Below are 57671 nucleotides of genomic sequence, written 5' to 3'. Positions count from 1 at the left end.
AGGAGCCCCATTCTAGCGATCAACCCGCTCGCAAAACAAAAAGGGACAGCCGAAGCCGCCCCTTCCTGGTGCAACTGTTGCCCGGTGACAACCTGGCAACCGGACGCGATTACAGCGAGTAGTACATCTCGAACTCGATCGGGTGCGTCGTCATGCGGAAACGCGTGACTTCTTCCATCTTCAGTTCGATGTAGGCATCGAGCATGGAGTTGGAGAACACACCGCCGCGGGTCAGGAACTCACGGTCGTTGTCGAGATATTCCAGGGCCTGGTCGAGGCTCGAGCAGACGGTCGGGATCTTTGCATCCTCTTCCGGCGGCAGGTCGTACAGGTTCTTGTCGGCAGCTTCGCCCGGGTGGATCTTGTTCATCACGCCGTCCAGGCCGGCCATCAGCAGCGCCGAGAAGCCCAGGTACGGGTTCATCAGCGGATCCGGGAAGCGCGTTTCGATGCGGCGGCCCTTCGGGTTCGCCACGTACGGAATGCGGATCGAGGCCGAACGGTTGCGGGCCGAGTAGGCCAGCTTCACCGGGGCTTCGAAGCCCGGCACCAGACGCTTGTACGAGTTCGTGCCCGGGTTGGTCAGCGCGTTCAGGGCACGGGCGTGCTTGATGATGCCGCCAATGTAGTACAGCGCGAATTCCGACAGGCCGGCGTAGCCGTTGCCTGCGAACAGGTTCTGACCGTCCTTCCACACGGACTGGTGCACGTGCATGCCCGAGCCGTTGTCGCCAACCACCGGCTTCGGCATGAACGTYGCCGTCTTGCCGTAGGTGTGCGCCACGTTCTGGATCACGTACTTCTGGAGCTGGGTCCAGTCGGCGCGTTGCACCAGCGTGCTGAAACGCGTGCCGATTTCGTTCTGGCCCTGGCCAGCCACTTCGTGGTGGTGGACTTCAACGGGAATGCCGAGCGATTCGAGGATCAGGCACATTTCCGAACGGATGTCCTGGAACGTGTCGATCGGGGCAACCGGGAAGTAGCCGCCCTTCTTGCCCGGACGRTGACCGCTGTTGCCGTGCTCGAATTCCTTGCCCGACGACCACGGGGCTTCCTCGGAGTGAATCTTCACCGAGCAACCCTGCATGTCGACGTTCCAGGTCACGCCGTCGAAAATGAAGAATTCGGGTTCCGGACCGAAGAAGGCGGTGTCGCCCAGGCCGGTGCTCTTCAGGTAGGCTTCGGCACGCTTGGCGATGGAACGCGGGTCGCGGTCGTAACCTTTGCCGTCCGACGGCTCGATCACGTCGCAGGTCAGCACCAGCGTCGGCTCTTCGTAGAATGGGTCGATGTGGGCCGTGTTCGAATCCGGCATCAGCAGCATGTCCGAAGCTTCGATACCCTTCCAGCCGGCGATCGAGGAACCGTCGAAGGCGTGGCCGCTCTCGAACTTGTCGTCGTCGAAGTGCGACACGGGCACAGACACGTGTTGCTCCTTGCCTTTGGTATCCGTGAAACGGAAATCGACGAATTTGACGTCGTTTTCCTTCACGAGCTTCATCACATCTGCAACGCTGTGGGCCATGCCTATCTCCTGGAAATTCGGGCTGAGTCTGGGAAAGCCATTGTTGGGTCCGGCCCCGGAAAACCCTCGCGGGAACCGCCCCAAAAGGGACGAGGAATGTTAGCAGAAAGCATGCCAACCGACGCCCTCATTTGCCCTCGCCATCCCGAAAAATGTGCAGTGATCGGTCACGCCGCACCGTGGCGGGGGCCGCGGATTGCATACAACCCAAGCTGAACATGCCGACGCGGCGAACGATCCACTTGCGCACCGCTCCGCGGCGACTTCATCAAACACCATYTCGGTGCGCGATTCAAGGAAAAGCACTATTTTAGTGCCTATGCACCAGAATACGCACCGAAGATGGGCATGCGCCGCGCAGGCGGATTTTCGGGGGATGGCCGTGGCTGCACGCTAGAATAGCGCCGAACGCGGCGACATCCCAGCGCCGTGCCCGATCCCGGGTCACGCTGTTGCCCCGGCACAGCGAACCCCGCTTTACTCCCGCTTCTCTTATTGACTCCGTCACAGAAGATGACCACCCGAGACGACCTCCTCCAGGCGGCGCACGCGCGCCAGCAACAGAACCAGCTTGCGTACTTCGGCGCGCTGGACCCACAGCAAGCCTATGACCTGCTGCAGGCCGACCCGAAGGCCGTGCTCGTGGACGTGCGCACGCAGGCAGAACTGGATTGGGTAGGTGGCGTGAACCTGCCGGACGAGCAATTCGCCCATGTGGAATGGAACAGCTATCCCGGCGGCAAGCAGAACCCGAATTTCGTCGAGGAACTCAAGGCCCGCGTGCCGACCGATGCGCCGGTGCTGTTCCTGTGCCGTAGCGCTGCGCGCTCGAAGCACGCGGCCCGTCTGGCCACTGAGGCCGGCTACACCTGTGCCATGGATGTGCTGGAAGGCTTCGAAGGCCCCCGCGACGAGGAATACCACCGCAAGACCGTGGAAGGCTGGTGCAAGCGCAACCTGCCGTGGCACGGGGCGTAAGGGGAGCCATCAGCTAACGCCCGTCCATGGCGTGTGGGAGCGGGGTTGCCCGCTCCGCGCGCAGGTCGGCCAGCGCCTGTAGGCAAAAGTGGCCGTACCAGGGCACCGCAAAGATCAAAATCATCATATAGACCCACATGACGCACAACAGCGCCAGGGGTAGCAGTAYAACCATTACGATTGCCCAGACCCAGACGAGGTTGGCCAGCCAGCCGAGAAAGCCGCTGAGCACGCCGATTCCCATCAACGATGTGCGATGGCGCTTCATCAGCGTTTTGCGCTCTTCCACCGTGGCGTGATCTTCCAGCGCGTCGTAGGTCATCACACGGTACATCAGCCAGCCGGACAGCAGTGACGGTGTGACAAAACCAATCACCGGCAGGTACGCCAACGGCAGCGTCAGCATGGTGAGCACCAGGAACACCCCAGTGCTCACGATCAACTCCCGCAGGCCGCCCATTAGCGAACCGCCCTGGGCACGGCGAAGTCCCGGATAGCCGCGCGCCACGTGTCCAGCCACTGTCGACTCGAAGAATACGCTGATATAGATCAGCATCGACACAACAATCAACGGGCACAGCGCCATCACGACAAGCACCGGCGCCACGTACGGCCCCAACCCGGCCAGCCAACTCCAAGGGGAAGTCCCACTCAGCCAGGCAAACATCTGGGTAGCGTCGAGAAAYCTATTGAATGCCTGGGTGACAGGATCCCATGCCCACCAAAGGATGCCGGCCCAGAACATCGGGATCAGGATGAGCGGCAAGATGGCATGTATCAGCATGCGCGGATGCAGAACGCACAGCAACGCGCGGCCGAACGCCCGGAGAACTGGTTTCATGTGTGAGCGCTGACGAGGCAGCGCAGGCTGAACAAAGCCCATCAAGCTATCACGCGTCGGCGCGCGCTTTTTCGACCTGTGTCAAGGTTGGCACAGGATTGGCACAGCCCCCCACCCTCACCTACTGCTCGACGATCTCGTACCCCATGGCGCGGACGCCTTCGAGCAGCATCGCATAGGCTGGCAGGACCTGTTCCGCCGGTCCCTTCACCCCAAGATCGATATGGCGCCGCGCGAAGCGGTCGCCCCGGCTCACGTCGCCCACGGATGGCAGGCTGAATACGCGGATGCCGGCGAATGCGGCCTCCACCTGCTCCATCAGCGGTGTCAGGGTCGACTCGGGCGCCTCGAACACATAGAAGGCGCGCGACTGCGCTACCTCCAGGTGGAACAGGTGGGTGTAATAGTGGTCGAGCACCCATTCCATCATCGGCCATGCCATGACCGGAAAGCCCGGCATGAAATGGTGGTCGGCCACCGAGAAGCCCGGAATGCGGTTGTAACTGTTGGGGATGATGCGCGCTCCGACTGGAAACTCGCCCATCTTGAAGCGATGCTGGTTATCAGGCAGGTTCAGGTCAGCCTTGACCGGGTCGCCATTGGCGGTCTCGGCGATGCGTAGCGCAATCTGCTCGCGCGCCTCGGGGTGCAGCGCCAGCTCCACGCCCAGCGCGGCGGCCGCGCACTGACGCGTGTGGTCGTCCGGCGTGGCGCCGATGCCGCCCGTGCAAAAGACCACGTCCGGCCCGGCCAGCGTGCGGCGCAGCGTGGCGGTGATGCGCTCGCGCTCGTCGCCCACGTACTCGGCCCAGTCCAGCGCCAGGCCGCGTGCGCCCAGCAGTTCGATGGTCCGGCGCATGTGCTTGTCCTCGCGCCGCCCGGACAGGATCTCATCGCCGATGACAATCAAACCGAAACCCATGGTGTTCCTCGCTCAAGATTGTTCAATGCGGCGCACGTCGCCCGGCGCCAGGTCGATCACGTCGGTGGCGGGCGGCGGCGGGGGTGCCGCGGCGTCGCGCTCGGCGCGCAATTCAGCCAATGCCCGGAGGCAGAAATGGCCGAACCAGAGCGCCGAGAAGATAAAGATCAGCACGTACAGCCACAGCGTGCCGGCCAGCACCACCGGAAACAGGAAGATGATGACAGCCGACCAGACCCACAGCAAGGTCGGCGCGGAGCCAAGCAGGCCCACGGCCACGCCGATCATCAGCAGCGAGGTGCGATGGCGCTTCATCAGCGTCTTGCGCTCCTCGGCCGTGGCGTGTTCGGCCAGGGCGTCGTAGGTCATCACGCGGTAGGTGAGCCAGCCCCACAGCACGGGCGGAATCAGCGCGAAGAACGGCGGAATCAACCATAGCGGCATCGTCACGAGCACCAGCAACAGGAACACCACGGTGTTGCTGAGCGCCTGGAACACGCTGCCGGCGACGCTGCCGCCGCGCGCCTTGACCAGCCCCGGATAGCTGCGGTCCAGGTGCTTCACCACGGCCGGCACCGAGAACAGGCTGATGAAGATCAGCATCGACGCGATCACCAGCGGCACAGCCAGCGTCAGCACGAACAGCGGCGCCACCACGGTGCGCAGCGACTGCAGACCGAGCCAGTCCAGCGCGGAGTAGATCCAGCTCGTGAAAACGGAGCCCTCGAGGATGGCGCGAGCGCCGCCCATGATCGGGTCCCAGCCCCACCAGATCAGGCCGCCCCATAGCACGGTGGCGAGGACGAATGGCACCAGCGTCAGCATCAGCATGCGCGGATGCAACTGGCTGATCAGGGCACGGCCAAACGAGCGAAAGATATCGTTCATGCAGGAAAGCGGTCGGGAAAACCTTCAGAGCCTAGCACAGGCCGAAAAGATCCCACGCCGACGACATTCCCGGTCAGCGGAGCCGTAGCAGCCGCTTCAGGCCCAGCCACTGCTGGGACAGGAATCCCGCGCCGTAGTCGCGGCCGTGGCCGGTGGGCGGCGGAAGCTGGTCCCGGATGCCCGTCGGATGGTAGGCCTCGACGAACCGGGCGGTGCGGAACAACATGTCCCACCACGGAAAGATCACGCCGTAGTTGCAGCCGCCAAGCCGCACCGGCTTGCCCGCCGCCTGCTGCTCGTGGCCGAGCCCCACCGCGTGGTGCGTGCGATGGAAGCGCGGCGAAACCAGCAGCCGCTCCCCGAGCCAGCCGAAATGCAGTCGCAGGTTGGCGTGCTGGAGGCTTTGCAGCAGTTGCGAAAGCGCGACCAGCAGGACGTACTGCGACGGCTCCACGCCAACCGCCAGCGCCACGGTCGCAAAAACTGCGTCACGTAGCATATCGTCCAGAAGATGGTTGCGATTGTCGCTCCAGAGCGTCATCTGGCGCTGGCTGTGGTGCGTGGCGTGCAGGCTCCACCACCAGCGATAGGTATGCGAAAACCGGTGATACCAATAGTCGAGCAGATCGAACAGCAGCAGGTAGACGAAGAAGCTGACCAGCGGGATCGACGTCACGCCGGGCCACCAGTCCTCCACGTTGATCCGCTGCCAGCCCAGCAGGCGCAGATGGCCTTCGAGGCCATCCATCAGCGGCGCCAGCACGAAGAACATCGCGAGCCGGAACAGGCCCAGGCGATGGATCATCGTATAGAGCATGTCCGTGCGCACGGCGGCGCGGTCCGTCACCGGCTCCACGGGTCGCAATTTCTCCAACGGGCCGAGGATCAGCACCATCACTGCGATCTGCACCACACCCACTAGCAACCATTCGGTGCCTGTGAAGGCGTCCTCGGCATAGCCGCCGAAGCCGAGGTGGTAGACCACCGGCAGCACCACGCCCTGGAATACCGTGGCTTCCACCTGGCCTACCCAGAGGCTGATCCAGTTCGTGAACGCGTCCCACATTACCGCCGGCCCTCCGCCCCGTGCTGCTGGAACCAATCCTTGTAGCGGGGATGCTCGCGCAGCGTGGCGAAGCAGAAGCCCTTCTGTTCGAGGCCGGTCAGCAGCGGTTCGAGCACGCCCGGTGCCCAGGGGTCCTTGCGCGACCAGATGCCGAGGTGCGCCATCGTAATATCGCCATCCCGGAGGTCGCGCAGCGCGCGGTCCAGCAAAGCCYGGTTCGGAAATTTCTCGGAAGACAGTTCGTCGCCGAGGAAGCCGGCCGGCGCCCAGCCCACGTGCTTGAAGCCGCATTGCTCGGCCCAGGCCAGCGTCTGCGGGGCGGTGCGGCCGCCCGGCGCGCGCCAGATCGGCGCCATCGGCTGGCCAGTCATCGACCGGAATGCCTGGGCGCTGCGGCGCAGTTCCGTGCAGAAGGCGTCGGCAGTCATCGCGACGTCCTTGCCGCCCTGCGCGCCAAACTGCGGACGCATCGTCACCTTGTCCCCGTGCACCCCGCGCAGGTAGACGTGATCGAACGTATGGGAACCGAACACGTGCCCATCGGCGGCCAACGCTTTCCAGTAAGGGGCCCAGGTCGGGTCCAGCGAGTTGTCATGATTGACGGTCGGCTCGCTGGCCAGGAAGAACGTGGCGCGGATATGATGCCGGCGCAGCGTGCGGGCGATCAGTTCCGCCTGGCTCATGCTGCCGGTGTCGAAGGTCAGGTACAGCGTACCGGCACGGCAACTGGCGGCGGCGTCCGCCGCCGAGGCAGCACCGGCCAGCGCCAGCATCGCGGCCAGCATGGCAAGAATACGAATCAGCAGCCGAGCCATGTCGAACCCTGCCTCAGTAGAGCGGCGCCCGCGTGCGGAAGTAGATACCGTGTGGCGACTTGCCCACGCGGATGGTCTTGACCAGCTTGCGGCTCGCCACGTCGATCAGCCCCACCGAACGCGCCCAGCGGAACGTCACCCAGAGTGTCTTGCCATCGGCGGTCAACTCCATGTCGTCAGGCCCCGGCAGCAGGCCGGTGATATCGCCAACTTTGGACAGCGTCTGCTGGTCAATGATGCTGATGGACCCCGAGACGCGGTTGGTCAGGAACAGATGACGCTTGTCGCCCACCGCGCGGAAATTGTGCGCGCCCTTGCCGGTCTGGATCTGCTTGACCACGGTGCGCGTGCGCCAGTCGATCACGGCCACATAGTCGGCGCCGGTCATGCCCACCAGCAGGTATTTCTGGTCCGGCGTCACCCAGATCCCGGCCGGCGCCGAGCCGGCGTCCATGGTCCAGAGCACGGTCAGCGAATTGAGGTCGATCGCGGCGATCTGATCGCTGTCCTGCAGGGTGATGAAGGCGATCTTGCTGTCCGCCGTGAACGCGATATGGCTGGGCGTCTTGGGCAGCGGGAATTGCTTGGCGATCTTGAGCTGGTGGCCGTCCCAGCGGTAGACGTCCACGCGGTCGAGCCGGTTGCCCGTCGTCACGAACCATTTCTGGTCCGGCGAGAAGCCGATCTGGTACGGATCGTCGATGTTCGGTACGCGCTGCTGCACCTTGCCGGTCACCGGATCCAGGAACACCAGGTCGTTGCCGACCGCGTTGGCCACGATCAGCGACTTGTCGTCAGGCGTGGCAATCAGGTGGTGCGGTTCCTTGCCGACGGGGAAGGTTTCCAGCACCTTCTGCGTGTCCTTGTCGATCAGGGTGACGGTTGCATCACCCGAATTAAGGATCGTCACAACCTCCGCTTGCGCGGGGGCGGACACCACTGCCAATGCCAGCGCGCCGACCGACACCACGCTAGACACAACACGACGCAACGAGAGCATAAGACCGTCAACCATGAGGAATCGGGCATTCTAACGTTTGAGCCGGGGGTTACGCTGACCGTTTGCGCGAATTTATCTTWCGCCGGGCATTCCGACACAAATCGTGGTTTTCCACACGAACTCCGCGTCAGCGCTGCATGGACTCCCACACCTTCTGCAACCGCTTGACCGACATCGGCACCGGCGTGCGCAGCTCCTGCGCGAACAGCGCGATGCGCAGCTCCTCAAGCATCCATCGGAATTCGTCCAATCGGGCATCTTCGGCCCCCCTGCCCTGCGTGCGGAGCTGTTTCTCGGCGCGCTGCCACTGTTGCACCAGCGGTGTCATCTCCTGGGTGCGCTGGCTGTCGCGGCCGGGGTCGCCCTTGAGCTTGTCCACGCGCATCGCCATCCCCTTGAGATAGCGCGGGAAGTGCACGAGCTGCGTGTATGGCGTATCGATCACGAACGACTTTGTCATCAGCCGCGCCAGTTGCGCCTCCATGTCCTGGTGGGCGGAGCCGAACGGCTTGGCCTGGAGCAGCTTGCGCGGAAGTCCCGCGTACTCGGCCAGGATCGCGCCCACCAGCCGCGCCATCTCCTGCGCCAGCAGCGACAGCCGCGCGCGCCCCTCGTCCTTGCGGGCGTTGAACTCGGCCTCGTTGCGCGGCAGCGGCGGCTGCATGCAGGCGCGCTCCAGCGTGACCATCACGATCTGGTTGCGCAGTTCCTCCTGCGTGCCCAGGGTCATGTACTGCATCGCCATTTGCTGAAGATTCGGGATGTTCTTCTCGATGAACTTCACCGGCTCGCGGAGCTGGATCGCGAACAGTCGGCGCAGCCCCGTATGGTGGATGCGTGCCGCCTCCTGCGGGTCGTCAAAGACCTCCACCTCGCAATGGTCGCCATGATCCACAAGGGCCGGATAGCCGAACAGGGTCTGGTTGCCCTTGCGGATTTCCAGCAGTTCGGGCAGTTCGCCGAACGACCAGGACGTCAGGTTTTCGTACTGGCCGGCCTCGGCCGCGGGCACGTCGCGGGCGGCAATGTTCTGGAACGACTGCTGCGCCTGTCCGCCGAACTCGGCTCGCAATTGCGCCAGATTCCGCCCCATTTCGAGCTGTCGGCCATGTTCGTCGATGACCTTGAAGTTCATCGCATGGTGGGCCGGCAGGGTCTCCTGCTTGAARTCTGCGCGGCGCACCATCGTGCCGGTCTGCTCGCGGATGTCGGCAATCAGYACGTCGATCAACTCGCCCTCGCCGAACGGCTGGCGGTCGACAAACCCGCCCGCGTACTCGGGCAGCGGCACGCAGTGGCGGCGCAGCTTCTGCGGCAAGGACTTCAGCAGCAGGTGCACCTTCTCCTTGATCATGCCGGGCACCAGCCATTCGGTGCGCTCGGGCCGCACCTGGTTCAGCGCGTACAGCGGCACGGTCAGCGTCACGCCGTCGCGGTGGCTGCCGGGCTCGAAGTGGTACGACAACCCCATGTCCACGCCGGCAATCGGCAGCAGCTTCGGGAACAGGTCGGTCGTGATGCCGGCCGCTTCGTGCCGCATCAGTTCGTCGCGGTTCAGGTACAGCAGCTTGCGATCCTTCGCGCTCTCCGCCTGGTACCACGTCTCGAAGCTGGTCTGGTTATGGGTGTCCGCCGGGATCGCCCGGTCATAGAAGGCGTAGATCAGCTCGTCGTCCACCAGCACGTCCTGCCGGCGCGACTTGTGCTCCAGATTCTCAATTTCGCGCCGCAGCCGCTGGTTGTGGGCGTAAAACGGCAATTTCGTGTCGAATTCGCCCTCCACCAGCGCGCGGCGGATGAACAGCTCGCGCGCCTCGGCCGGGTTCATCGGCCCGTAGTGCACGCGCCGATGCTGGTAGATGGGCAGGCCGTACAGCGTGCCGCGCTCCATCGCCAGCACCTGGCCGGCCTTCTTTTCCCAGTGCGGGTCGCTCCAGCTCACCTTCAGCAGATGGCTGCCCACCTGCTCGATCCATTCCGGCTCGATCCGCGCCAGCGTGCGTGCGAACAGCCGGCTCGTCTCGACCAGTTCAGCGGCGATGATCCAGCGGCCCACCTTGCGCGCGATCAGCGAGCCCGGCCACAGGTGGAACTTGATGCCGCGCGCGCCCAGGTACTCGCGCCCGCGCCCGTCGGCCTCGTCCAGCTTCAGGCCGACGTTCCCGAGCAGCCCGGTCAGCAGCGCCTTGTGGACTTGCTCGAACGTCGGTTCCGTCTCATTCAGGCGCCAGCCCTGCTCGGTCACCGTCGTCAGAAGTTGCGAGTGAACATCTCGCCACTCGCGCAGCCGCACGTGCGAGAGGAAGTTGGCGCGGCACTGGTCCTGCAGYTGCCGGTTGGTCTTCTTGTGGGCCACTGCCTCCTCGAACCACTTCCACAGCTTGACCCACCCCAGGAACTCGGACTTTTCGTCCATGAACTTGCGATGGGCCTGGTCGGCGGCTTCCTGCGCCTCCTGCGGACGGTCGCGCGGATCCTGCACGGACAGCGCGCTGGCGATGATCAGCACCTCGCGCAGGCACTGCTGCTCGCGCGCGGCCAGGATCATGCGCGCCACGCGCGGGTCCAGCGGCAGCTTGGCCAGTTGACGGCCAGTGCCAGTAAGCTGGTTGGCCTCGTCCACGGCGCCCAGTTCCTGCAGGAGCTGGTAGCCATCGGCAACCGCCCGGCCCAGCGGCGGCTCGATGAACGGGAACGACTCGATGTCGGTCAGCCGCAGCGCCTTCATGCGCAGAATCACCGCCGCCAGCGACGAACGCAGGATTTCCGGGTCGGTGAAGCGCGTACGGGCGATGAAATCGGATTCCTCGTATAGACGGATGCAAACGCCATCGGCTACCCGGCCGCACCGGCCCGCGCGCTGGTTGGCGGCGGCCTGCGAAATCGCCTCGATCTGCAACTGCTCCACCTTGTTGCGGTACGAGTAGCGCTTGACGCGCGCAAGCCCCGTATCCACCACATAGCGGATGCCCGGCACGGTCAGCGAGGTCTCGGCCACGTTGGTCGCCAGCACGATCCGCCGCGCGTTCGATGGCTTGAACACGCGCTCCTGCTCCTGCACCGAGAGCCGCGCGAACAGCGGCAGGATCTCGGTATGCGGAGGATGGTGCTTGCGCAGCGCCTCGGCGGCCTCGCGGATCTCGCGCTCGCCTGGCAGAAAGACGAGAACGTCGCCGGGGCCGAGCCGGCACAGTTCGTCCACGGCCTCGACAATGCCGTCGTACAGGTCGCGCTCGCGGGCCTGGGCGGATTTCGGCGCGGCGTCGGGCGGCGCATCGGACTGGATCGGCCGATATCGCACTTCCACGGGATACAGCCGCCCGCTGACCTCGATCACCGGCGCCGGCTTGCCGTTACGGGCGAAGTGCTCGGCGAACCGCTGGGCGTCGATCGTCGCGGACGTGATGATGACCTTCAGGTCCGGCCGCTTGGGCAGGATCTGGCGCAGGTAGCCGATCAGGAAGTCGATGTTGAGGCTACGCTCGTGCGCCTCATCGATGATGATCGTGTCGTAGGCACGCAGCAACGGGTCGTTCTGCGTCTCGGCCAGCAGGATGCCGTCCGTCATCAGCTTGACAGAGGCGCCGGCGGACATCGTGTCGTTGAACCGCACCTGATAGCCGACGTTCTGGCCCAGCGGCGTGCCCAGTTCCTGGGCGATGCGCTTGGCCGTGGACGTGGCGGCGATCCGCCTGGGCTGGGTGTGGCCGATCAGGCCGCCGCCTTCCTTGCCTTCCCGCGCCGGGCCACGGCCGATCGACAGCGCGATCTTGGGCAGTTGGGTGGTCTTGCCGGAGCCGGTCTCGCCGGACACGATCACCACCTGGTTGGCCTGCAGCGCGGCGGCGATCTCGTCCCGGCGCGCGGAAACCGGCAGCGCTTCGGGAAAGGTGATCTCGGGCAGCGGATTAGCCATGCGGACCGGGCGCACGGGGCGCGGCTGGCGCGGCTCGCGCGGCTCTCGAGGGGTCTGGGCGTCGCGCGGCGGGCGCGGCGCGCGCTCCGGCCGCGGCTCGCGCCGCTGTTCGGAAGACTCCTGGGGCCGCTGCTCGGGAGGCTGGCCCGCCGGGCGCGCCTCACGTGATGGACGGGGCGGGCGTGGCGGCCGGGAAACAGGTTTGACGGGGCGTTGTGCTGACATTGGCCGGGATTATAATCCGCGGCATGAACGCCAGAACCTCCAATGCGCAGGCGCCTGCTCCGGCCCCTGTCGCCCCCGACGAAGACGCCCCCGCTGCCCTGAGCGCAGCCCCCCTCCCCGTCGCCGAACCCGCCACGCCGATCCCGTCCGCCACGGCCGCCGCCGAGTTGGCCGAGGCCAGCGGGCCGGACCACCAGCAGTTCGTGGATTGGCTGCGCGCCGTCGCGCCTTATATCCACGCCTTCCGCGGCAAGACCTTCGTGATCGCCTTCAGCGGCGAGCTGGTCAAGGCCGGCGTGCTCAACGCGCTCGTCAACGACGTGGCCCTGCTGCACGCCATGGGCATGCAGATCGTGCTGGTCTTCGGCTCCCGCCCGCAGGTGGAGGAGCAGTTGGCATTGCGCCATGTGGAATCCCAGTACGCGGACGGCGTGCGCATTACCGACAACGCCGCGCTCGAATGCGCCAAGGAGGCGGCCGGCGAGCTGCGCCTGGACATCGAGGCCGCCTTCAGCCAGGGCTTGCCGAACACGCCGATGGCTGGCGCGCAGCTGTCGGTGGTCTCCGGCAACTTCATCACCGCGCGGCCGGTGGGCATCGTCAACGGGGTCGATTACCAGCACACCGGGCTGGTGCGCAAGATCGACAACGACTCGATGCACATGTCGCTCTCGCACGGCAAGGTGGTGCTGCTGTCGCCGCTGGGCTTTTCGCCCACCGGGCAGGCGTTCAACCTGTCGATGGAAGACGTGGCCAGCGCCACCGCCAGCGCGCTGAAGGCCGACAAGCTGATCTACATCACCGAAGTGCCCGGCGTGCCGGACCCGGTGGGCAAGCTGATGAAGGAAATGTCGCTGCGCACGGCCGTGGAGCGGTTGCAGAACAACCACCTGCCGCCGGACGTGGCCTATTACCTGGAACATCTGGTCAAGGCGCTCAAGGGCGGCGTGCCCCGCGCGCACTTGATCCCCTATTCGCTCGACGGCTCGGTGCTGCTSGAGCTCTTCCTGCACGATGGCGTAGGCACCATGGTGTCCGACACCGACCTGGAAAGCCTGCGGGAAGCCACGCTCGATGACGTGGGCGGCATCCTGCAACTGATTGCACCGCTCGAGGCCGATGGCACGCTCGTGCCACGTGGACGTCACCTGATCGAGCGGGATATCGGCAATTTCTCGGTGATCGAGCACGATGGCGTGCTGTTCGGCTGCGCCGCGCTCTACGAATTCCCCCGCGAGAACATGGGCGAGATGGCCTGCCTGACGGTCTCGTCCGAGGCCCAGGGCACTGGCGACGGCGAGCGGCTGCTCAAGCGCATCGAGCGCCGCGCCCGCGCGCTGGGGCTGGACCGGCTGTTCGTGCTCACCACGCGCACCGAGCACTGGTTCCTGAAGCGCGGCTTCGTCCACGCCACCGTGGACGACCTGCCGGAAGACAAGCGCAAGCTCTATAACTGGCAGCGCAAATCGATGGTGCTCATGAAGAAACTGTAACGCCGGCAGGGCCAAGCCCAGCCTTGGCCGGGCTTGGCTACAATAGCGGCCACGCAGCCGCCCAGAACCGGCATCACGAATCGGCGTCCCCTCGCACCACAAAAGCGCCACGAACAAGGAGTTTCACATGGCCCGCACGGTCCATTGCATCAAGCTGAACAAGGAAGCCGAAGGCCTCGACTTCCCGCCGCTGCCGGGCGAACTCGGCAAGAAGATCTGGCAAAGCGTGTCGAAGGAAGCCTGGGCCGGCTGGCTCAAGCATCAGACCATGCTGATCAATGAGAATCGTCTGAACATGGCCGACACCCGCGCGCGCCAGTACCTGCTCAAGCAAACCGAGAAGTACTTCTTCGGCGAAGGCGCCGATGCCGCCGCCGGCTACGTGCCGCCGGCGAACTGATTCGCCAGTCTGGAAAAACGAAAAGGGGTGCTTTATCAAGCACCCCTTTTTCATGGGCGGCCGGTTAGGCCGCCCGGGCCACGCTTCCGGTCAATAATCGGTGCGCTGCACACCCTGCTCCGTGCCCAGCAGCAGCACGTCCGCGCCACGCAGCGCGAACAGCCCCACCGTCACCACACCCGGGATCTGRTTGATCTGCTGTTCGATGTCCTTCGGCTGGGTGATGCGCAGCGCCGAGACGTCGAGGATCACGTTGCCGTTGTCGGTCTTGTAGATGCCGCCTTCCTTGGTCATGCGCAGGCGCGGCTGGCCACCGAGCGCGGCCAGCTTGCGCGCCACGGCTGCACGTGCCATTGGGATCACCTCCACCGGCAGCGGGAACGCGCCGAGCGTGTCCACGAGCTTGCTGCCATCGGCGATGCAGACGAAGCGGCCGGCCACGGCGGCCACGATCTTCTCGCGCGTCAGCGCGCCGCCGCCGCCCTTGATCATCGCGCCCGAGGCGTCGATCTCGTCGGCGCCGTCCACGTAGACGGGAATCTCGTCCACTTCGTTCAGGTCCAGCACCTGGATGCCATGCTGCTGCAGGCGTCGCGTGGAAGCCTCCGAGCTGGACACCGCGCCCGAGAAGCGCTCCTTGAACGCCGCGATGGCGTCGATGAAGAGGTTGGCGGTGGAGCCGGTGCCGACGCCGAGTACGGCGCCCTGGGGCACTTCCTGCTTCACGTAGTCGGCGGCGGCTTGCGCCACCAGCGCCTTGAGTTCATCCTGCGTCATGTGAAAACAGCCTGATTGCTTGGGGGGAAACGCGTAGTGTAGCGGATCGGCGTGTGACGGCGTTGTTTCCAACCGTGCCAGCGCCGTTACAATGAATGCTGACTTCCCAAGCGGGCGGCAACTGACGGAACCGGATGGAACAGATCATGACCGAGCTAGAGCAACTGAGACAATTCACCACGGTAGTGGCCGATACCGGCGACTTCCAGTTGATGAAGCAGTACACGCCGCAGGACGCGACCACCAATCCGTCCCTGATTCTCAAGGCGGTGCAGAAGGCCGAATATCGGCCCCTGCTCGAGCAGGCCGTGCGCGACCATCATGGCAACGCGGGCCTGGACGCCGTGATGGACCAGCTCCTGATCGCCTTTGGCTGCGAGATCCTGGCCATCGTGCCGGGCCGCGTGTCCACCGAGGTCGATGCACGGCTCTCGTTCGACACCCAGGCCACCGTGGACAAGGCGCGCCACCTGATCGGGCTGTACGAGCAGCGCGGCGTGGCGCGGGAGCGCGTGCTGATCAAGATCGCCTCCACCTGGGAAGGCATCAAGGCGGCCGAGATCCTCCAGCGCGAAAACATCCGCTGCAATATGACGCTGCTGTTCTCACTGGTGCAGGCCGTGGCCTGTGCCGAGGCCGGCGCGCAGCTGATCTCCCCGTTCGTCGGCCGTATCCTCGACTGGTACAAGAAGCAGGCAGGTGACAAGTGGGACGCCGACGCCAATGCCGGCGACAACGACCCGGGCGTGCGCTCGGTGCGGCAGATCTACGACTACTACAAGAGTTTCGGCCATGCGACCGAGGTGATGGGCGCGAGCTTCCGCGGCACCGGCCAGATCCTGGCCCTGGCTGGCTGCGACCTGCTGACGATCAGCCCGGAGCTGCTCGAGCAGTTGGCGGCTGGGCGCGGCACGGTCGAGCGCAAGCTGTCGGTAGAGCATGCGCAGGCAGCGAATGTGGCGCGCGTCGTGGCCGACGAGCCGGCGTTCCGCTGGCAACTGAACGAGGACGCGATGGCCACCGAGAAGCTGGCCGAAGGCATCCGCCTGTTCGCGGCCGACGCGGTGAAGCTGGAAAAGCTGGTGGGAGAGCTGGCCGCCTAGGCCCTTACCACAGCGCCGGCAGGCACTGCCCTGCTGGCGCCGCCAGCACGAGGTCCGCGGTGGCGTCCAGCGCCGACGGCTGCGGATTGACCACGATCACGAACGCCCCGTTCTCCCTGGCCATGCCCGGCAGCGCCGCCGCCGGATACACCAGCCCCGACGTGCCGACCACCAGGCACAGATCGCAGGTCTCCGCCGCGTGCTCGGCGCGATAGCGCGCCACGCGCGGCAGATCCTCCCCAAACCAGACCACCCCGGGCCGCATCATCGCGCCGCACAGCGCGCAATGCGGCGGCTCGCCCGGTACCGGCGGCACCGGGTCGCAGTGTCCGCAGCCATCCAGCCATTTGTTGGCGAACAGGTTGCCGTGCAACTCGATCACATGCTGGCTGCCGGCCTGCTGGTGCAATCCGTCGATATTCTGCGTGACCAGCGTGACCGGTTTCTGGTCCGCCAGCTGCGCCAGCGCGAAGTGCGCGGGGTTGGGCTGGGTGGCCGAAACCATCGCGCGGCGGTGCTCGTACCACTGCCAGACCAGCGCCGGCTGGCGCCGGAACGCGGCCTCTGTAGCGAGATCTTCGGGGTCGAAGCGGGCCCAGAGGCCCGTCAGCGCGTCACGGAACGTCGGCACGCCCGATTCCGCCGAGACCCCCGCGCCAGTCAGCACGAAGATCTGGCGCGCCGCCGCGATTCGGTCGCGCGCCTGGGCGAGCAATGCCGCGTCCAGAATCATCGCCAATATGCCGATGTCAGCGCGGCAGTCGGCGCTGGCGCACCGCCTCGTACAGGCAGACGCCGCTCGCCACCGACACGTTCAGGCTTTCCACGCCGCCCGCCATCGGAATGCCGACCAGCTCGTCGCAGGTCTCGCGCGTCAACCGGCGCATGCCCTCGCCTTCGGCGCCCATGACGATCGCCATCGGGCCCTTGAGGTCCAAGTCGTACAGCGTCTTCTCGGCGCCGTCGACCGTGCCGACCACCCAGATGCCGCGCTCCTGCAGCTCGCGCAGCGTGCGCGCGAGGTTGGTCACGGTGATGTAAGGCACGGTTTCGGCCGCGCCGCTGGCCACCTTGGCCACCGTGGTGTTCAGCCCGACGCTGCGATCCTTCGGGGCGATCACGGCATGCGCGCCGGCGCCATCGGCCACGCGCAGGCAGGCGCCGAGGTTGTGCGGATCGGTCACGCCATCGAGCACCAGCAGCAGCGGCGTGCCTTCGATGCTATCGAGTAGTTCGTCCAGATTGAGCGCCAGCGAGATGTCGTCGGCACGCGCCACCACGCCCTGGTGGCGATCGGTGCCGGCCATGCCGCGCAGGCGGTCGGCATCCACCGGATGCAGGCGCACGTTCAGGCTTTCCGCGAGGCGGATGAAGTCCTGCATGCGGCGGTCGCGCCGGTTGGATTCGATATAGATGTCGGACACGCTCTTCGCGTCTTGGCGAAGGCGTGCGTTCACGGCGTGAAAGCCGATCAGGAGTTTGTGTTTGGCCATGGCGGGATTGTACCCGCCATGGCCACCCCGGCGCCGCGTGTTTTAACGCTTGCGTGCCGGGCGCGCGGTCTTGGCCGCCGCCTTGGCGGTGCGCTTGGCCGTGGGCTTGCGCGGCTGCTCGAGGTGCGCGGGCTTGGGCTTGGCCGCGCGCTTGGCCGGCTTGCCGCCGGACTTGCCATGCGGCGCATGACCCACATGCGGCTTCATCGGCGTGATCACGGCCTCGAACACCGGCTGCTCCTCGATCACGCGGTCCAGCGTCTCGTCGAACGATTCCTCAGGCTTCGACGTGCCGCCAAGCAGCGCCGCCAGCTGACGGCCCTTCTTGCGCGCGGGCACCGCATGGGCGGCCGGCACGCGCGGTTGCACTTCGGGTCCCGTCGTGCGGGCGCGCAGCGTCTTGGCCGACGGCTCCTGCACCAGGCGGAAGTCGATCTTGCGAGCGTCCAGGTCGACGCGCGACACCTGCACGCGCACGCGGTCGGTCAGCCGATAGCGGATGCCCGTGCGCTCGCCGCGCAGTTCGTTGCGAGCCTCGTCGAACTGGAAGTAGTCGCTGCCCAGTTCGGTCACGTGCACCAGCCCTTCGACATAGAGTTCGTCGAGCTGCACGAAGATGCCGAAGGAGGTGACCGCGCTGACCGTGCCGGCGAAGTCGCTGCCGAGCTTGTCGCGCATGAAGTAGCACTTCAGCCAGGCCTCCACATCGCGGGAGGCCTCGTCAGCCCGGCGCTCGTTTGCCGAGCAGTGCAGGCCCAGCTCATCCCAGATGGCTTCGTTGCGCTTGGCCCGGGCGGCCGAGTTCTGCGCCTTCTTCTCGGCATCGGCCGCGTTCAAGCGGCGCGCCTTGGGCGAGACCGCTGTGTTCAGCTCGGTGCCGTGCGCGAACGCCGGTTGGTACTTGGTGTGCGCCAGCACGGCCTTGATCGCGCGGTGCACGAGCAGGTCGGGATAGCGACGGATCGGACTCGTGAAGTGGGCGTAAGCCTCRTACGCGAGGCCGAAGTGGCCGATATTGTCGGGGCTGTAGACCGCCTGCTGCATCGAGCGCAGCAGCATGGTCTGGAGCATCGGCGCGTCGGGGCGGGACTTGATCTTGTCCATGACCTCGGCGTAGTCCGATGCCTGCGGCTTGTCGCCACCGCCCAGAGACAGGCCGGACGTGCGCAGGAACTCTCGCAGRTTCTTGAGTTTTTCCTCGCTCGGGCCCGCGTGGATGCGGTACAGCGCCGGATGCTTGAAGCGCTCGAGGAAGTCGGCCGCGCAGACGTTGGCCGTCAGCATGCACTCCTCGATCAGCCGGTGCGCRTCGTTGCGGGTGCGCGGCAGGATCTGCTCGATCTTGCCCTGCGCGTTGCAGACGATGTAGGTCTCGGTGGTGTCGAAGTCGATCGCCCCGCGCTCGCGGCGCGCCTTGAGCAGGACCTGGAACAGCTCGTACAGGTTCTGCATGTGCGGCACGAGGTCACCGCGCTTGTGCGCCTCGGGACCCTTGGTGTTCGACAGCACGGCCCAGACCTCGTTGTAGGTCAGGCGCGCCTTGGAGTGCATCACCGCCGGGTAGAACTGGTAGCCCTTGAGTTCGCCCTTGGCCGTGATCACCGCGTCGCAGACCATGCACAGGCGGTCCACGTGCGGGTTCAGCGAGCAGAGGCCGTTGGACAGCTTCTCGGGCAGCATCGGAATCACGCGGCGCGGGAAGTAGACCGACGTGGCGCGGTCCAGCGCATCGGCGTCCAGCGGCGTGCCTGGGCGCACGTAGTGCGACACGTCGGCAATCGCCACGATCAGGCGCCAGCCCTTGGCGCGGCCGATCTTGACCGGCTCGCAATAGACAGCATCGTCGAAGTCGCGCGCGTCTTCGCCATCGATGGTGACCAGCGGGATGTCGCGCAGGTCGATGCGATGGTCGAGGTCGGCTTCGCGCACCTCGTCCGGCAGCCCCTGCGCTTCCTTGGCGGCGGCCGGCGAGAACGCATGCGGCACRCCGTACTTGCGCACGGCGATCTCGATTTCCATGCCGGGATCGTCGATATCGCCCAGAATTTCCACCACGCGGCCCACGGGCTGCACGTAGCGGTCCGGATACTCGATCAGCTCCACGCTGACCACCTGTCCCACGCGGGCCTTGCCCTGCTGCTTGGGCGGAATCAGAATGTCCTGGCCGATGCGCTTGTCCTCGGGCGCTACCACGAGCACCCCGTTCTCGGACAGCAGGCGACCAATCACATAGCGGTTGGCGCGCTCGACGATCTCGACGATCTGCCCTTCCGGGCGGCCACGGCGGTCGTAGCCCACCACGCGCACTTGCGCGCGGTCGTTGTGCATCGCCTTCTGGAGTTCGCGCTCGGGCAGGAAGACATCGTCCTCACCGTCATCGCGAATCAGGAAACCGAAACCGTCGCGGTGCCCCTGCACACGGCCGACGATGAAATTCGGTTGGTGGGCCAGCTCATAGCGGCCCTTGCGGTTCAGTTCGATCTGGCCGTCGCGCTCCATCGCGGCGAGGCGCTTCTGGAAGCCGTCGTGCTCCTTGCGCGTGACGGCCAGGGCCTTGGCGATATCGCCTGCCGATTGCGGCGACCCCGAAGTTCTCAGCACGCCGAGGATTTCTTCCCGGCTAGGGATCGGATAGTTGTTCTGATTCAATTTTTCTGGAAACTATTTGACAAACGTTTTACGGTCGCTATAATGGCGGCTTCGGTTGTTTCGACACCTGCCCAGGTGGCGGAATTGGTAGACGCACTAGGTTCAGGTCCTAGCGGTGGCAACACTGTGGAGGTTCGAGTCCTCTCCTGGGCACCAGGTTTCAGCGAGAAGCCCGCAACGCAAGTTGCGGGCTTTTTGTTTTGCGGCATCGCTATGATTTTCGCGTTGCCGACGCTGATCCGAGAAACCTGCAAATCCGCACTCCCCTCTACGCCATTCTGGCTTGTGAATTCATTGGCGGCACGGCGCCGTCGATGAGTGTATCAGTTTCAGTGCCGATTCCGGCATTATCCGGCACGATTCGGCCACCCTTCGCGAAAAACAAACGGCAACAATGGCCATTTACCGCGTTGACAGTTCGACCATCTGTAACTAAGATGGTTTCACATTGAGATTTCGTTCATGAGCACCAGCAGCCGGTTTGCCGTCGCCGTTCACACCCTGACCCTGCTCGCGCAGAGCGACGGCCCCGTGCCGTCGTCGATGATCGCCGGCAGCGTGGGGACGAACCCGGCGCTGATCCGGCGCATCATCGGCGCCCTGACCGACGCCGGATTCGTGGCCACAACGATGGGCAGCACCGGCGGCGCCACGCTTGCGCGGCCCGCATCGGCCATCACGCTGCTCGAAGTGTTTCGTGCCGTGGAGACACCGTCGATGATCACGCTGCACCAGAGCGCGCCCAACCCAGCCTGCATGGTCGGCCGCGAGATCACCGGGGCGCTGCGCCAGGTGGCAGACCGGGCGCAAGCTGCCATGGACGCCACGCTCGCGGACATCACCATTGCCGGCATGCTCGCGGATGTCGAACACGCCGCCGCGCAGCGCCGCAAGCGCTGATTTTTTTACCTCGATATGTAACCATYTTGGTTTCATATCGCCACTGTGAAGGAGCAACACCCATGAAAATCGCCATCATCGGCGCCACCGGCAACGTGGGCACCCGCCTCACCGATGAAGCCCTGCGCCGCGGCCACACCGTGACCGCCCTCGCCCGCCAGGCCAGCAGCCTGCCGGCACGCACCGGCGTGACGCCGCGCAACGTGGATGTGGCCGACGGCGCAGCTCTCGCCGCCGCCCTGCGGGGCCACGACGCCGTGATCAGCACCGTGCGATTCCTGCAGGCCAAGGCGCCGCAGATCGTCGATGCGGTCAAGGCCGCCGGGGTCGAGCGCTTGCTGGTGGTGGGTGGCGCAGGCAGCCTGTTCGTGGCGCCCGGCGTGCAACTGGTCGACACGCCGACGTTCCCAGCCCAGTACAAGGACGAGGCCGCCGCAGGCCGTGATTTCCTGAATGCGCTGCGCGGCGAAACCGCGCTGGCGTGGACGTTCCTGTCCCCGTCCGCGCTGTTCCTGCCGGGCGAACGCACGGGCAAGTTCCGGCTCGGTGGGGAGGAACTGCTGGCCGATGCGGCCGGCAAGAGCACGATCTCGATGGAAGACTACGCGATCGCCATGCTCGACGAGATCGAAGCGCCGGCGCATGTGCGCCAGCGGTTCACGGTCGGCTACTAGTCCGAATACTGAGTCCGGATCGCGGATAGCGCAGCCGACATGGCGATGGCTCGGCCGGCTCAGGCCGCCGAGTCGTCGTCCAGCAGCGAGGCGCGCTTGCCGCGCTTGAGCCAGGCCGCCAGGTTGTGCGGACGCAGCGTGTCGTATTCCTCGAACGGCTGGTGGATCCAGGGGTTCGACGGCAGGAACGTCACATGGTAATCCGGCTCCACCTTCGAGCACGCCTTGTACCAGAGCACGGCCGAGCGCACGTCGGTCACGGCCGGATAGCGCTCCTTCAGGTGGCGGCCCACACGTTCCAGCGTCACGCCGGAATCTACGAGGTCGTCCACGAGCAGGATCTTGCCGGACAGCTCGCCGCGCGTCATCGTGATGTACTGGGCGATGTCGAGATCGCCCTGCTGCGTGCCCGCCGCCTCGCGGTAAGAGCTGGTGGCCAGGATGGCCAGCGGCACGTCGAAGATCCGCGACATCTGGTCACCCACGCGCAGGCCGCCGCGCGCCAGGCACAGGATCTTGTCGAACTTCCAGCCCGACTCGTGCACGTTCAGCGCCAGCCGCGCGACCAGGCGGTGGTAATCATCCCAAGAGACCCACAGGTTCTCTTCGTCATTGGTAGGCAGGTTCATGATCTGTTTCTTCTCTCAGGTCAGGTCTCTGGTCGATGACCGATAGACAAAGCCGATAAAGCTTCGGCCCGCATTCCGCGGGCCGATTGGCTTGGTGAGGCCGCGACACTCGTGGCGCCGCGATCATGCTCACGGGTAATACCGATACGTCAGGCCACCTGGTACGGGTGGCGCAGCAGGATCGTTTCGTCGCGGTCCGGACCGGTCGAGATCATGTCGATCGGAATGCCGACGACTTCCTCAATCCGCTTCAGGTACACGCGGGCCGCCTCGGGCAGCGCGTCCCATTGCTTCACGCCGAACGTCGACTCGTTCCAGCCCGGGAATTCCTCGTACACCGGCACGCAGGCGGCCACGGCATCCGAGCCGCGCGGCAGGATGTCGACGGTCTTGCCGTCGAGCTCGTAGCCCACGCACAGCTTGATCGTTTCCAGGCCGTCCAGCACGTCGAGCTTGGTCATGCACAGGCCCGAAACGCCGTTGATCTGCACCGAACGCTTCAGCGCGGCGGCGTCGAGCCAGCCGGTGCGACGCGGACGGCCGGTCACCGAGCCGAATTCCTTGCCGACGTTGGCCAGGCGCACGCCCACGGCGTCCTGGCGCGCGGGGTTGTCGTTGTCATACAGCTCGCTCGGGAATGGGCCCGCACCGACGCGCGTGCAGTAGGCCTTGGTGATGCCGAGGATGTAGTTCAGACGGCCCGGGCCGACGCCCGCGCCCGCTGCAGCCGCACCAGCCACGCAGTTGCTCGACGTGACGAACGGATACGTGCCATGGTCCACGTCCAGCAGCGTGCCTTGCGCGCCTTCGAACATCAGGTTGCCGCCGCTCTCGTTCACGGCGTACAGCTCGGCCGACACGTCCGCCACCATCGGCTTCAGGCGCGGCGCGTACGACAGCATCTCGTCGAGAATCTGCTGGTAGTCCACGGCTTCGGCGCCCAGGTACTGGGTCAGCATGAAGTTGTGGAATTCCACGTTCTCGCGCAGGCGCTCGGCGAAGTGCTTCGGATCGAACAGGTCCTGCACGCGCAGCGCGCGGCGGGCAACCTTGTCTTCGTAGGCCGGGCCGATGCCACGACCGGTGGTGCCGATCTTGGCGGCACCACGGCGCGCTTCGCGGGCCTTGTCGATGGCTACGTGGTACGGCAGGATCAGCGTGGTGGCTTCGGAGATGCGCAGGCGGTTCTGCACCTGGAGGCCGGCGGCCTCGAGTTCCTCGATCTCACGGAAGAGTGCCTCGGGCGACAGCACTACGCCGTTGCCGATGTAGCAGACGGTGCTCTCGCGCATGATTCCCGACGGGATCAGTCGCAGGATGGTCTTCTTGCCGCCGATGATGAGCGTGTGGCCAGCGTTGTGGCCGCCCTGGAACCGCACCACGCCTTTTGCATGATCGGTAAGCCAATCGACGATTTTCCCTTTGCCTTCGTCACCCCACTGGGTTCCGATCACGACGACATTGCGTCCCTGGCCTACTGCGGATGCGGACATGTTGAATTGGTCAGAAGGTTAAAAACGTATTCTACTCTCGTTGCCGGACGGTTCCCGATTTTCGGGCGCACGTATGACACCGCGACAGCGATTTTGCGCCGAAAAAAGGCGCAAAAAGTCACATGGAGAGCGGAGGAAAATGCCGGAACGCGTCGTGCGAACCGGCTGAATCGGGTCTTAGCGCGGTACCACCACCCAGGCATCGCCCTGACGAACCAGCTGCCGGTCGCAGTTGAATTCATCGAGCTCATGAGTATGGCCGGGCAGCGACTGAATCACGATCTCGCCGGTCGCGCGCAGCGACGCGATGGTCGTGCGCAGGCCCGGATCGGCGTCCCACGGGGCGTAGATTGCCAGCGCGCGGACTTCCACCGGCGACAGTGCCGCCACCTCGCGCAGATCGAGCGAGAAGCCGGTAGCCGGGCGCGCGCGGCCGAAGGCCTCGCCGACCTTGTCGTAACGGCCGCCACGGGCCACGTAATTGGGCAGACCCGCTACGTAGGCCGTGAACATCACGCCGCTGTGATAGTGGTAACCGCGCAAATCGGAAAGGTCGATGTTCACGCTGGCGCCGCGTACCTGCGCGGCCAGCGCCGACAGCTCGTCCAGTGCGCGGCCGATGGCCGGGCTGGCCGGCAGCGTCGCGCGGGCGCGCTCGATCACCTCGATGCCGCCGTAAAGCGTCGGCAGGGCCAGCAGCGCGTCGCGCTCGGTCTGGGGCAGGCCTTCGGTCAGCACGCGCAGTGCGGGCACGTCCTTGGTCTCCAGCGCGGCAAACATCGCGTCCTCGATCTTGCGGATCGACGGCAGGCCGTCCAGCAGCGCCTCGAGGATGCCGGCGTGGCAGAGGTCCAGCCGCACATTGGTCAGGCCGGCAGCATCAAGGGCGGCCAGCATCAGTTCCTGGATCTCGACGTCCGCTTCCAGGCCGGCATGGCCGTAGATCTCGGCGCCGATCTGCAGCGGCTCGCGCGTGGCATGGAAGCCGGCSGGGCGCGCGTGCAGCACGTTGCCGGCGTAGCACAGGCGCGTCACGCCGGGACGATTCAGCAGATGGGCGTCGATGCGCGCCACCTGCGGCGTGATGTCCGCGCGCAGGCCCATGGTGCGGCCCGACAGTTGATCCACCAGCTTCAGCGTGCGCAGGTCCAGGTCATGCCCGGTACCGGTCAGCAGCGACTCCAGGTACTCGAGCATCGGGGGCATGACCAGCTCGTAGCCATAGGTGCGGAACAGGTCCAGCATGCGGCGGCGCAGTTCTTCGATCTTGCGCGCTTCCGACGGAAGGACGTCGGCAATGTTTTCGGGCAGGAGCCAGTGGTCGGACATGGTGAATCTCTTCTCTCAAAAACGGTTTCAGGCCGGCTGGTCTGACCGGCCGGCCTGGCTATCCGGCGCGGACGGCGGCGCACTTCGGCGCGGCCCCTCCAGCCGGACAAAACCCCGGGCGGGCCGGGGTTTTGTCGAACGCACGCGAGTCTGCGCGTGCCGCCCTACTTCTTGCCTGCGGGTGCGGCAGCCGGACTTCCGCCGGACGAGCGCATATAGCGGAAGAAGTCGGAATTGGGCTCCAGCACCATCACGTCACGCTTGTCGCGGAACGTGTTGCGATAGGCCTCCATGCTGCGCCAGAACTGCGCGAAGCTCGGATCCTTGCCGAAGGCATCGGCATAGACCTGCGATGCCTTGGCATCGCCCTCACCCTTGACCACCTGGGCGTCGCGATAGGCCTCGGCCAGCAGCACCTCGCGCTGGCGGTCGGCATCGGCGCGGATCTTCTCGCCCTCTGCGGCACCGGTGGAACGCAGCTCGTTCGCCACGCGCTTGCGCTCGGCTTCCATGCGGCGGTAGACCGATTCGCTGATGGCGGGCAGTAGGTCCACGCGCTTCAGGCGCACATCGAGGATCTCGACGCCCACCGACTGCGCGTACTCGGACATGCCGGCACGAATGTTCTGCATCACCTTCTCGCGCTCGCCAGCGACTACGTCAGCCACGGTGCGCTTGCCAAACTCCTCGCGCGCCACGGAGTCGATCCGCTGCGTCATGCGATCCTGGGCGCCGCGCACGTTGCCGTTGAACGCCACGAAGAACTTGCGCGGATCGGTGATGCGCCATTTGACGAACCAGTCCACCACCATGCTCTTCTTCTCGGCGGTCAGGAAACGCTCGCTGGCGGCCACGTCGATCGTCTGCAGGCGGCGGTCCATGAAGACCACGTTCTGCAGCGGCGGCGGCAGCTTGAAGTGCAGGCCGGGCTCGCGCACCACCTGCTTGATCTCGCCGAACGCGAACACCACGGCGTACTGGCGCTGGTCGACCACGAACAGCATCGACGACACCACGGCCAGCAGGATGAAAAGTCCAATCGCGAAGGAAATCAGTCGGTTCATGACGGGTCTCCTCAGCGCGAATCGCGGTCGCGGTTGCGCATGCCTTCGCGCGACCGGATGTCGGTGCCTGCCTCGGGCACGGGCGGTGCGCTCGTGCCCGGCGTCGGCGCGGGCGTGGCGGCGGTGCCTTGCACCTGCGACATCAGCTTGTCCAGCGGCAGGTACAGCAGGTTGTTGCCGCCCTTGGCGTCGATGAGGATCTTGTTCGTGTTGGCGTAGATCTGCTGCATGGTTTCCAGATAGATGCGATCACGCGTCACCTGCGGCGCCTTCGCGTATTCCGTCTGCACCGAGCGGAAACGGGCCGCATCACCCTCGGCCTGCGCCACCACGCGGGAGCGGTAGCCCTCGGCCTCTTCCTTGAGGCGGGCGGCAGTACCCTTGGCACGCGGCAGGATGTCGTTGGCGTACGACTGGCCTTCGCTGATCGCACGCTCGCGATCCTGGCTGGCCTTGTTCACGTCATCGAACGCAGCCTGCACCTGCTCGGGCGGCTGCACGCTCTGGACGTTGACCGAGATCACGCGGATGCCGGTCTTGTACGCGGACAGGATCGTCTGGATCGACTTGGCCAACGACTGCGCAATCTCCTCGCGGTTCTCGTACAGCACCGCATCCATCTTGTTGCGGCCCACGATCTCGCGCACCGACGTCTCGGCGGCCTGCGTCACCAGTTCCTCATCGCCACCGCGGTCGGTCTTGTTGAAAAACAGGAATTCGCCGGCGTCCTGGATGTCGTACTGCACCGTGAAACGGACGTCGATGATGTTCTCGTCCTGCGTGAGCATCGACGAGTCCTTGAGGTTGCTGTCCTTGATCGACGTGGCACGGCCCACTTCCACCGAGCGCACGTTCGACAGGTTGACCACCTCGGCCGACTGAACCGGCCAGGGCATGCGCCAGTTGATACCGGGGCCGGTCGTGTACTTGAACTTGCCGAACTGCAGGATCACGGCGGTCTGGCCTTCCTGCACCATGAAGAAGCCGCTGGCCAGCCAGATACCGACCACGGCCGCCACGATGATGCCCATGCCGATGTTCGAACCCTTGCCCGGCGTACGGGGGCCGTTGCCGAAGTTCGGGCCACCCCCGCCGTTGTCCTTGCGGCCCAGCAGGCCGTTCAGGCGGCGGTTGAAGTCGCGCCACAGTTCGTCGAGGTCGGGCGGGCCGTCCTGCGGCCGCTGGTTCTGCTGGCGATTCTTATCCTTGTCCTTGTCTTCATCGTCCTGACCGTTACGGCCCCAGCGGGGATCGTTCAGCGAGAAGATGGCGCGCAGGCGCGACCAGCCTGCAGGATGCAGGGCTTGGCTGCCTGGCACAGAGCGCGAGTCAGGATTCCGTTGGAACAGGGGCATGAAGTGCACGGGTCCGGGAAGTTTGGAACAGGGGGATTCTAGCAGTCATCTTGATCACTTTTGCTCAAAATCCCCAATCGGGTGGCGAATCTCGCTGAACAACAATGAGATTGCCTGCTTAATTCGCGCGCGGAGGGTCCGAATCGSGGTCATCTGGGGCATCTGGGCCCTCCCGGCCGTCCGGTTCGAACATGGCGTCGTCGGCCAGCCCCGGCACCTCGGCCAGGCGCGGGTCGTACGGCGCCGGCGCATCGGGTTGCTCCGCCAGCCAGCGCGCCACATCGACGATGGCCTCGCGCAGCACGTCGAGCCCCACGCCCTCGCGGGCGGACAGGAACACGCGCTTCGGCACGCCATCCTCGTCGCGCTCCACGCGCGGGCCCTGCTCAAGCAGTTCGGGCGCGGCGTCGATCTTGTTCATCACGACGATCTGCGGGATATCCGACGCGTTGATCTCGGCCAGCACGCGGTTGACCTGCTCGATCTGCTCATGCCGCACCGGGCTGGAGGCATCCACCACGTGGAGCAGCAGGTCGGCGTGCACGGTCTCGTCCAGCGTGGCGCGGAACGCCGCCACCAACTGCGTCGGCAGGTCGCGGATGAACCCGACCGTATCCGACAGCACGACATTACCCAGGCCCTCCAGGAACAGACGGCGCGACGTCGTATCGAGCGTGGCGAACAGCTGGTCGGCGGCATAGGCGCGCGCCTTGGTCAGCGCGTTGAACAGCGTGGACTTGCCCGCGTTGGTATAACCCACCAGCGAGATGCTGAGTGTGTCGTTACGCGCGCGGGCACGGCGCTGCGTATGGTGCTGGCGCTGGAGCCGCGACAGGTCGGCTTTGAGCCGCTTGGCGCGCTCATCGAGCATCCGGCGGTCCAGTTCGATCTGGCGCTCGCCGGGGCCGCCGCGCATGCCGATACCGCCCTTCTGCCGCTCCAGGTGGCTCCATGCGCGAACCAGGCGCGACGCCTGGTACTGGACCTGGGCGAGCTCCACCTGCACCTTGCCGACGTGGCTTTGCGCACGCTGGCCGAAGATGTCGAGGATCAGGCCAGTACGGTCGATGACATGCCGGTTCAGGAATCGCTCCAGATTCCGCTGCTGGGCGGGACTGAGCGCGTGGTTGAACACGACGATGTCGGCGTCGAGCGCGTCGGCCGCTTCCTTGAGTTCCTCCGCCTTGCCGGAGCCGATGAACAGCGCGGGGTCGGGACGCGAGCGCTTGCCCGTCAGCGTATGCACCGGCAGCGAGCCGGCCGTGGAGGTCAGCAGCGCCAGTTCGGACAGGCTTTCCTGGAAATCATGCTTGCCGAAATCCACGCCCACCAGGATGGCGCGAGACGGATCGGTATTGGAGGTAGCTCTGGGTTGCAAGCGGGAGGACGCGAAGCGCCTGAAGGAGAAACGGTTGTTAATACAATGGCCGGCTGCGGCAACGTGCCGCGGCGGATGGCACCATCCGCGTGGGACGGTACTGAAGAGGGAAGGCACGGTGCTGCGGCCGCATCGCAATGCGGCCGGCAGCGAGAGAGGAAGTATCAGCCCTCGGGGGAGTCATCCACGCGGAAGTTGACCGCGCGCGCAGGCACGACGGTGGAAATCGCATGCTTATAGACCATCTGCGTCACGGTGTTACGCAGCAGGACGACGTACTGGTCGAACGATTCGATGTTGCCTTGCAGCTTGATGCCATTGACGAGGTAGATGGAAACCGGCACGTGCTCTTTGCGCAGCGCGTTCAGGAACGGGTCTTGTAGCAATTGCCCTTTGTTGCTCATGGCACACTCCAAAATTATAGATTTAGTGATGGATGATGGGGACAAAAGTCCCCGGTTCAAGTCAGTTGGCGCAAAACCGCGCCAGAAAAAAGATCAAAACGGTACCAGGCTGGCATCAACGTGCAGGGCTTCCCCTGCTACCGTGAATTTAGCCTCAGTTCCAAACGAACGCAAACGAAACTTGGCCGCGAAGAAAGGCACCATTGCGCCTCATTCCTTCGAGTCGGCGTACGGGTTTTTGTTCGTACGAAATTCGATGCGCAGCGGTGTGCCCTTGAGTTTGAACGCTGTCCGGAAGCGGTTTTCCAGATAGCGACGATAGGTCTCGGCCACACCTTGCAGCGCGTTGCCGTGCACCACGATGATCGGCGGATTCGAGCCGCCCTGGTGCGCGTAGCGCAGCTTGGGGCGCGACGCGCCCACCCGCCTGGGCTGCTGGAACTCCACCGCTTCGGCCAGCACACGGGTCAGCTGCGGCGTGGGCAGCTTGACCATCGCGGCGGCGTACGCCTCATCCACGGAGCGCAGCAGCGCGCCGATGCCGGTGCGTTCGCGCGCGGATACGAAGTGGAAATTCGCGAAGCTCAGGAATTGCAGCTTGCGCTCCAGGTCGTGCTTGATGCGGTCACGCGCGTGGCCGTCCAGTCCGTCCCACTTGTTCACGCCCACCACCAGCGCCCGGCCGGATTCGACGATGAAGCCGGCGATGTGCGCGTCCTGCTCGGAAATGTCCTGCTGGGCGTCGAGTAGCAGGACGACCACGTTGGCGTCGGCAATCGACTGCAGCGTCTTGACCACCGAGAACTTCTCGATCGCCTCGAACACCTTGCCGCGCTTGCGCAGGCCAGCCGTGTCGATCAGCGTGTACGGCTTGCCGCCCCGCTCGAATTCCACATAGATCGCGTCACGCGTGGTGCCCGGCATGTCGAACGCGATCACGCGCTCCTCGCCGATCAGCGTGTTGACCATCGTGGACTTGCCCACGTTCGGGCGCCCCACGATCGCGATCTTCACGCCGCGATGGCTCTCATCCGTCTGCTCGGCGAGCTCCGGACGCTCCTGCACGGCCATCTCCAGCGCCTCGTCCACGAGTTCGCTCACGCCGTCGCCGTGCGTGGACGARATCGCATAGGGGTCGCCCATGCCGAGTTCGTAGAAGTCCGCGGCTACCGAGGTGTACTTCATGCCCTCGGCCTTGTTCACGGCCAGCATGATGCGACGACCGGTCTTGCGCAGGTAGTCGGCGATCACACGGTCCTGCGGCGCCAGGCCCAGGCGGCCGTCGACCAGGAAGATGACCACGTCGGCCTCGACCACGGCCTGGCGCGTCTGCTTGGCCATCTCGGCCACGATGCCGTCCTTGGCCACGGGTTCGAAACCACCCGTGTCGATAACGATGAACGGACGCTCGCCGATGCGGCCTTCGCCGTAGTGGCGGTCACGCGTGAGACCCGGCAGGTCGGCCACAAGGGCGTCCCGGGAGCGGGTCATGCGATTGAATAGCGTCGACTTGCCCACATTCGGGCGTCCGACGAGTGCGATAACTGGTTTCATGCAATAAACGGAAACGGGGGGCGGCATATGCCGTCCCCCGGCAACTCCGGAGTCATGTTGATCCGACAACCATCGCACGGATTACCGCGCGGCTGGCCGTATTCCCTGAAATGGGGCTTCCTGTCGGGCGCGGAACCGGGGCGAATCGCCACCTTCCGCAGTTGCTGGCACGACCAGGGATCATGCTACCGGATTGGCGCCGGCCGTGCGACAGGGGCACGRCCAGGCTTGCGTGCGCTGGCGATCAGTTCGGTACGAAACCGAAGATATCACCGTCGCGGGTCTGTACGACCAGCGTCTGGCCGGCCACGACCGGCGCTGCGCTGACGGCGCTGCCGTCGGTCTTCATGCGGGCCACGATCTGCCCGTCTTCACGGGACAGGAAGTGGACAAAGCCCTCGAAATCGCCCACCACCACCGAGCGGCCGAGCGCGATCGGCGCGCCCAGGCTGCGATAGCGGAGCTGGTCGTTCTTCCAGCGCTCGTTGCCGTTGGAACGGTCGAACGCRAAGAGGGTCGAGGTTTCGTCGCTGGCGAACAGTGACGTTTCATCCTGGGCCAGCCCGGTCGGCGAGGAGAAATCCTTGCCCCACTGCGGCTGGCCGTTGGCCAGTTCCAGGCACGACACACGGCCCTGGAAGGTCGTGGCGCACACCTGGCGGCCATTGACGGCCGGTACGCCGGTCACGTCGTTGAGCCGTTCGATCTCGGACACGCCCTTCGGATACGACACCGTGCTTTCCCAGCGCAGCACGCCGTTGCCGGGTGCCAGCACGCCGAGCTTGCCGCCCGGGAAGCCCATGACGATGCCGTCGCCAGCATAGACCATGCCCATGGCGGCGCGCAGGTTCAGCGGGGTCTGCGAGCGCTGGTAGATCCASCGGCGGTCGCCGGTCTGGGCGTCGAGGCCGATCACACGCGTATCGGTCGTGCGCACGACCACGAGGCCGTTGCCGACCAGCGGCGCCGACAGCACCTCGCCGTTGACTTGCTTCTTCCAGATCTGCTTCCCGCTGGTGTCGAAGGCGTAGATCGCGCCCTTCTCGCCGGCCACAGCCGTCACCGAGCCGTCCGAGCCGGGGCCCGAGGTCAGGTCGAGGTCGGTCTTGGCCTTCCAGAGCGTACGCCCCGAATTGCCTTCCAGCGCCAGCACGGTGCCGCCCTTGGACGACACGTATACATTATTACCAGCCGCCACCGGGGCCATCACGTACGGGCCGCTCTTGCCCACGTCGGCCTTCCAGGCCTGCTTGACGGACAGCGTGGCCGAAATCGGYTTCAGCTCGGTGGGCGGATGCTTGTTTTCCTTGCCGAACAGCGAGCAGCCGGCCAGCGCGCTCACGCAGGCGCCGGCGACTACCACGCGGGCGACACGGCGAGACACCACGGGAGACAGCGAACRGATGGCGGCGGCGCGGAGCAATGACGTCATAGGGATACGATCCTAAGGATTATTCGATGTGCCGCTCAGGCCGTGCCCAGCGCGTCGAGCTTGAACTGGATGATCTGGCGCATACCACCTTCATCGGCGCTCAGCTTCTCCARCGCTTGGCGGTAAGCAGTGCGAGCGTCGTCGCGCTTGTCCTGCGCGGCCAGCAGGTCGCCCCGGCGGTCAGCGAACAGTGCCTCGAACTGGGCGGGCGGCGTGTCCTTCAGCAGCGCGAGGCCCTGGTCGTACGCCTTCTCGTCGAGCAGCACGCCGGCCAGACGCACGCGCGCCAGCGGCGCGTACTCGTCGCCACCATGATCCACGGCCCACTGCAGCTGCGTCTTGGCGCCGGCCAGATCGCCCGCATCGTACAGCACCTTGGCCGCCACGAGCGCGCTCATCGGACCATAGGCCGTACGGCCGAACTTGTCCTCGAGGTCGGTGGCGGCGCGCTTCACGCGGTCCGCGTCGCGGGCCTCGGCAGCCTTGGTGACCTGCTCGTACAGCAGCGCGGCATCGCGCGCCTGCACGCGCTGCCAGTAGTTCCAGCCGCTCCAGGCCGCGAAACCGAGCAGCGCGGCAATCACGATCCACGTGATGATGTTGCCGTACTGGTTCCACCAGGCCTTCAGGCTCTCAAGCTGTTCCTGTTCTTCTAGATCGTAAGCCATGTCTCGCAAGCCATGTCGCGGCAGTTACCCGCAAAGGTTGATAAGTCCGGCCGTCCCCCGGGATCGGCCAGGCTGGATACCGCTGAATTCGCTTATTGTTCGTCTTCCGCGTCGTCCGCGGTGTCAGACTCTGTCGCGTTGATCATCGCGTCGATGATGTGGTCCACCACCGCTTCGGCCGCAACGCTTGCCTGCGGGCCGCCGTCACCAGCGCTGCCGCCACGCAGCTGCTTGACCTGCATCACGCCGGCCGCCACTTCGTCGTCGCCAATAATAACGGCAAAGGATGCGCCACTTGCGTCGGCRCGCTTCATCTGCGACTTGAAGCTGCCGCTCTTGCCATCCGGCGTGGCATGCACCACCACGTCCAGGCCGGCGTCGCGCAACCGCTCGGCGACGATCATGGCCTGCTGGCCGGCCGCCTCACCCTGGTGGACCAGATAGACATCGCAACCTGGCGCTTCCGGCGCGAGCTTCTCTTCGCGCATCAGTTCGATGATCCGCTCGATGCCCATCGCCCAGCCGCAGGCCGGTGCGGGCTTGCCGCCCATCTGCTGGATCAGCGGATCGTAGCGACCGCCGCCGGCAATGGTGCCCTGCGCGCCGAGCTTGTCCGTGATCCACTCGAACACGGTCAGGTTGTAGTAATCGAGCCCGCGCACGAGGCGCGGATTGATCTTGAACGGAATATTGTTGGCCAGCAGCAGGCGCTGCACGCCCTCGAAGTGGGCCAGCGATTCCTCGCCCAGGAAGTCGATCAGCTTGGGCGCGTTGGCGGCCATTTCCTGGAGCGCCGGATTCTTCGTGTCCAGCACGCGCAGCGGATTCGTGTAGAGGCGGCGCTTGCTGTCCTCGTCGAGGATGTCCTGGAAGCCCTCGAGGTACTTGATCAGTTCCTCACGGTGGGCCGCGCGCTCATGCGCCTGACCCAGCGAATTGAGTTCCAGCCGCACGTTGACCAGGCCCAGGTCGTCCCACAGGCGCTGGCACATGAGGATGATCTCGGCGTCCACGTCGGGGCCGGCAAAGCCAAGTGCCTCGGCGCCAAGCTGGTGGAACTGGCGATAGCGGCCGCGCTGCGGACGCTCATGGCGGAACATCGGACCGGTGTACCAGAGGCGCTTCGGGCCGTCATAGAGCAGGTTGTGCTCGATGGTCGCGCGCACCGCCGCCGCCGTGCCTTCCGGGCGCAGCGTCAGGTGCTCGCCGTTCAGCGCATCGGTGAAGGAATACATCTCCTTCTCGACGATGTCCGTCACCTCGCCAATGCCACGGACGAACAGCTGCGTATGCTCGACGATCGGCGTGCGGATCTGCTGGTAGCCGTAGGCACGCAGCATGCTGCGTGCGGCATTCTCGAACATTTCCCACAGCGGGGCGTCGGCGGGCAGCATGTCGTTCATGCCCTTCACGCCCTGCAGTGCCTTGGCGGCCTTCGTCTTCTCTTCGCTCATATCCGTTTCGTTACCTGCGGTGTTGCCTGCCTCGCTGCGATGCAGCCGGGTTCAGGCCACCGATTCTTGTACTTGCTGCGTGGCGCCGGGACCGTAGTGCGTGCGCACGTACTCGTCCACGATCGCCTGGAATTCCTCGGCAATGCGTTCGCCGCGCAGCGTCTTCACCTTGACGCCATCGACGAACACCGGCGCCGCCGGCGACTCGCCCGAGCCCGGCAGCGAGATGCCGATATTGGCATGCTTGCTCTCGCCGGGGCCGTTCACGATGCAGCCCATCACGGCCACATCCATTTCCTCGACGCCCGGATACGCGGTCTTCCACGTCGGCATCTGCTCGCGCAGATACGACTGGATGCTGGACGCGAGTTCCTGGAACGTGGTGCTCGTGGTGCGACCGCARCCCGGGCAGGCAATCACCATCGGCGTGAAATTGCGCAGCCCCATGGTCTGCAGGATTTCCTGCGCCACGTAGACTTCCTTCTCGCGCGCCGCGCCCGGTTCCGGGGTCAGCGAAATGCGGATGGTGTCACCAATGCCTTCCTGCATCAGCACCGACAGCGCGGCCGTCGAGGCCACGATGCCCTTGCTGCCCATGCCGGCTTCGGTCAGGCCCAGGTGCAGCGCGTACTCGCAGCGGCGGGCCAGCTCGCGGTACACCGCGATCAGCTCCTGCACCTGCGAGACCTTGCACGACAGGATGATCTGGCTACCCGGCAGGCCGATTTCCTCGGCCTTCTGCGCGGACTCGATCGCCGACGTGATCAGCGCCTCGACCATCACGCTCTGCGCGCCCCAGGGCACGGCACGGGCGGCGTTCTCGTCCATGATGCGGGCGAGCAGGTCCTGRTCCAGGCTGCCCCAGTTCACGCCGATGCGCACCGGCTTCTCGTAGCGGCACGCCAGCTCGATCATCTCGGCGAACTGCCGGTCGCGCTTGGCGCCCTTGCCGACGTTGCCGGGGTTGATCCGGTACTTCGACAACGCCTGTGCGCACTCGGGATAATCGTGCAGCAGCGTATGGCCGTTGTAGTGGAAGTCGCCGACCAGCGGCACGTCCACACCCATGCGGTCCAACTGTTCGCGGATGGCCGGCACGGCGGCGGCGGCCTCGGGCGTGTTCACCGTGATGCGGACGATCTCGGACCCGGCGCGCGCCAGTTCCTTGACCTGGATCGCGGTACCGATGGCATCAACCGTATCCGTGTTCGTCATCGACTGCACACGGACCGGTGCGCCACCACCCACGGTGACGATATTGTCGCCCCACACTACACGCGCCTGGCGCGATTGCCGGCGCGGCAACGAACCCGGCAGGACCGGCTGGGAAGCCTTCTCGTTCATAGCGTTACCACCTTGTTGCATCGCTTGATGCGCCACCCGACTGCATCACTGCAGCGTCAGGCGCGCCACATTATTTCGGTTGGCTGACTGGAAATCGACGGGCGCGCCATTGCGCGTGATCGATTCCACACCCTTCACATTACCCAGGATCATCTTGTACGGGCCRCCCGCGCCGCTGCCGGCAGCGGTATCGCCGGCCTTGGCGGTCCCGCCCAGGATGATCTTGCCGGTGCGGTCACGCACCTCGTACCAGGTGTCCGCCGAGAAGCGGATCTGGATCGTGCCGTCCGCAGCCGTGGTGGCCGTGGCCGCAGGCGTCGCCGGGACAGGCTTGGTCGTTTCCGTCACGGGCGTCGCCGTGGCGGCCGGAGCGGGCTTCGTTGCAGCGGGTGCCGACGGCGCGGCGGGTGCCGACGGCGCGGCAGGTGCCGCCGAAACGGCATCCGAAGTGCCCAATGCGCCACCCGTTGCCAGCGGCAGGCCGGCCACGGTCGTGGGCGGTGCCTCCGACGGCGCCGGGGAATCGTTACCCGCCATGACCGGCGGCAGCGCTGCAGTCACCGTACCGTCGCCATGGCTCTGCGCCGTGGTGGGGTCTTCCGTGACAACGGCGGCGGCCGGCGCTTCCGCGGCGGCTTGCTCACGCGATTCCCACCATGCACGGGCGTGGTCGAAGCCGAAATAGCCACCGGCGCCCAGCACCACGAGCACGAAGAACAGCCACACCCAGCGGCCGCCCGCCCCGCTCGAACTCTTCGAGCCGAAGCGCTTGCGGTCGTCGAACGTCTGGTTGATCGCACCTTCGCGGCGGCGCGTGATTTCCTGCACCGGTGCGGTCTGCGCCTGGGCGTGATACTGGCCCAGCAGCGCGTCGATATCGATATGGAGCGTGCGCGCGTAGGCCCGCATCACGCCCTTGGCGAACGTTACGTCAGGCAGGCTCGCCACGTTGCCGGACTCGATGGCCGCCAGCTTGGCCGACGCCACCTTGAGCCGCGCGCTCACGTCCTCCAGCGACAGACGCTGCGTCTGGCGTGCTTCTTTCAGTTGCGCCCCGATCTCGCGGGCCACGGCCTCGCGGTCGGAGTCTGTCGCGCCACTGCCGACGTGACCCGTCGTCGCAGCYTCCAAGGCGCGCTCTTGTTCACTCATCCCAAGCTCCTCTCTCGTAGGCCGTCAGCTCGCGCGAGTCGGGAAACCGGTTGCGGAGTTGCGACAGCAGCGAATTCTGTGTCGCTGTGTCGCCCTGACGGCGTGCAATACGCGCTCCCAGCCAGAGGGATTGCGCGCTGACAAACCGGCTGTTGTTGACCTTGCCGGCATATTCCTGTGCTTGTGCGAAGTCGCCGCGCTTGTAGTTCAGCAGCGCCAGGTTCGTATTGACCGAYGGATCGCTGCGGTCATAGCCATACGCGGTCTGGAGGTTCTTTTCCGCCGCCACCATGTCGCCGTTGCGCAGCTCGCAAGCGCCGAGGTTGGTCAGCGGCTTGACCGGGCCGTTGGCGGACGGCGCCTGCACCGCGCGCTGGAGCGTGGCCTTGCCCTCGGCAAAACGGTTGGTCAGGCAGAGAAACCAGCCGTAGTTGTTGAGCACGTCCGGATCGTTGGCACGCATCGAGAGCGCCGTGCGGAAGCTATCCTCCGCCAGCGCGTTCTCGTTCATGCCCATRTAGATCAGGGCGCGCACATGGTAGGCGTCCACGGAGGCCGGATCGATCGCGATGGCCTGCTTCACCTCGTCCAACGCCACCGGATACTGGCGCGCGTCAAGATATTGCGTAGCCAGTTGCAGCCGGATGGCGGCGCGGCGGCTCGCTGCGGTCTGGTCGGAGGCGGTCTTGATGTCCTGCGAAGGCGGAGGCGGCAACGTGCAGGCGGACAACATCATCAGCCCTGACAGGGCTGCGACAATCAGACGGRTCATGCAGGACGGGCCTCCCGAGATTGACCGGCGGCAACCACCGGCACCAGTGGCGTGATCTTGCCGAACTTGCCGCGCTCGGCCAGACGGGTCCGATCCATGACCTCCCCGGCCAGYTGRCCACAGGCGGCGTCGATATCGTCGCCGCGGGTCTTTCGGATCGTGGTAACGATGCCCGCGTCCATCAGCACCTGGGCGAAGCGGCGGATCTGCTCGTTGTTCGAGCGCTTCAGGCCAGATTCCGGGAACGGGTTGAACGGGATCAGGTTGAACTTGCACGGCACGTCGGCCACAAGCTTCAGCAGTTCCCGCGCGTGCTCGACGCCGTCGTTGACGCCATCGAGCATGCAGTATTCGAAGGTGATGAAATCGCGCGGCGCGAACTCGAGGTAGCGGCGGCATGCCGCCATCAGTTCGGCCAGCGGGTACTTCTTGTTGAGCGGGACCAGCATGTCCCGCAGCGGGTCGTTCGACGCATGCAGCGACACCGCCAGCGCCACCGGCAGGTCTTTCGACAGGCGGTCCATCATCGGCACCACGCCGGAGGTGGACAGCGTGACGCGGCGGCGCGACAGGCCGTACGCGTGGTCGTCGAGCATCAGGCGCATGGCCGGCACCACGGCGTCGTAGTTGAGCAGCGGCTCGCCCATGCCCATCATCACCACATTGGAGATGACGCGCTCGTCTTTGGGGCCGCGGCCCAGCTGGGCACGCATGGCGAACTCGGCCATCCACAGCTGGCCGATGATCTCGCCAGTCGACAGATTGCGCGAGAAACCCTGCTTGCCGGTCGAACAGAACCGGCAGTTGACGGCGCATCCAGCCTGCGAGGACACACACAGCGTGCCGCGCGTGTCCTCGGGGATGTACACCGTCTCCACCGCGTTGCCAGCGCCCACGTCGAGCAGCCATTTGCGCGTGCCATCGGTCGACACGTTGTCGGTGATGATGGCCGGCGAGCGGATCTCGGCGCGCGTGGCGAGCTTTTCGCGCAGCGACTTGGCGAGATCCGACATGGCGTCGAACTGGCTGGCACCGAACTGGTGGATCCAGCGCTGCAATTGCCGGGCACGGAACGGCTTCTCGCCGAGCTCGCCGCAATAGGCGGTGAGCGCGTCCGCGTCGAGATCGAGCAGGTTGACGAGAGGGTTCATGACGGCAATTCCAGCTTTACTTCAGTACAGGTCGTGATGTCAGGGACAATCAGCGGCCGTAAACGTTCATACCCGGGAAGAAGAAAGCCACTTCCTGAGCCGCCGTTTCCGCGGCGTCCGAGCCGTGCACGGCGTTGGCGTCGATGCTGTCGGCGAAATCGGCGCGGATCGTGCCCTTTTCAGCCTTCTTCGGGTCCGTGGCGCCCATCAGGTCGCGATTCTTGGCAATGGCGCCTTCGCCTTCCAGGGCCTGGATCATCACCGGGCCGGAAACCATGAAGTCCACCAGGTCCTTGAAGAACGGGCGTGCCTTGTGCACGGCGTAGAACTGCTCGGCTTCACCGCGCGACAGGTGAACCATCTTGGCAGCAATGATCTTCAGGCCAGCGGCCTCGAAACGGGCGTAGATCTGGCCGATAACGTTCTTGGCCACGGCATCCGGCTTGATAATCGACAGGGTGCGTTCGATCGCCATGAAAAACTCCGAAAAATGAAGGGGTTACAAATGGATTAAACGTGCAATTCTAGCACGAGACCAAGACGGATTCGAGCGCGTGACCCGTTCGCCCCGTTGTGAGCCCTGGCGCACGATGTTGCGGCGCAATAAGTAGCGTAAAATACACTTTTTAGGTGCGCAGCCGGGGAACAGAAGGCCCAAAGTCTCGTCCAATGTTTGCGAAATCGGAAAACAACCAGGCCAATGCGTTATTGTTAAGACAAAGGCCCTTGCAAAACCGCCTACGCAATGCCACATTGACGCTGTGCCGCCCGGGTCTCACCCGGCGCCTCACCGAACATTGATGACAGGAGTCACCATGAACAACAAGCTGAACACCTACGGTTTCGGCAACAACGCGGGCGCGACCGATGTCGTCGTCCGCAATCGGGTCCTACGCAACACCTACTGGCTGCTGGCCCTCTCGATGATCCCGACCGTGCTCGGCGCGTGGATCGGCGTGGCCTCCGGCTTCACCCTGATGGCGGGCAGCCCCGGCCTCTCGATCCTGATCTTCTTCGCGGTCGCGTTCGGCTTCATGTACGGCATCGAGAAGACCAAGAACAGCAGCATGGGCGTRGTCCTGCTACTGGCGTTCACGTTCTTCATGGGCCTGATGCTGTCGCGACTGATCAGCGCGACGCTGTCGTTCTCGAACGGCCCGGCGCTGATCATGTACGCGTTCGGCGGCACGGCGGCCGTGTTTGCCACGATGGCGTCCGTCGCCACGGTCAGCAAGCGCGATTTYTCCGGCATGAGCAAGTTCCTGTTCGTCGGCGTGATCTTGCTGATCCTGGCCAGCGTGGCCAACATCTGGCTGCAGATGCCCGCGCTGATGATCACCGTGTCCGTGATCGCGATCGGCATCTTCTCCGCGTACATCCTGTTTGACGTGCAGCGCATCGTGAACGGCGGCGAGACGAACTACATCACCGCCACGCTCGCGATCTACCTCGACGTCTACAACGTGTTCGCGAACCTGCTGGCGCTGCTCGGCATCTTCGGCGGCAGCCGCGACTGACGCACGACCCGCAACGTTGTTGCAAACGAAAAACCGGCCTTCGGGCCGGTTTTTTCATGCCTGCGCGATGAGCATCGCCGCCGGTCAGTCCCGCTCGAAGACCGCGATCGACTCCACGTGGGACGTGTGCGGGAACATGTTGACCACACCGGCGCCGGCCAGCCGATAGCCGGCTTCGCGCACCAGCATACCCGCGTCGCGCGCCAGCGTGGCCGGGTTGCAAGACACGTAGACGATGCGCTGCGGCAGCACGTCGCTGCCGGCCTGGTTGAGATCACCCAGCGCCTTGCAGACCGCCAGCGCACCCTCGCGGGGCGGATCGACGAGCCAGCGGTCGAAGCGGCCCAGCGCGGCGATATCCTGGGCCGTCACCTCGAACAGGTTGCGGGAGGCGAACGACGTCTTGCCAGCCAGCCCGTTGTACTCGGCATTGGCCAGCGCGCGCGTGGTTAGCACCTCGCTGCCCTCGATGCCCATCACCGATGCGCCCTGCGTGGCCAGCGGCAGCGTGAAATTGCCGATACCGCAGAACAGGTCGAGCAGCCGGTCCGTGGGCTGGGCGTCCAGCAGGCGCAGCGCGCGGCCAATCAGCACACGGTTGATCTGATGATTGACCTGCGTGAAATCGGTCGGCTTGAACGGCATGCGGATGCCGAACTCGGGCAGCGTGTACGCCAGTTCCTGATCGGCCGGATAGAACGGATAGACCGTGTCCGGGCCCTTCGGCTGGAGCCAGAACTGCACGCTGTGGCGGTCGGCGAAGGCGCGCAGCAGGTCCTTATCGGCATCGGTCAGCGGCTCAAGGATGCGCAGCACCAGCGCCGTCACTTCCTGGCCCACCGCGAGTTCGATCTGGGGCATGCGGTCGCGGATCGACAACGCCGCGACCAGCTCGCGCAGCGGCACCAGCAAGGCGGACACATGCGGCGGCAGGATCTCGCAGCGCGTCATGTCGGCCACGTAACTGCTCTTGCGCTCGTGGAAGCCCACCAGCGCCCCGCCCCTCTTCGCCACATAGCGGACGGTCAGTCGCGCACGGTAGCGATAGCCCCAGTCTGGGCCGGCAATTGGACGAAATACGACGTCCGGCCGCACCTTCGACAGATGCCAGAGATTGTCCTCCAGCACGCGCTGCTTGATGGCCAACTGGGCGCGCGCGTCCAGGTGCTGCATCGAGCAACCGCCGCACACGCCGAAATGCTGGCACCCCGGCTCCACGCGCATCACAGACGCCTGCTTCACCTCCACCAGATGGGCCTGCTCGTAGCTCCGCTTGCGGCGGAAACTGCGATAGCTGACCGTCTCGCCCGGCAGCGCACCTTCGACGAAGATCACCTTGCCCGGCGTGCCGTCTTCATTGACCAGGCGGCCGACGCCGCGCGCCTCCATGTCAAGGCTTTCGATCTTGACGATCGGGTCGGGAGACCCCGGAGTTGTGGCGGAAGCGACACTAGACTGCGTCGCCGGCTGGGCGGGTGAAGACACGGCTTGAGACACCAGTGGGACCTGACGTATTGTTTTGCGAAAGCGCGATTGTATTCCAGTCACGGCGCCAAACGGCAGCCGCAATAGAGRACGGCGATGGAACTGATTACGTGGAATATCCAATGGGGGCGCGGGGCAGACGGCAAGGTCGACCTCGCGCGGATCGTCGACACCATGCGCGGCATGGCCGACGCCGACGTGATCTGCCTGCAGGAGGTCACGCGGGGTTTCACGGACATGGCCGGCAACCCGAGCCGCGATCAGGTGGCCGAGCTGACCGCCCTGCTTCCCGGCTACCGCGTCATCTTCGCGCCGGGCGTCGACCGCAYCGGGAACGATGGCAGCCATCGCCAGTTCGGCAACGTGGTCGCGACTCGGCTCGCGGTGCGGGAGGTCTTCCGCCATGCATTACCCTGGSCGGCTGATCCGGAAGTGGCGTCGATGCCACGCGTGGCGCTGGAGGTCACAGTGCAGATTGGCGCCAGGCGTCTGCGTGTGATCTCCACGCACCTGGAGTTCTATTCGAAGCTCCAACGCGAGGCCCAGGCTACCGCCCTGCGCGACTGGCATAAGGAGGCGTGCGATCACGCGCGGCGGCCCAGCAAATCGGAATCACGGCCCGGCCCGTTCACGCCGGAGCCACGGCCCGTTGAAGCGATCCTGTGCGGCGACTTCAACGCCAAGCCGGAGGATGTGGCCTACCGGACCATGCTCGAGCGCTACCCCGATGCCACGCCGAACTGGCAAGACGCGTGGATCCACACCCACCCGGGCGAGCCCCACGCGCCGACCTGCGCCCTCTATGACAAGAAGCAATGGCCGGAGCCGCCCTTCGCGTGTGATTTCGTGTTCGTGACGGAGAATTTGCTCGCCGAWGTGCAACGTTGCGAGGTCAACGGCGAGACCGATGCATCGGACCACCAGCCCATCCATCTGACACTGGACGCCTAGATTTCGGGCTCTTCGTCGTCCTCGGGGCTCATCGGCTTGAGCTGGAAGGCGCGCAGGTACTGCATCCACTGCTCGCCCGGCAGCTCGGCCAGCGACTCCTGAACCAGCGACACTTCCATGTCGAACTCGCGCGGCGTCAGCCCGCCGCGCATCAACTGGAAGCGGCAGTACATCAGGTAGGTGTTGACGACGTCAGTCTCGCAATAATCGCGAATTGCGGCGAGCTGGCCTTGCTGGTAGGCCTCCCAGACCTTGCTGCCGTCCATCCCCATCTTGCCGGGGAAGCCGCATAGCTTGGCCAGGTCGTCGAGCGGCGCACTGGCCCGTGGCTGGTACATCGCCAGCAGGTCCATCAGGTCCAGATGCCGCATGTGATAGCGGCTGATGTAGTTGTTCCACTTGAACTCGCGGCTGTCGTCGTCGCGGCCCTCACCCATTTCCCAGTAACGCGGCGCAGCGACCCCGTTGATCAGCCCACGATAATGGAGCACGGGCAGGTCGAAGCCACCGCCATTCCACGACACCAGTTGCGGGCTGTAGCGCGCGATCAGTTCGTAGAACTTCTGGATCAGCGTGGCCTCACCATCCTCGAGCGTGCCGAGCGAGCCGACATGGAACACGGCGGACCCATCGCGCTGCGTGCGACGCAGCACGCAGGAGATGGCAGCCACGCGCTGCAGGTGGTGCGGCATGAAGTCGGAGCCGGTCTTGTCCCGGCGGGCGGCAAACGCATGCTCGGCGACTTCGGCGTCGCTCATCGATGCGGGATGGTCATGCAAACGGCGCAGGCCGGCGACATCGGGAATCGTCTCGATGTCGAATACCAGCACAGGGGTCATAAAACGGCGTCCTTCCTGACACCTTGCGAAGCGAAATGCCGCTTGAGCTTGACCAGCGCTTCCTGCTGGATCTGGCGCACGCGCTCGCGCGTCAGACCCATTTCCTCGGCCAGCTCCTCGAGCGTAGCCGGCTCGATGTGGTTCAGGCCGAAGCGGCGCTCCACCACATAGCGATGCTTCTCCGACAGGCGGGCCAGCCAAAGCTTCATCAGGTTTTCCAACTCGCGGTGGGCCACTTCCTGGTCGGGCGCGGCGTTGTGCTCGTCGGAAAGGAAATCGAGCAGGCTGGAGCCTGGGTCGAGATCGAACGGCGTATCGAGCGAGGTGGTATGTTCATTGAGTGCCAGCACGTCCTGCACCTCGTCAGGCGTCTTTCCGAGGAGATGAGCAATGTCCTCGAGGCTGGCGTCGCGGCCATCGGTGCCACCTTTTTCAAGATGACGCTTGGCACGCAGTACTTGATTGAGTTCGCGAATCACGTGCACCGGCAACCGCACCGTGCGGGCCTGATTCATGATCGCGCGCTCGATGCTCTGGCGGATCCACCACGTGGCATAGGTGGAAAAGCGGAAACCACGGGTCGGATCGAACTTCTCGATGGCGTGCATCAAGCCGAGATTGCCTTCCTCGATCAAATCGAGCAGCGGCACGCCACGGTTCAGGTAGCCCTTGGCGATGCTGACCACGAGGCGCAGGTTTCGCTCGATCATCACCTGCCGCGCGGAGAAATCCCCGCCCTTGGCCAGCGTGGAGAAATGGAGTTCCTCCGGCGCGGACAGCAACGGCTTGATGCTGATGCGGTTCAGGTAATGCTGGACGGTGTCGGCGGCGAGTTCCGTGTGKAGCACGGTCTTGAAGTCGTCGTGCTCGGGCGCGGCCTCGGCGGCTTCTTCTTCCTCTTCCTCGTCCTCGGCTTCATCGTCGTCGCCGTCGTCGGCGGCGACGACGTCTACGCGCAGGTCGGTGGCGAGATCGGTGTCACGCAGGCCGGCACGCGAAACGGGCGTGATGGGCTCGTCGGTAGCCGGGACCATTTCGGCAGCAGGATCGTCGCCGAAGCCCTCGGCGTCCACCACGTCGGCAGATTTCGCCACACCAGCCTTTCCTTCCGGCTGCTTGGGACGACGGGTCCTGCTGACAACTCCGGATGAGACAGTTTTCTGGCGTGGCATGAAACCTCACTGTGGCGGCAGATACCGCATCGGATCGACCGGTTTTCCGTTCTTGCGAACCTCAAAGTGCAGCTTGACCCTGTCAGTATCACTGTTACCCATTTCGGCAATCTTCTGGCCCTTGCGGACCATTGACTGCTCTGCCACCAGCACCTTGTCGTTATGACCGTAGGCGGTGAGATACGTGTCGTTGTGTTTGATGATGACAAGATTCCCGTAGCCGCGCAAGGGGCCTACGTGAATCACCCTACCCTCGTCGGCAGCCAGCACGGCATCGCCTTTTTTACCAGCGATATCAATGCCTTTGTTACCTTTGTCATCAAATTTTCCGATCAGCTGACCGCTGGCGGGCCAGGACAGGCGGACGTCGCCAGCCGGGGCCGAAGCCGCCGCTGCTGCCGATGCACCGGCCGAGGGCGTGGCGGCCGGCACCGAGGCCGCTGCCGTGGTGCCGGAGGGGGTCCCGACAGGGGTGCCGACCGGGCGCGCCGCGTCAATCGGCTGCGACTGCACCGTGCCAGGCGCCACCGGCACCGTGGCGACGCCCGGGGCTACGTTAGCGTCGGCGCTCGGCGGCACAACGCGCAGCAGTTGTCCGACCTCGATCTGATTCGCATTGCCGATATTGTTCCACGACGCCACGTCGCGATACGACTGCCCGTTCTCGAGCGCGATACGGTAAAGGGTATCGCCTCGCTTGACCCGATAGTATCCAGGCGGCGCCGGCTCCACGGACGCGGCGGCCTGTCCACCTGCGGTGGAGGTACGGTCCACCACCGGGGCGGGCATGGGCGAATTGGCGCAGGCAGCCAGCAGGGCGACGAGCGCGGTGACGGTGAAACGTTGTCCCAAACGTGCGAAATGTTCCGATTTCACGATGTTGTGCATAGTTCGACTCAGATGGTGCCCGATTTTAAGGGCACAAAGAAAACGGCTTCAAGCGCGGTCCTGTGAAACCGATGACGGTTCAGGCGCTCGATCAGCAAGAGCTGCTGGGTGACGGTCTGGCCGGGGCCGCCCGGTGCGGATGCCACCACCGGGGCGATCAGCCGGCCGCCAATCGCCAGTTGCCCGAGCAGCGCCTCGGGCACGTCCATCCCGGCGGCGGCCAGGATGATGGCGGAAAACGGTGCGGCCTGCGGCAGCCCGAGCATGCCATCGCCGTAATGCAGGCGGATGTTCGGCACGCGCAGCGGACGCAGGTTCGCCTTGGCTTGTTCGTGGAGCGGACGAATCCGCTCGATGGAGAACACTTCCTGCGCGACGAGGCTCAGCACGGCAGCCTGGTAGCCGCAGCCGGTGCCGATTTCCAGCACCCGCGGGATCGGCTGGTCCGGCGTGAGGCCCTCGCGCAGCAGTTCGATCATGCGCGCCACCACCGACGGCTTGGAAATGGTCTGCTGATGGCCGATCGGCAGCGCGGCGTCCTCATAGGCTTGCGAGGCCAGCCCCGGCTCCATGAACAGATGACGTGGCACCGTGGCGATGGCGCTCAGCACGCGCTCGTCGCGGATGCCGCCGGCACGCAGCCGTGCAGCCAACGCGGTGCGGGCGCGATCGGACGCCATGCCGCCCCCGCCCGCCGTGGCCGCCGAGGCACGCGCCTCCACGGCACTGCCCGGTGGCGGCGGGGCCGCAGGCGGTGCGGACGGCTTGCGTGGCTTGACGGTCGCCGGCGCGGGCGCGGCCACATGCCGGCCGCCCACGGCGGGCAGGCCGGCCGTGCGCTTCGGCGCGGGCTTGCGTTCGACTACCGCATCGAGCGGCAGCGGAAAGCGGGATCGGCGCGGCGTGGTGCTCATCGGCGCGATACCGGAATCGAAGACTGGAGGGCCGACGCGAACGACACGCCTACCCCAGCCACTGTCCGAGTTGTTCGAGCTGCGCGCGATGGGTCAGGTCGAGCTGCAACGGCGTCAGCGAGACAAACCCATTGGCGGTGGCGTGGAAATCGGTGCCTTCGCTCGCGTCGCGCGCGTCGCCGGCCGGGCCGATCCAGTAGTTGGTATCGCCACGCGGATTCACCTGCGTGATGACCGGCTGCGAAGGATGGCGCTTGCCGAGGCGCGTGGCGCGCTGGCCCTTCAGATGTTCGAACGGCAGGTTCGGGATGTTGACGTTGAGCAGGAACGGCTCCTGGGGCGGGCGGGCGATCACGCGCTCCACGATCTCGCGCGCCACGCGCGCGGCGGCGTCCAGGTGCTCCCAGCCCTTGTCCACCTGCGAGAACGCGATGGACGGGATGCCGAACAGATAGCCCTCGATGGCGGCGGCCACGGTGCCCGAATACAGGACATCCTCGCCCATGTTCTGGCCCTGGTTGATGCCGGACACTACCAGGTCGGGCCGATCCTCGAGCAGGCCGGTCAGTGCCACGTGCACGCAGTCGGTGGGCGTACCATTGATGAAACGGAAACCCTTCTGCACGCCCTCGCGCGCCTCGAAAACCGAGAGCGGACGTTGCAGCGTGAGCGAATTCGACGCACCGCTATGGTTCTGCTCGGGCGCGATCACCGTCACGCGCGCAAGCGGGGCGAGCGCGGCATGCAGAACGGCAAGGCCCGGCGCGAGATAACCGTCGTCGTTGGCGAGAAGGATATGCATGGCCGCGATTGTACCCGAGCAAAGCGGCCATCGCGGCACCAAAACGGCGTGGAACCGCCGCCCGACGCGAACAGAACGATCGTGCTTTTTTGCGCTACACTTCCCGRAGCGCAGACCATCGCCACACCACAACACCACCACCGGAGACAAGATGAAAGCCGTACTCTGCAAAGCCTGGGGCCCGCCCGATTCCCTTTCGCTCGACACCCTCCCGGACCTCGTRCCCGGCGATGGCGAGGTCGTCATCGACGTCAAGGCCGCCGGGGTCAACTTCCCCGACGTGCTGATCATCCAGAACAAGTACCAGGCCAAGCCGGCGCTGCCTTTCTCGCCCGGTTCGGAGCTGGCCGGCGTGGTCAACGCGGTGGGCGCGGGCGTGACGCACGTCAAGCCCGGCGACAAGGTCATCGCCTATCTCGGCAACGGCGCCTTCGCCACGCAGGCCAAGGCCCCGGCGAGCGCCGTKGTGCCGATGCCGCCCGGCATCGACTTCGACGTGGCCGCCGCCTTCACGCTGACCTACGGCACCTCCCACCACGCCGTGGTGGACCGGGGCGAGCTGAAGGCTGGCGAGACGATGCTGGTGCTGGGCGCGGCCGGCGGCGTGGGCCTGGCGGCCATCGAGATCGGCAAGGCGATTGGCGCGCGGGTGATCGCGGCGGCGTCTACCGACGAGAAGCTGGCGGTCTGCAAGGAGCAYGGCGCSGACGCGCTGATCAACTACAGCACCGAAGACCTGCGCGAGCGCGTCAAGGCGCTGACCGACGGCAAGGGCCCGGACGTCATCTATGACCCGGTTGGGGGGATTTATGCCGAGCCGGCCTTCCGCTCGATCGGCTGGCGTGGSCGCTACCTCGTGGTGGGCTTCGCCAACGGCGAGATCCCGAAGATGCCGCTGAACCTGGCCCTGCTCAAGGGCGCGTCGCTGGTCGGCGTGTTCTGGGGCGATTTCGCCCGTCGCGAGCCACGTAACAATCAGGCCAATATGGCGCAGATGCTGGGCTGGATGAAGGAAGGCAAGATTCGCCCGCACATCTCGGCACGCTACCCGCTGGAGCAGGCGCCGCAGGCGCTGAAGGACATGGAAGCGCGCAAGGTGACCGGCAAGATCGTCATCATGCCGTAACGCTTCTCCGCCCTTCCCCGGCCTGTCCTTTGTCTGGACATGGCCGGGAGAGGGCGAATTCAACAACGTTTAACGCAGTATTTCAGAGTTTTTCGGTCTCACCCGAACTCGGCTGCCACTTCATCAGCCGCTTCTCCCCCACCGTCACCATCCAGTCCAGCACCAGCGCGCACGCGGTCAGTACTACGATGCCCGCGAACACCGTGTTGATGTCGAACGTGCCTTCGGCCTGGAGAATCAGGTAGCCCACGCCGCGCGCGGAACCCAGGTACTCGCCCACCACCGCGCCCACGAACGCCAGACCCACTGACGTGTGCAGCGACGAGAACACCCAGCTCGTGGCGCTGGGCAGGTACACGTGGCGCAGCAGTTGCTTCTGGTTCGCGCCGAGCATGCGTGCGTTGGCCAGCACCACCGGACTCACTTCCTTCACGCCCTGGTAGACGTTGAAGAAGACGATGAAGAACACCAGCGTCACGGCCAGCGCCACCTTCGACCAGATCCCCAGCCCGAACCAGACCGCGAAGATCGGCGCCAGGATCACGCGCGGCATCGAGTTGGCCGCTTTCACATACGGGTCGAGCACGGCCGAGGTGAACGGGCTCAACGCCAGCCACAGCCCCACGCCCAGCCCGGCCACCGTGCCGATGCCGAACGCCAGCACCGTCTCCAGCAGCGTCACGCCCAGGTGGATATAGATGTCACGCTCGACGACGAACCAGGTCCAGATGCGCTTCGCCACCATCAGCGGTTCGCCGAAGAAGAACGCCACCTCTTGCGAGCGCGTGGCCGCATGCCACACCCCCAGGATCACCACCAGCACCAGCAGCTGCCACACACGCAGCATGCCCTTAGAATCCGCTCGAAAAGCCATATCGTTGTTCTACGAGTTTTTGTATCGTCAGAGGGTCAGGCGACCTTGCGCTGCTGCGCGTAGCCCTTGAGCACTTCCTCGCGCAGCACGTCCCAGATGGCGGCGTGCAGCTCCACGAAGCGCGGATGGTTGCGGACTTCCGCCACGTCGCGCGGACGCGGCAGGTCGATCGCAAATTCGCCAATCGGATGGGTGCCCGGGCCGGCCGACAGCACCACCACGCGGTCACTCATGGCGATGGCCTCGTCCAGGTCGTGCGTGATGAACAGCACGGCCTTTCGCTTGGCGGCCCAGAGGTCCAGCACCTCGTTTTCCATCAGCTGGCGGGTCTGGATGTCCAGCGCCGAGAACGGCTCGTCCATCAGGATGATGTCCGGGTCCAGCACCAGCGTCTGCGCCAGGCTCACGCGCTTGCGCATGCCGCCCGAGAGCTGGTGCGGATAGCGGTCGCCAAACCCACCCAGGCCCACGCGGCGTAGCCATTCCTCGCCCTGCGCCTCGGCCTCGGCGCGCGGCACGCCGCGGAATTCCAGGCCGGCAATCACGTTGTCCAGTGCGCTGCGCCACGGCATCAGCGCCTCGGACTGGAACATATAGCCGGCGCGGCGGTTGATGCCGACCAGCGGCTCGCCGAACACGCGCACGGTGCCGCTGGAAGGCTCCAGCAGGCCGGCGCCGACGTTCAGCAGCGTGGACTTGCCGCAGCCCGTGGGGCCCACCACCGAGACGAACTCGCCGGGCTGGATGGACAGCGTGACATCGCGCACGGCGGTGTAGCGCTGGCTGCGGTCCTCGCGCGAGACGAAGGTGCAGGTAACGTTCTCGAGGGAAAGTGCGGGCGTGCTCATTGCTCGAAGAAAACTCGTCGAAAAACTGGACTCAGAGAAAACACAAGCCCGCCGAGCGTTGCGCGCGCGGCGGGCGGTGTGAAGGCGGGTGCGCTGACTTGTCGATTACTTGTACTTGGCGTTGGCGCGCTGGACGAACGTGTTCGTGAACGTGTTCTCGAGCTTGATCGACTTGCCCTTCAGCTCAGGATCGAACTGCTGCAAGGTGTTCAGCGCCGTCTTCGGGCCATCAGCCGGCATCGTGCCGTCCGGCGAGATGGCTTCCTTGACCTGCTCCCAGGCGGCCAGATAGAGCGCGCGGTCGCCCAGCAGGTAGCTCTCGGGCACGGTTTTCACGATGTCCGACGGGCCAGCCTTCTGCAGCCACTTGAGCGCGCGGACCATGGCATTGGTCATCGCCTGCGTGGTGTTGGGGTTCTGCTGGATGAAGGCGGTCGAGGCATACAGGCAGCCCGACGGCATATTCCCGCCGAACACCGCCTGGGTTTCCTTGAGCGTGCGGGTGTCCGAGGCGATCTTCACCTCGTTCTTCTGCGTCAGCATCGACACCACCGGATCCAGGTTGGCCATCGCGTCGATCTGGCCCGAGCGCATGGCGGCCACCGCGCCGGCGCTGGCGCCCACGCCGATGAACGACACGTCCGACGGCTTCAGGCCCGACTTGGCCAGCACGAAGTTGGCCATCATATTGGTCGAGGAACCCGGCGCGGTCACGCCGATCTTCTTGCCCTTCAGGTCGGCAATCGACTTGAAGTTCGGCATGGTCTTGTTCGACACCACCAGCACGATCTGCGGCGCACGGCCCTGGAGCACGAATTCCTGGTACTGCTGGCCCTTGGCCTGCAGGTTGATGGTGTGCTCGTAGGCGCCGGACACCACGTCCGCGCTACCGCCGACCACGGCCTGGAGCGCCTTGGCGCCGCCGGCGAAGTCGACGATTTCCACGTCCAGGCCCTCTTCCTTGAAGTAGCCCAGGCGCTCGGCAATCGTCAGCGGCAGGTAATAGAAGAGATTCTTGCCCCCCACGGCGATGGTCACCTTGGTCTTCTCGGGCTTGCCCTGCGCCTGCGCGCTGCTGAAGGTGAACCACCCGGCCAGGAACAGGGCCAGTGCGATCAGCGCCCGCTTCCAGAATGTCTTGTCGTACATGAGATGCTCTCCTACCTGACTACCTGTTTTTGTTCGTTGCGTGCCGCCTTGCGGCAAATTGCGATGCTACCGGCCGCGGCCGGTGCCCGCATCGGGATCAACACCTACCGGACGATGCAGACATTTGGCGGACATTGCCAACGCAACGCAATGCCGGCCGTAAACGCAGCGCGGCGGCGCACAGTGTACGTGCGCCGCCTTTCGATCACCTTGCCATGGTCGGAATGTCTGGCTCCGTGACCTCCTCCGCTTTACTCCGCGTGAATGTCGGCGGACTTGATGACCTTGCCCCAGCGCGTCAGTTCGGCCCGCTGGTACTGATCAAGCTGCTGCGGGTTCATGTAGCGCGCCTCGGCGCCCAGTTCCTCGGCCTTCTTGCGGAAGGCATCGGACTTCATGATCTTCTCGATCTCCGAAGTCAGCTTGTCGATGACGGGCTTCGGCGTGCCGGCCGGCGCGTACATGGCGAACCACGACGACACGTCCAGGTCGGGATAGCCCGCCTCCGGTGCCGACGGCACGTCCTTCAGGCTAGGCAGGCGCGTCTTGCTGGTCACCACCAGCGGGCGCAGCTTGCCGGCGGCGATATGGCCCATCAGCGGCGGCGGCGTGGTGATGGTCAGGTCGACGTTGCCGCCCAGCAGGTCGGTCATCGCCGGGCCGGTACCTTTGTATGGCACATGGGTAATCTTCGTGCCGGCCTGCAGGTTCAGCAATTCCGTGGACACGTGCTGGAGCGAGCCATTGCCCGACGACGCGTAGTTGAGCTTGCCCGGATTCGCCTTGGCGTAGGCCACCAGTTCCTTGAGCGAGTGGACCGGCAGGCTCGGCCGCACCACCAGCACCTGCGGGGCGGACAGCAGGTTCGCCACGGGCGCGAAGTCCTTCACCGGATCCCACGGCTGCTTGGTCAGCAGCGGCGTGATCACGTGGTAGCCCGAATACTGCACCAGCAGCGTGTAGCCATCCGGCTTGGCGCGCTGCACGGCCTGCGCGGCGATGGTGCCGTTGCCGCCCGGCTTGTTGTCGACGACGACCGACTGGCCGAGCGCCTTGGACAGCGGCTCCGAGATCAGGCGCGCGGCGATGTCCGTCGTGCCACCGGCCGCGGCGGAAACCACCAGCATCACCGGTTTGTTGGGATAGGTGCTGTCCTGCGCCTGGGCGGCAGGTACGAGTGCCATGCCAGCCAGCAGCGCGGCGGCCGTCAGTTGAGTCTTGCGGTTCATGGTTGTCTCCGTGCTTGTTATATAGGGAAGCGAAGGGATCTGAATCTCTGGCGTTACTGCCCGGCGAAGTGCTCAGCCATCCAGGCCGGGGGTTGATGGGTGCGCAGGCGCGGACCGGCGCGCAGCAGCTGGCTGGAAATTTCGCGCTCAACCAGTGCCGGCAGGCCCCCGACCACGGCCAGCAGGCCGTCCAGGTCTACGCCGGTGTCCACGCCCATCGACGCGAACATGTGGACGAGTTCTTCCGTGCTGACATTGCCGCTCGCGCCGGGCGCGTACGGGCAGCCGCCCAGGCCGCCGGCGGCCGCGTCGAAGCGCGTGACGCCGGTCTGCCAGGCCGCGATGGCATTGGCCAGGCCCATGCCGCGCGTGTTGTGGAGGTGGATGGTCAGCCCGGTCTGCGGCAGCGCGCGCTGGAATGCCTCGCACATCGCCGCCACCTGGTTCGGATAGGCCATGCCCGTGGTATCACACAAAGTGATGCCCGAAGCACCCGCATCGGCAAATCGGCGCGCCAGGGCCATCACATCGGCCTCGGGGATATCGCCCTCGAACGGGCAGCCGAACACCGTGGAAAGCGACACGTTCACCGGCACGCCAGCCTTGCCGGCCTCGTCGATCATCGCCGTCAACTGCGCCTTGGACTGCTCGCGCGTCATGCGCAGGTTGGCGCGGTTGTGGGTTTCGCTGCACGACATGACGAGGTTCACCTCGTCCGGCTGGCACGACAGCGCGCGCTCCAGCCCGCGCAGGTTCGGCACAAGCACCGTGTAGGCCACGCCCGGCACGCGTTCGATCTGGTGCATCACGGCCTCGGCATCGGCCAGCGCGGGAATGGCGCGGGCCGATGTGAACGACGTCGCCTCGATGCGCGCGAAACCGCAGTGGGCCAGCGCGTTGACGAAGGCCACCTTGCCTTCGGTCGGCACGACCACCGGCTCGATCTGCAGGCCGTCACGCGGCGCCACATCGTTGATTTCGATCTTGGCCGGCCCGGCCAGCGGATAACGTTGGGCACTCATGCGATCACTCCTCGGGCGCGCAGGTCGGCGATGGCGGCCGCGTCGAAGCCGGATTCGGCCAACACGGCATCGGTATGCTCGCCCAGCGTGGGCGCGCGGTCATGGATGGCSCCGGGGTTGGCGGACAGCTTCGGGATGATGCCCGGCACTTCCACGCTCAGCCCCCGGGCCGACGTCACGGTTTCGATCACACCGCGCGCCCGGTAGTGCGGGTCTTCGGCGATGTCCTTGACCGTGTAGATGCGGCCGGACGGCACGTCGGCCTCGCGCAGCACCACCAGTGCGGACTCGACGGTCTGGGTCTGGGTCCAGGCGGCGATGGCGGCGTCGATCTCGTCCACGCGCTTCACGCGGCCGTCGTTGCGGGCCAGCGCGGGATCTTCGCCGAGGTCCGCGCGGCCCATCGCAGCCATCAGGCGGCGGAAGATYGCGTCGCCATTGGCGGCAATCAGCACATATTCGCCGCAACCGCAGGGATAGGCGTTGGACGGCGCGATGCCCGGCAGCGCGCCGCCAGCCGGCTGGCGCACGGCGCCAAAGGCCGAGTACTCGGGCAGCAGGCTTTCGCTGAGGTTGAACAGCGACTCATAGAGCGCCACGTCGATCACCTGCCCCACCCCGCCGCGCGCATCGCGCTCGTACAGGGCCAGCAGCACACCGAGGGCGCCATGCAGGCCGGCGATGGTATCGCCCAGCGAGAGCCCGGCGCGCACCGGCGGCCGGCCCGGCTCGCCGGTCAGGTAACGCAGGCCGCTCATGGCCTCGGCCACGGCGGCAAAGCCGGGTTCGTCCCGGCGCGGGCCGGTCTGGCCGTAGCCGGACACCCGCACCATGATCAGCTTCGGATTGGCGGCGTGGAGCACRTCCCAGCCCAGRCCCCACTTTTCCATGGTGCCGGGGCGGAAGTTTTCGATCAGGACATCGGCCTCGGTGGCCAGCTTGCGCACCAGCGCCTGGCCTTCCGCCTGACGGAGGTCRATGGCGATGGACTGCTTGTTGCGCGACTGCGCTTCCCACCAGACGGAGGTGTCCTCGTGGATCATGCGCCACTTGCGCAGGGGGTCGCCCTGGCCGGGCGGCTCCACCTTGACCACGTGGGCGCCGAAATCCGCGAGGGTCTTGGCGGCAAAGGGGCCGGCAATCAGTTGTCCCAGTTCCAGGACGCGAATGCCTTCGAGAATCTGTTGCGCCATGTGAGGTGTCTCCGTGATGACCGTGGCTGCCGCGCCGCATCGATCTGCGGGACTGGCTTTTCATGTTGGGTCGGAGTGTGCACCAGCGGCGCGGGCGACGGAATCGGCATTCCGGCAAGCGGGCTTTCTCGGAACGCGAAGGGGCGGGCTTACCCGGAGTTCGCCCGGGGATCCCGGGGGATGGCGCGGAGATCGCCTTAGAACGGCGCGCGGTCGCCGCAGAGATGGGTGATGAGCAGCCGCGCCGACACGGTCAGCCCGGCCGGATCGCGCATGCCGATCAGCAGCGAGCGGCGCGCCCAGGCGTCCTGCAGCGGCACCAGCGACAGCCCCATCGATTTCACGTGCGGCTCGGCCGCGATGCGCGGCAGCACGCCCACGCCCAGCCCGGCCATGACCATGCGGCACATCGCGTCGAAGCTGCGCACCTGGATGCGCAGCCGGAACTGCCGCTCCAGCCGGCTGCTTTCCTCGAGCAGCCGCGCCGCCAGCGAGGTCACCTGAGGCAAGCTCACGAAGTCGTATTCGAGCGTATCGGCGTAATGCACGGGCCCGCGCTCGGACAGCGGATGCCCGGGCGGCGTGATGATGACCAACTCGTCCTGCCGGTATTCCACGGTCACCAGCCCGGAGCTTGGCGTGCGATCGGCGAAGATGCCGACATCGGCGCGGTTTTCGACCAGCGCGGCGACGATCTCGCTGCTGTTCTGCTCCTCCAGCTCGATGCGGATGGTCGGATGCTGGCGCATGAACGCCGCGAGGTCGTCCGGCAGGAACTGGGTAATGGCCGAGGTGTTGGCGCACACGCGCACCTGCCCGCGCACGCCGGACGCGTAGTCCGACATCACGCCAGCCATCCGTTCCACGTCCTGGAGGATGGTCAGCGCATGGTGGTAGCAGGCCTGTCCGGCCTCGGTCAGTTGCACGCCGGCGGCGTGGCGGAAGAACAGCGGCGCGCCCACGGCGGCTTCGAGATCTGAAATCCGCTTGCTGGCGGCCGCCACGGCCAGGTGCGACTGGCGCGCGCCGGCCGAGATGCTGCCCTGTCGGGCCACGGCCACGAACAGGCCAAGCGTCACGAGGTCGAAGCGCGCCAGATTCATGTTTGTCCGAGGAAGTCCGATACCTACAGGCTACGCCGGTCCATGACGGCGCGGGCGATGGTGCCCGCGTCCACGTATTCGAGTTCGCCGCCCACGGGCACGCCGCGCGCCAGCCGCGACACCTTGAGCCCGCGCGACTTCAGCATCTCGCCGATGTAGTGCGCAGTGGCCTCGCCCTCGCTCGTGAAATTAGTGGCCACGATGACCTCGCCCACCGGTCCGCCGAGTTCGGGGTCCGTGGCGCGGGCCAGCAGCCGGTCCAGGTGGATGTCCTTCGGGCCGATGCCGTCGAGCGGCGAGAGCCGCCCCATCAGCACGAAATACTGGCCGCGATAGGTCAGCGTCTGCTCGATCATCACCTGGTCGGCCGGCGTCTCCACCACGCAAAGCAGCGAGGCGTCGCGCGCGGTGTCGCGGCAGGTCTCGCAGATCTCCTGCTCGGTGAAGGTGTTGCAGCGCTGGCAATGGCGGATGCCGTCGGCAGCACCGCGCAGCGCGTCGCCAAGCTTGCGTGCGCCGTCGCGGTCGTGCTGCAGCAGGTGATAGGCCATGCGCTGGGCGGACTTCGGCCCCACGCCGGGCAGCACCTTGAGCGCCTCGATCAGCGCCTGCAGCGAGGTGGGCGGCGCCGCTCTCATCGGCGCGCCCCTGTCAGATGCGTCATCAGAACGGCAGCTTGAAGCCCGGGGGCAGCGGCAGGCCGGACGTCATCGAGCCCATCTTCTCTTGCGTGGTGGCCTCGGCTTTGCGCACGGCGTCGTTGAACGCGGCGGCGACGAGGTCTTCCAGCAAGTCCTTGTCGTCGGCCAGCAGGCTCGGGTCGATGGTCACGCGCTTCACGTCGTTCTTGCAGGTCATCAGCACCTTCACGAGRCCGGCGCCRGACTGGCCCTCRACCTCGATCAGGGCCAGCTGCTCCTGCATCTTCTTCATGTTTTCCTGCATCTGCTGGGCTTGCTTCATCAGCCCGGCCAGTTGACCTTTCATCATGGGGATACTCCTGAATCAATATGTGTGGATGGCGGGGCGGCGCCGGTGGTGCTGGTCTGGCCGCCCCGGGAATGGTTGTCAGGCGGCGCGTGGCTGGACGGAGCCGGGCACGATCTGCCCGCCGAACTCGCGCAACAGCCCCTGCACGAACGGATCGCCGTCAATCGTGGACTCAGCCTCGCGCTGGCGCTCGGCCCGTGCCGCTGCATCGACAGCAGCCGCCGTGTGCGTGACAGCGCCAATTTCGCACTGCACGCGCACTTCCACGCCGAATTGCTCGACCAGCGCGGCCTGGAGCCGTTCGGCGACATTGTTTTCGGCGATGGCCGCCACCGGCACGCGCAGGTGCAGGGTGCGGCCGACCACGCGGTGCAGCTCGCTCTGGAACGCCAACTGCTGGGCCAAGCCCTTGAGCGGCAGCGTGGCGGCCAGCGTCGGCCAGTCGTCGGTGAACACGGGCGGCGTGCCGTCATCGGCGGCGCTTGGCGCCACGGGCGGAATCGCCGGGGCCAGTTGCACGGCCGGCTGGGCCGGCGGGGCGGCCGGTTCCGGCTCCGGCCGGCGAGCCAGCTTGGCCTGTGGTGCGGCGCGGCTGGCGCGCGGCGCGGGTTCGAACGAGTCCGACTCGAAACCGCTGTCGTAGCCGCCGAAGCTCGGGTCATAGCCCGGATCGCTGTCGTACGGGCCGATCACCGGCAAATCGGGGGGCAATTCCTCCCAAGGCG

General features: G+C 65.7%; 53 protein-coding genes and 1 tRNA gene. 10 read left to right on the top strand and 44 right to left on the bottom strand.

All coding sequences use genetic code 11. The annotated features are described in order from the left end of the window. Window positions 1–109: 109 nt before the first annotated feature. Window positions 110–1525 (bottom strand): 3-hydroxylaminophenol mutase, encoded by a 1416-nt coding sequence (locus AB4Z27_RS14205; protein ID WP_092289640.1) that lies wholly within the window; start codon window positions 1523–1525, stop codon window positions 110–112. Window positions 1526–2038: 513 nt separating this feature from the next. Here AB4Z27_RS14205 and AB4Z27_RS14200 point away from each other — a divergent pair. Continuing rightward, complete coding sequence (locus tag AB4Z27_RS14200; RefSeq protein ID WP_092289641.1) at window positions 2039–2503, top strand: rhodanese-like domain-containing protein; 465 nt, start codon at window positions 2039–2041, stop codon at window positions 2501–2503. 13 nt (window positions 2504–2516) lie between these two features. On the opposite strand, the gene AB4Z27_RS14195 is transcribed toward AB4Z27_RS14200, so the two are convergent. The 7 genes from AB4Z27_RS14195 to hrpA all read right to left on the bottom strand — a co-directional run bounded on the left by AB4Z27_RS14195 (window position 2517) and on the right by hrpA (window position 12176). Further along, window positions 2517–3344 carry an EI24 domain-containing protein gene (locus tag AB4Z27_RS14195; protein ID WP_441644648.1) on the bottom strand — a complete coding sequence of 276 codons (828 nt, stop codon included), beginning with the start codon at window positions 3342–3344 and terminating at the stop codon, window positions 2517–2519. Window positions 3345–3465: 121 nt separating this feature from the next. Continuing rightward, window positions 3466–4266, bottom strand: a complete 801-nt coding sequence (locus AB4Z27_RS14190) for a competence/damage-inducible protein A (RefSeq protein ID WP_092289645.1) — start codon at window positions 4264–4266, stop codon at window positions 3466–3468. Between the two features lie 12 nt (window positions 4267–4278). Further along, a complete protein-coding gene (locus AB4Z27_RS14185) occupies window positions 4279–5154 on the bottom strand; it encodes an EI24 domain-containing protein (RefSeq protein WP_092289647.1) in 876 nt (291 codons plus the stop codon). A 73-nt stretch (window positions 5155–5227) separates the two neighbouring features. Then, window positions 5228–6220 (bottom strand): sterol desaturase family protein, encoded by a 993-nt coding sequence (locus tag AB4Z27_RS14180; protein WP_092289649.1) that lies wholly within the window; start codon window positions 6218–6220, stop codon window positions 5228–5230. Next, window positions 6220–7035 carry a polysaccharide deacetylase family protein gene (locus AB4Z27_RS14175; RefSeq protein WP_441644647.1) on the bottom strand — a complete coding sequence of 272 codons (816 nt, stop codon included), beginning with the start codon at window positions 7033–7035 and terminating at the stop codon, window positions 6220–6222. Before AB4Z27_RS14175 ends, AB4Z27_RS14180 begins: the two co-directional genes overlap by 1 nt. Before the next feature lie 13 nt (window positions 7036–7048). Continuing rightward, window positions 7049–8035 carry a YVTN family beta-propeller repeat protein gene (locus AB4Z27_RS14170; RefSeq protein WP_092289653.1) on the bottom strand — a complete coding sequence of 329 codons (987 nt, stop codon included), beginning with the start codon at window positions 8033–8035 and terminating at the stop codon, window positions 7049–7051. 127 nt (window positions 8036–8162) lie between these two features. After that, the gene (hrpA, locus tag AB4Z27_RS14165) at window positions 8163–12176 is read right to left on the bottom strand and encodes an ATP-dependent RNA helicase HrpA (protein ID WP_092289655.1); all 4014 of its coding nucleotides are present in this window, start codon (window positions 12174–12176) and stop codon (window positions 8163–8165) included. A gap of 23 nt (window positions 12177–12199) precedes the next feature. Between hrpA and argA the strand changes: the two genes are divergently transcribed. Continuing rightward, window positions 12200–13669 carry an amino-acid N-acetyltransferase gene (gene argA, locus AB4Z27_RS14160; protein WP_092289657.1) on the top strand — a complete coding sequence of 490 codons (1470 nt, stop codon included), beginning with the start codon at window positions 12200–12202 and terminating at the stop codon, window positions 13667–13669. Window positions 13670–13796: 127 nt separating this feature from the next. Continuing rightward, the gene (locus AB4Z27_RS14155; protein WP_092289659.1) at window positions 13797–14069 is read left to right on the top strand and encodes an oxidative damage protection protein; all 273 of its coding nucleotides are present in this window, start codon (window positions 13797–13799) and stop codon (window positions 14067–14069) included. A gap of 90 nt (window positions 14070–14159) precedes the next feature. On the opposite strand, the gene rpiA is transcribed toward AB4Z27_RS14155, so the two are convergent. Beyond that, a complete protein-coding gene (gene rpiA, locus AB4Z27_RS14150) occupies window positions 14160–14846 on the bottom strand; it encodes a ribose-5-phosphate isomerase RpiA (RefSeq protein ID WP_092289661.1) in 687 nt (228 codons plus the stop codon). 146 nt (window positions 14847–14992) lie between these two features. Here rpiA and tal point away from each other — a divergent pair, with 146 nt between their 5' ends. Next, entirely contained in the window at window positions 14993–15949 is a 957-nt protein-coding gene (gene tal, locus AB4Z27_RS14145) for a transaldolase (RefSeq protein WP_092290827.1), read from the top strand. A 4-nt stretch (window positions 15950–15953) separates the two neighbouring features. Here the strand turns inward: tal and AB4Z27_RS14140 are convergent, their stop codons facing one another. The 3 genes from AB4Z27_RS14140 to rnr are packed head-to-tail and all read right to left on the bottom strand — an operon-like array spanning window position 15954 to window position 20091. Beyond that, on the bottom strand, window positions 15954–16682 hold the full coding sequence (locus tag AB4Z27_RS14140) for an SIR2 family NAD-dependent protein deacylase (protein WP_441644646.1): 729 nt from the start codon (window positions 16680–16682) through the stop codon (window positions 15954–15956). 16 nt (window positions 16683–16698) lie between these two features. After that, window positions 16699–17442: a 23S rRNA (guanosine(2251)-2'-O)-methyltransferase RlmB gene (gene rlmB / locus AB4Z27_RS14135; protein WP_092289663.1), complete on the bottom strand. Its 744-nt coding sequence runs from the start codon at window positions 17440–17442 to the stop codon at window positions 16699–16701. Between the two features lie 42 nt (window positions 17443–17484). Continuing rightward, window positions 17485–20091: a ribonuclease R gene (gene rnr, locus AB4Z27_RS14130; protein ID WP_092289665.1), complete on the bottom strand. Its 2607-nt coding sequence runs from the start codon at window positions 20089–20091 to the stop codon at window positions 17485–17487. Between the two features lie 69 nt (window positions 20092–20160). On the opposite strand from rnr, the gene AB4Z27_RS14125 reads away from it, so the two are divergent. From AB4Z27_RS14125 to AB4Z27_RS14115, 3 genes are all read left to right on the top strand, one after another. Next, a tRNA-Leu gene (locus AB4Z27_RS14125) sits at window positions 20161–20247 on the top strand. Between the two features lie 306 nt (window positions 20248–20553). Then, complete coding sequence (locus tag AB4Z27_RS14120; RefSeq protein ID WP_092289667.1) at window positions 20554–20991, top strand: Rrf2 family transcriptional regulator; 438 nt, start codon at window positions 20554–20556, stop codon at window positions 20989–20991. 62 nt (window positions 20992–21053) lie between these two features. Next, window positions 21054–21665, top strand: coding sequence for an NAD(P)-dependent oxidoreductase (locus AB4Z27_RS14115; protein WP_092289669.1), 612 nt, complete (start codon window positions 21054–21056; stop codon window positions 21663–21665). A 59-nt stretch (window positions 21666–21724) separates the two neighbouring features. Here AB4Z27_RS14115 and AB4Z27_RS14110 read toward each other — a convergent pair whose 3' ends face one another. The 16 genes from AB4Z27_RS14110 to ndk form a co-directional block, all read right to left on the bottom strand. Continuing rightward, window positions 21725–22294, bottom strand: coding sequence for a phosphoribosyltransferase (locus AB4Z27_RS14110; RefSeq protein ID WP_092289671.1), 570 nt, complete (start codon window positions 22292–22294; stop codon window positions 21725–21727). Window positions 22295–22443: 149 nt separating this feature from the next. After that, on the bottom strand, window positions 22444–23787 hold the full coding sequence (locus AB4Z27_RS14105; RefSeq protein WP_092289673.1) for an adenylosuccinate synthase: 1344 nt from the start codon (window positions 23785–23787) through the stop codon (window positions 22444–22446). A gap of 177 nt (window positions 23788–23964) precedes the next feature. Further along, complete coding sequence (locus AB4Z27_RS14100; protein ID WP_441644645.1) at window positions 23965–25116, bottom strand: ATP phosphoribosyltransferase regulatory subunit; 1152 nt, start codon at window positions 25114–25116, stop codon at window positions 23965–23967. Between the two features lie 164 nt (window positions 25117–25280). Next, window positions 25281–26180 (bottom strand): protease modulator HflC, encoded by a 900-nt coding sequence (hflC, locus tag AB4Z27_RS14095; RefSeq protein ID WP_092289677.1) that lies wholly within the window; start codon window positions 26178–26180, stop codon window positions 25281–25283. Between the two features lie 11 nt (window positions 26181–26191). Next, on the bottom strand, window positions 26192–27535 hold the full coding sequence (hflK, locus tag AB4Z27_RS14090) for an FtsH protease activity modulator HflK (RefSeq protein ID WP_092289679.1): 1344 nt from the start codon (window positions 27533–27535) through the stop codon (window positions 26192–26194). Window positions 27536–27653: 118 nt separating this feature from the next. Then, the gene (gene hflX, locus AB4Z27_RS14085) at window positions 27654–28913 is read right to left on the bottom strand and encodes a GTPase HflX (RefSeq protein ID WP_441644644.1); all 1260 of its coding nucleotides are present in this window, start codon (window positions 28911–28913) and stop codon (window positions 27654–27656) included. Between the two features lie 164 nt (window positions 28914–29077). Continuing rightward, complete coding sequence (gene hfq / locus AB4Z27_RS14080; RefSeq protein ID WP_092289682.1) at window positions 29078–29317, bottom strand: RNA chaperone Hfq; 240 nt, start codon at window positions 29315–29317, stop codon at window positions 29078–29080. Window positions 29318–29527: 210 nt separating this feature from the next. Continuing rightward, window positions 29528–30871, bottom strand: a complete 1344-nt coding sequence (der, locus tag AB4Z27_RS14075) for a ribosome biogenesis GTPase Der (protein WP_092289684.1) — start codon at window positions 30869–30871, stop codon at window positions 29528–29530. 244 nt (window positions 30872–31115) lie between these two features. Continuing rightward, window positions 31116–32303 (bottom strand): outer membrane protein assembly factor BamB, encoded by a 1188-nt coding sequence (gene bamB, locus AB4Z27_RS14070; protein ID WP_441644643.1) that lies wholly within the window; start codon window positions 32301–32303, stop codon window positions 31116–31118. A gap of 35 nt (window positions 32304–32338) precedes the next feature. After that, on the bottom strand, window positions 32339–32971 hold the full coding sequence (locus tag AB4Z27_RS14065; RefSeq protein ID WP_092289688.1) for a YfgM family protein: 633 nt from the start codon (window positions 32969–32971) through the stop codon (window positions 32339–32341). 92 nt (window positions 32972–33063) lie between these two features. Beyond that, window positions 33064–34425 (bottom strand): histidine--tRNA ligase, encoded by a 1362-nt coding sequence (gene hisS / locus AB4Z27_RS14060; protein ID WP_092289690.1) that lies wholly within the window; start codon window positions 34423–34425, stop codon window positions 33064–33066. Between the two features lie 51 nt (window positions 34426–34476). Then, the gene (gene ispG / locus AB4Z27_RS14055) at window positions 34477–35769 is read right to left on the bottom strand and encodes a flavodoxin-dependent (E)-4-hydroxy-3-methylbut-2-enyl-diphosphate synthase (RefSeq protein ID WP_092289692.1); all 1293 of its coding nucleotides are present in this window, start codon (window positions 35767–35769) and stop codon (window positions 34477–34479) included. 45 nt (window positions 35770–35814) lie between these two features. After that, window positions 35815–36921, bottom strand: a complete 1107-nt coding sequence (locus AB4Z27_RS14050) for a helix-turn-helix domain-containing protein (RefSeq protein ID WP_441593548.1) — start codon at window positions 36919–36921, stop codon at window positions 35815–35817. Next, complete coding sequence (gene pilW, locus AB4Z27_RS14045) at window positions 36914–37693, bottom strand: type IV pilus biogenesis/stability protein PilW (protein WP_441644642.1); 780 nt, start codon at window positions 37691–37693, stop codon at window positions 36914–36916. The genes AB4Z27_RS14050 and pilW overlap by 8 nt, the downstream gene beginning before the upstream one ends. Then, on the bottom strand, window positions 37690–38844 hold the full coding sequence (gene rlmN, locus AB4Z27_RS14040; RefSeq protein ID WP_092289698.1) for a 23S rRNA (adenine(2503)-C(2))-methyltransferase RlmN: 1155 nt from the start codon (window positions 38842–38844) through the stop codon (window positions 37690–37692). The genes pilW and rlmN overlap by 4 nt, the downstream gene beginning before the upstream one ends. 49 nt (window positions 38845–38893) lie before the next feature. Continuing rightward, window positions 38894–39319 carry a nucleoside-diphosphate kinase gene (ndk, locus tag AB4Z27_RS14035; protein WP_092289700.1) on the bottom strand — a complete coding sequence of 142 codons (426 nt, stop codon included), beginning with the start codon at window positions 39317–39319 and terminating at the stop codon, window positions 38894–38896. A gap of 340 nt (window positions 39320–39659) precedes the next feature. Between ndk and AB4Z27_RS14030 the strand changes: the two genes are divergently transcribed. Further along, window positions 39660–40361 (top strand): Bax inhibitor-1/YccA family protein, encoded by a 702-nt coding sequence (locus tag AB4Z27_RS14030; RefSeq protein ID WP_092289702.1) that lies wholly within the window; start codon window positions 39660–39662, stop codon window positions 40359–40361. 84 nt (window positions 40362–40445) lie between these two features. Here AB4Z27_RS14030 and rlmD read toward each other — a convergent pair whose 3' ends face one another. After that, window positions 40446–41774: a 23S rRNA (uracil(1939)-C(5))-methyltransferase RlmD gene (rlmD, locus tag AB4Z27_RS14025; protein ID WP_092290831.1), complete on the bottom strand. Its 1329-nt coding sequence runs from the start codon at window positions 41772–41774 to the stop codon at window positions 40446–40448. A 168-nt stretch (window positions 41775–41942) separates the two neighbouring features. Here rlmD and AB4Z27_RS14020 point away from each other — a divergent pair, with 168 nt between their 5' ends. Next, entirely contained in the window at window positions 41943–42797 is an 855-nt protein-coding gene (locus AB4Z27_RS14020; protein WP_441644641.1) for an endonuclease/exonuclease/phosphatase family protein, read from the top strand. Here the strand turns inward: AB4Z27_RS14020 and AB4Z27_RS14015 are convergent. The 5 genes from AB4Z27_RS14015 to surE are packed head-to-tail and all read right to left on the bottom strand — an operon-like array spanning window position 42794 to window position 47412. Beyond that, the gene (locus AB4Z27_RS14015) at window positions 42794–43636 is read right to left on the bottom strand and encodes a 3'-5' exonuclease (protein ID WP_092289706.1); all 843 of its coding nucleotides are present in this window, start codon (window positions 43634–43636) and stop codon (window positions 42794–42796) included. The genes AB4Z27_RS14020 and AB4Z27_RS14015 overlap by 4 nt on opposite strands. Then, complete coding sequence (gene rpoS, locus AB4Z27_RS14010; RefSeq protein WP_092289708.1) at window positions 43633–44808, bottom strand: RNA polymerase sigma factor RpoS; 1176 nt, start codon at window positions 44806–44808, stop codon at window positions 43633–43635. The genes AB4Z27_RS14015 and rpoS overlap by 4 nt, the downstream gene beginning before the upstream one ends. Window positions 44809–44814: 6 nt before the next feature. After that, window positions 44815–45696 carry a peptidoglycan DD-metalloendopeptidase family protein gene (locus AB4Z27_RS14005; RefSeq protein ID WP_092289709.1) on the bottom strand — a complete coding sequence of 294 codons (882 nt, stop codon included), beginning with the start codon at window positions 45694–45696 and terminating at the stop codon, window positions 44815–44817. Window positions 45697–45704: 8 nt separating this feature from the next. Further along, window positions 45705–46610, bottom strand: coding sequence for a protein-L-isoaspartate(D-aspartate) O-methyltransferase (locus AB4Z27_RS14000; RefSeq protein WP_092289711.1), 906 nt, complete (start codon window positions 46608–46610; stop codon window positions 45705–45707). A 49-nt stretch (window positions 46611–46659) separates the two neighbouring features. Further along, the gene (gene surE, locus AB4Z27_RS13995; RefSeq protein ID WP_441593547.1) at window positions 46660–47412 is read right to left on the bottom strand and encodes a 5'/3'-nucleotidase SurE; all 753 of its coding nucleotides are present in this window, start codon (window positions 47410–47412) and stop codon (window positions 46660–46662) included. A 151-nt stretch (window positions 47413–47563) separates the two neighbouring features. Between surE and AB4Z27_RS13990 the strand changes: the two genes are divergently transcribed. Continuing rightward, window positions 47564–48538: an NADPH:quinone oxidoreductase family protein gene (locus AB4Z27_RS13990; RefSeq protein WP_092289715.1), complete on the top strand. Its 975-nt coding sequence runs from the start codon at window positions 47564–47566 to the stop codon at window positions 48536–48538. 82 nt (window positions 48539–48620) lie between these two features. Here the strand turns inward: AB4Z27_RS13990 and AB4Z27_RS13985 are convergent, their stop codons facing one another. The 10 genes from AB4Z27_RS13985 to AB4Z27_RS13940 all read right to left on the bottom strand — a co-directional run. Further along, window positions 48621–49412, bottom strand: coding sequence for an ABC transporter permease (locus tag AB4Z27_RS13985; protein WP_441593546.1), 792 nt, complete (start codon window positions 49410–49412; stop codon window positions 48621–48623). Window positions 49413–49447: 35 nt separating this feature from the next. After that, window positions 49448–50260 carry an ABC transporter ATP-binding protein gene (locus AB4Z27_RS13980; RefSeq protein ID WP_092289719.1) on the bottom strand — a complete coding sequence of 271 codons (813 nt, stop codon included), beginning with the start codon at window positions 50258–50260 and terminating at the stop codon, window positions 49448–49450. A gap of 105 nt (window positions 50261–50365) precedes the next feature. Further along, window positions 50366–51409 (bottom strand): ABC transporter substrate-binding protein, encoded by a 1044-nt coding sequence (locus AB4Z27_RS13975; protein WP_092289721.1) that lies wholly within the window; start codon window positions 51407–51409, stop codon window positions 50366–50368. 251 nt (window positions 51410–51660) lie between these two features. Beyond that, window positions 51661–52638, bottom strand: a complete 978-nt coding sequence (locus tag AB4Z27_RS13970; RefSeq protein ID WP_441593545.1) for a Bug family tripartite tricarboxylate transporter substrate binding protein — start codon at window positions 52636–52638, stop codon at window positions 51661–51663. Between the two features lie 53 nt (window positions 52639–52691). Further along, window positions 52692–53660: a hydroxymethylglutaryl-CoA lyase gene (locus AB4Z27_RS13965; protein ID WP_092289725.1), complete on the bottom strand. Its 969-nt coding sequence runs from the start codon at window positions 53658–53660 to the stop codon at window positions 52692–52694. Further along, window positions 53657–54853 (bottom strand): CaiB/BaiF CoA transferase family protein, encoded by a 1197-nt coding sequence (locus tag AB4Z27_RS13960; protein WP_092289727.1) that lies wholly within the window; start codon window positions 54851–54853, stop codon window positions 53657–53659. Before AB4Z27_RS13960 ends, AB4Z27_RS13965 begins: the two co-directional genes overlap by 4 nt. A 197-nt stretch (window positions 54854–55050) precedes the next feature. Continuing rightward, window positions 55051–55956 carry a LysR family transcriptional regulator gene (locus tag AB4Z27_RS13955; RefSeq protein WP_092289729.1) on the bottom strand — a complete coding sequence of 302 codons (906 nt, stop codon included), beginning with the start codon at window positions 55954–55956 and terminating at the stop codon, window positions 55051–55053. Between the two features lie 23 nt (window positions 55957–55979). Further along, window positions 55980–56594, bottom strand: a complete 615-nt coding sequence (gene recR, locus AB4Z27_RS13950; RefSeq protein WP_441644640.1) for a recombination mediator RecR — start codon at window positions 56592–56594, stop codon at window positions 55980–55982. A 25-nt stretch (window positions 56595–56619) separates the two neighbouring features. Continuing rightward, on the bottom strand, window positions 56620–56946 hold the full coding sequence (locus tag AB4Z27_RS13945; RefSeq protein WP_092289733.1) for a YbaB/EbfC family nucleoid-associated protein: 327 nt from the start codon (window positions 56944–56946) through the stop codon (window positions 56620–56622). A 78-nt stretch (window positions 56947–57024) separates the two neighbouring features. Beyond that, window positions 57025–57671, bottom strand: a 647-nt coding sequence (locus AB4Z27_RS13940; protein WP_441644639.1) for a DNA polymerase III subunit gamma/tau C-terminal domain-containing protein, incomplete at its 5' end; no start/stop codon positions are given.

It is taken from the genome of Cupriavidus sp. KB_39, assembly GCF_052114485.1.
Classification (GTDB): domain Bacteria; phylum Pseudomonadota; class Gammaproteobacteria; order Burkholderiales; family Burkholderiaceae; genus Cupriavidus.
The sequence above is the reverse complement of the archived record's forward strand: the minus strand, read 5'-3'. Positions and strand labels throughout refer to the sequence as shown.

Bases quoted from the DNA above. Each gene is read 5' to 3' on its own strand.
- AB4Z27_RS14200 (WP_092289641.1), top strand. From the start codon at position 2,039: ATGACCACCCGAGACGACCTCCTCCAGGCGGCGCACGCGCGCCAGCAA.
- AB4Z27_RS14190 (WP_092289645.1), bottom strand. From the start codon at position 4,266: ATGGGTTTCGGTTTGATTGTCATCGGCGATGAGATCCTGTCCGGGCGG.
- AB4Z27_RS14185 (WP_092289647.1), bottom strand. From the start codon at position 5,154: ATGAACGATATCTTTCGCTCGTTTGGCCGTGCCCTGATCAGCCAGTTG.
- AB4Z27_RS14180 (WP_092289649.1), bottom strand. From the start codon at position 6,220: ATGTGGGACGCGTTCACGAACTGGATCAGCCTCTGGGTAGGCCAGGTG.
- AB4Z27_RS14170 (WP_092289653.1), bottom strand. From the start codon at position 8,035: ATGCTCTCGTTGCGTCGTGTTGTGTCTAGCGTGGTGTCGGTCGGCGCG.
- AB4Z27_RS14155 (WP_092289659.1), top strand. From the start codon at position 13,797: ATGGCCCGCACGGTCCATTGCATCAAGCTGAACAAGGAAGCCGAAGGC.
- tal (WP_092290827.1), top strand. From the start codon at position 14,993: ATGACCGAGCTAGAGCAACTGAGACAATTCACCACGGTAGTGGCCGAT.
- AB4Z27_RS14140 (WP_441644646.1), bottom strand. From the start codon at position 16,682: ATGATTCTGGACGCGGCATTGCTCGCCCAGGCGCGCGACCGAATCGCG.
- rlmB (WP_092289663.1), bottom strand. From the start codon at position 17,442: ATGGCCAAACACAAACTCCTGATCGGCTTTCACGCCGTGAACGCACGC.
- AB4Z27_RS14120 (WP_092289667.1), top strand. From the start codon at position 20,554: ATGAGCACCAGCAGCCGGTTTGCCGTCGCCGTTCACACCCTGACCCTG.
- AB4Z27_RS14115 (WP_092289669.1), top strand. From the start codon at position 21,054: ATGAAAATCGCCATCATCGGCGCCACCGGCAACGTGGGCACCCGCCTC.
- AB4Z27_RS14110 (WP_092289671.1), bottom strand. From the start codon at position 22,294: ATGAACCTGCCTACCAATGACGAAGAGAACCTGTGGGTCTCTTGGGAT.
- AB4Z27_RS14105 (WP_092289673.1), bottom strand. From the start codon at position 23,787: ATGTCCGCATCCGCAGTAGGCCAGGGACGCAATGTCGTCGTGATCGGA.
- hflC (WP_092289677.1), bottom strand. From the start codon at position 26,180: ATGAACCGACTGATTTCCTTCGCGATTGGACTTTTCATCCTGCTGGCC.
- hflK (WP_092289679.1), bottom strand. From the start codon at position 27,535: ATGCCCCTGTTCCAACGGAATCCTGACTCGCGCTCTGTGCCAGGCAGC.
- hfq (WP_092289682.1), bottom strand. From the start codon at position 29,317: ATGAGCAACAAAGGGCAATTGCTACAAGACCCGTTCCTGAACGCGCTG.
- ndk (WP_092289700.1), bottom strand. From the start codon at position 39,319: ATGGCGATCGAACGCACCCTGTCGATTATCAAGCCGGATGCCGTGGCC.
- AB4Z27_RS14015 (WP_092289706.1), bottom strand. From the start codon at position 43,636: ATGACCCCTGTGCTGGTATTCGACATCGAGACGATTCCCGATGTCGCC.
- AB4Z27_RS14005 (WP_092289709.1), bottom strand. From the start codon at position 45,696: ATGCACAACATCGTGAAATCGGAACATTTCGCACGTTTGGGACAACGT.
- AB4Z27_RS14000 (WP_092289711.1), bottom strand. From the start codon at position 46,610: ATGAGCACCACGCCGCGCCGATCCCGCTTTCCGCTGCCGCTCGATGCG.
- surE (WP_441593547.1), bottom strand. From the start codon at position 47,412: ATGCATATCCTTCTCGCCAACGACGACGGTTATCTCGCGCCGGGCCTT.
- AB4Z27_RS13985 (WP_441593546.1), bottom strand. From the start codon at position 49,412: ATGGCTTTTCGAGCGGATTCTAAGGGCATGCTGCGTGTGTGGCAGCTG.
- AB4Z27_RS13980 (WP_092289719.1), bottom strand. From the start codon at position 50,260: ATGAGCACGCCCGCACTTTCCCTCGAGAACGTTACCTGCACCTTCGTC.
- AB4Z27_RS13975 (WP_092289721.1), bottom strand. From the start codon at position 51,409: ATGTACGACAAGACATTCTGGAAGCGGGCGCTGATCGCACTGGCCCTG.
- AB4Z27_RS13970 (WP_441593545.1), bottom strand. From the start codon at position 52,638: ATGAACCGCAAGACTCAACTGACGGCCGCCGCGCTGCTGGCTGGCATG.
- AB4Z27_RS13965 (WP_092289725.1), bottom strand. From the start codon at position 53,660: ATGAGTGCCCAACGTTATCCGCTGGCCGGGCCGGCCAAGATCGAAATC.
- AB4Z27_RS13955 (WP_092289729.1), bottom strand. From the start codon at position 55,956: ATGAATCTGGCGCGCTTCGACCTCGTGACGCTTGGCCTGTTCGTGGCC.
- recR (WP_441644640.1), bottom strand. From the start codon at position 56,594: ATGAGAGCGGCGCCGCCCACCTCGCTGCAGGCGCTGATCGAGGCGCTC.